Origin of the sequence: Psychrobacter sp. Pi2-52, from assembly GCF_904846705.1 — a bacterium.
Taxonomy (GTDB): Bacteria; Pseudomonadota; Gammaproteobacteria; order Pseudomonadales; family Moraxellaceae; genus Psychrobacter.
In genome coordinates this window covers 1-57,671 of sequence record NZ_CAJHBS010000010.1, presented here as the reverse complement: position 1 = coordinate 57,671, position 57,671 = coordinate 1, and the positions used below count along the sequence as shown (strand labels likewise).

Here is a 57,671-nt window from a genome sequence, read left to right as displayed (position 1 = left end):
CACGACAACCGTTAAGCGGTCGTTGTCACGTCCTACTGTGTTAGACATAAACAGCATACCGAGCGCCGTTATTGCCAAGACAATTAAAAAGGGAGCAACAAAAATGCCTGCATAAAAATGCCAACGCCACACTGTGAAATAGCGCTGGTTGGTGGTGGATTGGTTGGAGGGTGTGTCCATAAATGTGACCTTAAACGATCTTTGGTTGCTCAATAAACAACGTAAACCTATCGATAATAGTGATGTATCTGCTTGCAAGACCAATTTTAAAAGGTCTCGCAAAGAACTAGGATGACGCCGTATGATGACTGCAATACAGCGATGTAAAAATTCTACTGTAAATAATTGTATTCAGAATGCTGCTGCATAATACGAGAAAAATCTGAGAAAAACCATCGTTTAAAATACATCGTTCAAAACAGTAAGTCTGCGTGACTCTATTCGCAATACTCTGTCTTTAGCCCCTTATTAGCAGTGCAAATACTGCAAATACTTCCCAAAACTGTCTCGTTGTAATTTTTTAATGATAATGGTTATCATTAGTGTTATTATTAGCGTCGTTATAATTTTGCTTTAACTGTTACAAATAATATTCAATCATTTTAGTCCAAGAGGAAATCTGATGCGGTCTCATCTAACCACTAACGTCATTCGCAAAAAATATCTCACCACAGCAGTACAAATTGGCCTGATCATGGGTATGAGTCACGCCGCATACGCTGTAGAGACGACAAACAATACTGAAAACGATGAGGCTGCTACACCATCAGCCACCTTAGGTGCTATTACCGTCTACTCAGATGGCTATCGTAGTACTGGCACCAAAACTGCATTGGACCCAAACGATGCGCCAATGAGCTATACCAGAATCGATCAAGACCTGTTGCAAAAGCGTCAGGCAGATAGTGTCAATGCTGCATTACGTTATGAACCAGGTGTAAGCGCTGAGAGCCGCGGTACAGTCTCTATCTTTGACGAATACAACATTCGCGGATTTAAGACCTATTCAAACTTTTATGACGGTCTAAGATTGCCTTATGATGGTACATATAACCTGATGCCCCAAGTAGATATCTATGCAACTGAAGCGGTCGAGGTGGTGAAAGGCTCCGCATCTTCATTGTATGGTTATGCAGCACCTGGCGGTATGGTGAACCAAATAGCCAAAGCCCCTAAGAGCACTCAAGAGAACGAAGTACAGCTACGATTCGGCAATCAAAACCTAAAAGAAGTGGCCGTCGATAGCACGGGGCCTATCACAGACACCTTGAACTATCGCTTAGTCGCGCTAAAACGTCAAAAAGATGGACAAATGCAAACTACAGAAGAAGAGCGATTGCTGATTAATCCGTCGCTTGAATGGCAAGCGACTGATGATGTTTCTGTACTTGCTAATCTGTTTTATCAAGACGATCCAGAAATGGTACCTTCTACCCCATTGCCTGCTGTTGGCACCGTCTACAATGCAAGCTATGGCAAATTGGGTAGTGATGCCTATGCAGGCGATAAATGGAATAAATTTAGTAAAGAAGTATTCATGCCAAGCGTCACCGTAAACTGGGATATCAACGACCAGTTAACTTTTAAACATATCACGCGCTATACCGATGCCGAAGCGCAGCAGCGCAATGTGTATAACAACGAAGGATTTGTAAAGGGTAGTGACACGATTCTAGACCGTATAGCTTACACAACAGATGAAAGCATGAAAAACTGGACCACAGATAACCAGTTAGCTTATCAATTCGATACGGCAAATACTTCTCATAATCTATTGTTCGGTATAGAGTATCAGGAGACAGATAGCACTGCTGATTACTATAACGCTGGGGCAGATGGTACGCCAAACCTTGATTTATCGAATCCAGATTTCTCACAAATCAATACTGACACTTTACCATTAGATAATTTTAATCGATACGATGATATCGAACAAAGCCAGCTTGGACTCTATGTACAAGATGAAATGACGTGGCAAGACTGGACAGTGGTGGCAGGCTTACGACATGATAAATTCAAAAGTATCCTTGATCGAACCGATACATCGAAAGGTGTAATCCCTAGCGAAGAAATGATCGACAATGACGCGTCAGAAACCAGTGGACGTCTTGCTGCTATTTATAACTTTAATAATGGTCTATCACCGTTTGTGAGCTACTCGCAGTCATTCCAGCCAGTAGTCGGTAGTAACTTTATTACTGATGAGCCGTTTGAGCCAACCACTGCTGATCAGCTAGAGGCCGGGGTGAAGTACTTGTCAAAAGATCGTGCCACTCAAGGAACACTTGCTGTATTTGACATCACACAAAAAAATGTCGTGGTGTCAGATTACGTTAACTATAGAAATCAAACCCAAACTGGTGAAATTGCATCTAAAGGCTTTGAGATATCAGGCAGTCATATGTTAAATGACTGGGTAGACGTGGCCGCAAGCTATAGCTACACCGATGCTGAAATTACAAAAGAAGAGATTAACCCTGAAGTGGTCGGCAATACACCTGCTCAAACCGCCAAGCATAAAGCCACGCTATGGGCAGACTACTATGCGACAGACAAGCTCACGCTCAATGCTGGTGTTCGTTATGAAGACGGTATGCAAATTGACAAGCAAAACACAGATAAGCTACCGAGTGTGACCTTGGTTGATATTGGTGGCAATTATCAGATCAACCCTATGCTGACTGTGGGTGCGAGCATCAATAACCTGTTTGATAAAACCTATGTTGGTGCTTGTTACGACATCAATAACTGCTGGATGGGACCTGAGCGTCAAATGACAGTCAGTCTAAAAGCCAATTTTTAATAAATACTACAAGCAGCGGGTTGGTTCTATTAGTAAGCCAATCCGTTGTTAGTTGTTAGAAGGAAAGCACAATATGGCAAAACCTACTCCAAGAGTACTAGAAGTTATTGGCACTAGATACATTACGCCAAATATGTGCCGTGTCACGCTTGGCGGTACTGGCATGGTTGATTTTCCTATCGATCAAGAAAGTGCTTATATCAAACTGATATTCCCTCAAGATGCAGGTAGCCGCCCACTGATGCGCACTTATACGGTGAGCGTGCAACGTGATGACGCAATAGATGTTGATTTTGCTTTACATGAGACGGAAGGACCTGCATCAGCATGGGCACGAAATGCGCAATTCGGTGATCAGATTCTAGTAGGTGGTCCAGGGCCAAAAAAGCTCATTAACAATGAAGCAGATTGGTTTTTATTAGTCGGTGATATGACCGCGCTACCAGCGATTACGGTCAACTTAGCACAGTTACCTACTGATGCTCGTGGTTACGCAGTACTTGAAGTGACGACTGAGGCAGATCGTCAGACGCTCAAAAAACCAGAGAACGTCGAGATACATTGGGTGATTAATGCGCATCCAAATGCAGACGATAGCCCTTTACTGGACTGTGTTAAATCATTGAACTGGCTTGATGGTCAACCTGCTGTTTGGGCTGCGTGTGAATTTCATAGTATGCGTGCACTGCGCCAGTACTTCAAAGTTGAGCGCGCGGTACCAAAGACGCATTTATATATTTCTAGCTACTGGAAAGTCGATAGCACAGAGGATCAGCATAAAATCGTCAAAAGTCAGGATGCGCAAACGGAAGATCAGTAGTTACGTATTTCGAAACAAAAAAGGTGGGGCTAATATTAGCCCCACCTTTTTTTATCAATCATCACTTATCATGCTTCGACCACCTTCCCTTCTTTAACCCGACTAATCGTCAGCCCCGTAAACCCGAATAGCAGTGTCAGCAGCAATGACAAATAACAGAAGAATGCATAAGGTAGATAATCTAATACCGGCACCCCTAGCGCCTGACTGATAAACACCCCGCACACGCTCCAAGGTACCAATGGATTGATTACCGTTCCTGCATCCTCAATCGTCCGAGACAAATTCTTCGGATGTAAATTCAAGCGCTCAAACGTTGAACGGAATGCCGTACCTGATAATAGAATACTCAAATACTGCTCACCGATTAGCACGTTAATGCTCAGTGCCGACATCGCTGCCGCAAAGATCGCTCGTCCTGATATCGTCAATGTATCCTTAATACCAGAGAGCAGTGCTGGCAAAATCCCTAGTGCCGTTAATAGACCACCTAAGCTTAATGCCAGTATCACAATCGCCTGGGTAAAGAACATACTCTGTACACCGCCGCGCGACAGCATACCACCTACTTCCCCTAGCTCTAATGACTCAGCAGGAGCATACCCTGCAAACAGATAACCACCCAATTGTCCAGCGCTTGGTGAACTGTGTACATAAGTAATGATCAATGCCGCTGCGATAGTACAGATAATCGTATAAATCGCATTAACCCGAAACAGTGCCAATCCGACTAATACCACAAAGGGTAATACCGAATACCCATGTACCAGACCGCTGTCTATCAACTGACCTTGCAATATGGTCACTTGACTCAGATCAGCGCTGGTCGTCTGTCCTGAGAACATCCAAAACAAGATCACCGTCAATATCCACGCAGGGACTGTCGTATACATCATATTACGAATGTGCTCAAACAGATCAATACCCACTACAGAGGACGCAATGGTACAAGTATCAGACAATGGCGACATCTTATCACCGAAGAACGCACCTGATACTACTGCCCCTGCCGCTATCGCCACATTGGCATCAAAGGCATTACTCATACCAATAAAGGCAACACCCAATGTGGCAGCAGTCGTCAAACTACTACCCAATGCAATACCAATAATAGAGGTCAAGATAAAGGCAGAGATATAATAATACTCAGGTGATATGAGCTGAAAGCCTACATACATCAGTGTAGGAATCGCTCCTGACATCATCAGAGCCGCAACCATCAATCCGATAAAGAAGAACAAATAGATGGCACCAATACCGCGCATGACACCTGATGCCATTTGCGCTTGCATGTCATCAAAGCTGAGTCCTTTATACATACCAATAGCCAGTAGCACACAGATAGCCAAGATAAGAGACAAGTGCGGTACCCAGCCAAAGCCGATCATGGTAACGCCCATGATACCGATGACGATGGCGGAGATGATAAAGGCGAGCTTGGCACTGATTAATGTAAGGGGTTTTGGTGGCATGACACATCCTTAAAATGCCAGTAAATACTGGCACTAAATTGGGTTTGATTTTAATTTTAATGGTAGAAGTACGATTAAAGTGACTTGCTAGTGAAGCAACTTATTACTTGCCTAGTAAGTCATCGGTCTTAGCTGCCATGACAAAATCATTGCGATGCAAGCCCTTGATACTATGTGACCACCAAGTGACCGTAGCCTTACCCCACTCTACCAATATACCCGGATGATGTCCTTCTGCTTCAGCGATGTCTGCCAGTTGATTGGCAAATGCCATTGCTGAGACGAAGTTTTTAAATTTATACTGACGCTGCAATTGCTGAACACCATCTACTTCGATCAATGACCAATCAGGAATTTGCGGTAATAGTTCTCGTGCTTCGGCTTCATCAACTTTCGGTGCGTCAATGCGGCAAGCTTCGCAGCTGTTTTGTGATAGTGCTGTCATAATAAAATCCTTTTATAGTGGCTGTTTTTGATGTCAGTTTTTAATGGTTGTTTTGATAGCTACTTTCTAATACTCGTACGTTCATGTTGATATAGCTTTGCTGCTATCTCAATATTCCGCACTGAAGTGTTGGTTTTCATGTTTAATTTTGAATTGACGTTTTTAACGAGTTTTTTCTGGATAGGTCGGCTCAAATAGTCCAAGCGACATAGCTTTTTTGACCGCACCCATAATGTCACTATTGACGATATCAAATAAGGTATCCAATTCATCGATGACATAGTAGATCGGCTGTATTTGATCAATACGATAAGGCGTCCGCAACACATCGAGCAAATCAAACGCTCGGTGCTCAGGTTGAGACTGAGGTTGAGATTGCGGCTTATTTTGAGCGATTGAAAGTTCTTGCGGCGTCCGATCAAGTGCGTAGATCGTTTCAGAAGGTGAGCTTAATATACCGCCGCCATAGATTCTACGATTTTCTATTCGACTGCCGACCAATCCAAACTCAATAGTAAACCAATACAGCCTTGCTAAAAACCAGCGCTCCTCTTTTGTTGCGCTAAGACCAAGCTTACCATACGTCTCATTAAAAGCCGCAAACGCAGGATGGGTCAATAGCGGGCAATGCCCAACGATTTCATGAAAGATATCAGGCTCTTCAATATAGTCCATATCATCAAATCGACGAATAAACGTCGCCACAGGAAAGGACTTATTGGCCAGTAGTTTGAAAAATTTACCAAAGCTGATTAATGCAGGCACAGCGGCGGTCTGCCAACCTGTGGTCGCTTGTAATACCTCGTCAATATCTCGTAGCTGAGGAATACGTGTGGTCGGTAGGTTTAACTTAGTTAAACCCTCTAAATATGCAGTACACGCACGATTGGGCGTTTGTTCCGCTTGACGTGCCAGCAGCGCTTGCCACATCGCATGCTCATCATCACTATAGTGAATATGACCATGACTATCGGGTTGGTGTGAGATATACGGTTGTTTTTTATTTGTCGCATTAGAATGACTGGACGCATCGTTGCTTTGCTTATTAGTCGCAACGCTATTGGTACCGATGGCCGTATTAAGAGAATCTATCTGTGATAGGCGTTCCATGCCTGTATTCCTTTTATCGCAATGAGAGCATTACCTTTGCTGTCGTGCTTGTAGGTAATACTCCTATTAAGGACAACACAAACTCCTTTTGTCTTGTCCATTGATTAAACGTGGTCTAAGCGTTAGATAATATTATAGGGTTTCAGTCTCTGGCTGACCGACTGTGCCGCGACGTACTTGGTCGCGCTCTATCGACTCAAACAACGCTTTAAAGTTACCTTCACCAAAGCCATCTGCATAATCGCCTTTACGCTGAATAAACTCAAAGAACACTGGGCTACCCAAGATGGTCTCAGAGAAAATCTGTAGCAGCAGACGCGGTGCACCGCCTTCTGTGGTGCCGTCTAATAAGATACCGCGCGTTTGTAAGTCAGCGACATTTTCACCATGATTTGGCAAACGCTCACTCAGCATTTCATAGTAAGCAGCATTTGGTGCGGTCATAAGCGGAATACCAGCCGCTTTTAGCTTATCGATGCTGGCAAACAAGTCATCACTGGCTAGCGCAATATGCTGAATACCTTCGCCATTGAAATGCATTAGATATTCTTCTATTTGACCACCGCCCTGTTTGGCTTCTTCATTCAGCGGAATACGGATTTTTCCATCGGGTGCGGTCATGGCTTTACTGGTTAGTCCCGTGTACTCACCTTTGATATCAAAGTAACGAATCTCGCGGAAATTAAAGATACGCTCATAGAATTTTGCCCAGTACGCCATGCGTCCACGATAGACGTTATGCGTTAAATGGTCGATAACTTTGAAACCATAGCCGACAGGGTTTCTGTCGATATCTGCAAAGAACTCAAAGTCGACATCATAGATAGATTCGCCGTCTTTATAACGGTCAATCAAATAGATTAATGAGCCGCCGATGCCTTTGATAGCTGGCAATCTAAGCTCCATTACTCCAGTTGGTACGTCTACTGGCTGTGCACCCATTTCAACCGCACGCTCATACGCTTTTCTGGCATCTTTTACCCGAAAGCCCATGCTACAAGCACCAGGGCCATGCTCTTCAACGAAATAACTGGCTTGGCTTTTTGGCTCGCGGTTTAGGATAAGGTTGATATCGCCTTGGCGATATAGCGCAACGTCTTTTGAACGATGATTGGCGACATGAGCAAAACCAAGCTGCTTAAACAATGCGTCGACTGCATCAGGCTGCGGAGAAGCAAACTCTACAAAATCAAATCCATTTAGTCCCATTGGGTTGTCAAATAAATCTGCCATTGTAATTATCCTTAATTTCAATTGGTAATAGAAAATCGATGAGTAGTAAAAGTCGATTAATAGTAAAAGTCTATAAAACGATTAATAATCAATCTTTTTTGTTGACGTTGTATTTATATTAGATTAGCTTTATTTATAAGACTAATTGTTTTTTATGATTTATTTATCAGGTTTACTTATGAATATTAGCATTCGCCAATTGACCGCGTTTATCAAAGTCGCTGACAACGGCAGCTTTACTCGTGCCAGCGAACAGATGTATCTAACCCAATCTGCTGTTAGTGGATTGATTAAGGAATTAGAGACTGGCCTCGGTATCGTGCTGTTTGATCGCACCACTCGCCAGTTGTCTCTGTCAGCAGTAGGACGGCACCTACTACCGCAAGCACGGCGCATCTTGAATGAAATGCAGCTGTTTGAAAATGAAGCAAGTAGCTTGACCAGCTTGGCCCAAGGTCAGGTGCGCTTGGCGGTATCACAGTTTGCAGCGTCTTCCCTACCTGCCGTCATCGCTCAATTTGCCAAAGAATATCCAAATATTGGCGTCTCACTATTAGACTGTTCAGCAGAAAACTTGCTTAAGCATATCCAAGATATCGAAGTCGATTTAGGGGTTGGTACCGAGCTTGGTTTTATAGAAACTGAAGATGATATCGGGGCTGACCTGTTGTATCAGCTACCTTTTTGTGTGGTTATGCCAGACAATCATGCACTGGCACAAAGAGACGAAATTACTTGGCAAGATTTATTAGAAACGCCGCTGATTACCTTACAAGGTCCGTTCCTAGATCAAGTAACCGCAGAGCTCGACGACTCTATCTCCGTTCACGTTCAACAAGCTCGATACAAGGTGAACTTTATGTCCACCGCGCTTGAGATGACACGCCAAGGCTTTGGAATCACGCTGTGTCTGCCTTATATGCCTGAAGTTATTGATTGGGTCAGCGCCAATGGTCTGCTGATGCGACCACTCACTCAACCAGTCAAAATGCGGCAATTTTTTATCTATCAGCGTGCCTCACGGGCGCTCTCTCCGGCGACAATTGCTTTTAAGCAGTTTTTGCAAACGTATTTTGCGACTCATTATAACGACCTACATCACTCTGACTCATCGTCTAGCGAATGACGTATAGCATGTCAAATGCGCTTGATAGACGGATAAACAATCTATTTGGCTATTTATTTTATTAATTGCCTCATATAACCCACTCTCGTGTTGAGTTCAGCCGCAATTTGCTCTATGATTTTCGGCTGCTCGATTTATATTTTTATAAGGAAATGGCATGTTTGAACGTATCGATTATTACGCTGGTGATCCAATCTTAGGTCTTATGGAAAAATACTCAGTAGATAGCAATCCTAACAAGGTCAATTTAGGCATTGGTATTTATTATGATGAGAATGGCGTATTGCCTGTACTCGACTGTGTAAAAACAGCCGAAGAGCGTATTGCTGATCCTATCGCACCGCGTCCATACCTGCCAATGGCAGGCCTGCCAGGCCACCGTAAAGGCTGTCAGGAATTACTATTTGGTAAAGACGCCCAGATTTTAAAAGACGGCTTGGTCGCTACTATCGCTACAATCGGTGGTTCTGGCGCATTGAAAGTTGGTGCTGAGTTTATCCATGACTGGTTCCCACAAGCTAAGTGCTATGTGAGCGATCCAACATGGGGCAACCATATTGCTATCTTTGAAGGCTCTGATGTAGAAGTGGGTAAATACCCGTACTACGACAAAGCCAACAGCAGTATCAAATTTGAGGAAATGATTGCGTTTTTTGAGACATTGAACGAAAACGACGTCATCTTGCTACACCCATGCTGTCATAACCCAACCGGTATGGATTTGACCCAAGCGCAATGGGATACTGTACTCAACGTCGTGAAGGCACGTGAGCTGATTCCATTCATGGACATCGCTTATCAAGGGTTTGGCGAAGACATGGACAGCGACGCTTACGCTATTCGTAAAGCCGTTGAGATGGGCCTCCCATTGTTTGTTAGCAACTCATTCTCTAAAAACTTGTCGCTATACGGCGAGCGCGTCGGCGGCCTATCAGTCGTCTGCCCAACCGTAGACGAAACCGAGCGCGTATTCGGTCAACTTAACGCAACCGTACGCCGTATTTACTCAAGCCCCCCATCACATGGTGGACGCGTGGTCGATATCGTCATGAATGATGAAGCACTACATGAGCAGTGGGTTGGCGAAGTTTATGCGATGCGCGACCGTATCAAAGCGATGCGCCTAAAGCTAAAGTCAGTGTTAGAGGCTAAAATCCCTCACCGTAACTTTGATTACATCACTCGTCAAAATGGTATGTTTAGCTTTACTGGTCTCACGCCTGAGCAAGTCGAGCGTTTACAGACTGAGTTTGGTATCTATATGGTCTCTAACTCACGTATGTGCGTGGCTGGCCTAAATACCAGTAACATCGACTATGTGGCCAATGCCATGGCAGACGTTTTAAAAGACTGATTAAGCCAAGTTACTTAACATATTACTCAATATGTAACTTGATAAAAAATAAACGCGGATAAGAAAGGCTGAGCGATTGCTTGGCCTTTTTTTTGTGCCTAGCATTTAACCAAAATTATTTCGTCATAACCATCTAGTCAGAACCGTTTAGCTAAAACCCTTTAGTCAAAACAACGACAACCACTTTTCAAAGCAGCCTTTTCACAAAAGACATTGCATAAAAAACTTGCAATCCATATATCAATAAATTACATTATACATAAGTAATTAATTATAACGTAATTCATAATGTATATTAGCAAGGAGCAAATCATGTCAACGACTGACAGCACACTCACGTCTTTTATCGATATCGCTGCTGACTCTGACTTTTCTATTCACAATCTCCCTTATGGCATCTTTAGCGAGACCAAAGACGCTACTGGTGATAAAAATCGCCGTGCAGGCATTGCCATTGGTGAGCATGTACTGGATCTATCTGTACTCGAAGCCGAAGGATTATTAAGTTTAGACGGTGGTCCGTATTTTGACCAATCTACGCTAAATGCTTTTATTGATTCTGGTCGAGACAATTGGACGCAGGCGCGCACTACCATTCAAACACTGCTGTCTAGCGACACTGACACCTTACGTGACAATGCAGACTTGCAAAAAAAGGCGCTATTTAAGCAAGCAGACGTCACCATGCATTTGCCAGTGCAAGTACCAGGCTTTACCGATTTTTACTCATCGAAAGAGCACGCGACCAACGTCGGCACCATGTTCCGCGATCCAAACAACGCCCTATTGCCTAACTGGACCGAAATGCCTGTGGGTTATAACGGACGTGCCAGCACCGTCATCGTTAGTGGAACTGATATCGTACGTCCATCAGGTCAGCTAAAGCCTAGCCCTGATGAGCGTCCTATTTTCTCTGCCTGCAAGCGCTTGGATTTTGAGCTAGAGACCGCCTTTGTTGTTGGTAAAGGTAATCATATCGGTCAGCCAATCGCCGTAGATGATGCCGCTGATCATATCTTTGGCATGGTGTTGCTCAATGACTGGTCAGCACGAGATATCCAAAAATGGGAATACGTGCCTTTAGGTCCATTTAATGCTAAGACCTTTGCCTCCGAGGTTTCTCCTTGGATTGTCACCATGGATGCGTTGGCTCCGTTTAAAACAGCTTGTCCGACACAAGAACCCAAGCCACTTGCATATTTAAATGAAAAAGCGAGCGACAACAGCTTTGACATCAATCTATCGGTTGAGTTACTGCCTGAAAATGCGGAAACAGCGACCATCATTTGTGAGACCAACTTCAAATACATGTACTGGTCAATGGCACAGCAGCTCACCCACCACACCATCACTGGCTGCAAAGTTGAAGTCGGCGACATGATGGGTTCAGGTACGATTTCAGGGCCAACATCTGACTCTTATGGCTCAATGCTAGAGATTGCTTGGAACGCTACCAAACCAGTCACGCTTGAAGGCGGTGAGACGCGCAGCTTTATCGAAGATGGTGACACGGTCATTATGAAAGGCTATAGCGAAAAAGACGGCATTCGTGTTGGCTTTGGTGAAGTACGCGGCAAGGTATTACCAGCACTGAGCTTTGATTTTGATAAGTAGCATTTGGAAAGTAGCGACTGATAAATAGTATTTAAGAAATAACACATACAGAGAAATAGCAAAATAGGCGTGAAAACTCTCATGCAGGCTGATAGGAAGACAAATGCATTCACCTACTCATCGTTATGTGAATACAGCCAAATGAGTGACGCGCCTTATCAAAAGGAGTTTGATATGAGCTTTCAAATTGAGAAAATCCATCATGTGGCTTATCGCTGCAAAGATGCCAAAGAAACCGTCGAATGGTATAAAAAGAATCTAAATATGGATTTTATTCTGGCATTCGCAGAAGATCATGTGCCTTCGACCAAAGCCTTTGACCCTTATATGCACGTCTTTTTGGACGCTGGTAATGGAAATGTCTTAGCGTTTTTTGAAGTACCCAATCAACCTGAGATGGGCTTTGATCCTAATACCCCAAGCTGGGTGCAGCATTTGGCGCTAAAGGTTAAGGACCGTGACGAATTAATAGTTGCCAAAGAGCATTTAGAAAATGCAGGCATCGATGTCATTGGCGTGACCAATCACGGCATCTTTCACTCGATTTACTTTTTTGATCCCAACGGTCATCGTCTCGAGCTGACCTATGATGATCCAACCTCAGAAGACAAAGTATCGATGATTACAGATGCCATCAAGCAAGACATGCTAGATGAGTGGTCTCGTACCAAGCGTGCTCCTGCACATACACAGTTTCTGCATAGTGATGAGCTGGCTGAAGCACGCGAAGTTGCTCCTGTCGGCGAGTAACTCTCCTGTCATTCTGTTTACTGCCTTTTTAAATGATCAGTTAATCATCGCTTTAATTATAAAAGTGCTAATTGACGACATACCCTAGGTATTAATGAATAGCGAACCATATCTAACCATCATGAAAGGACTCTATGATGAAAATAAGAACCCCTCTAGGAATATTCTTAGCCGCCTCGATTGCGATGACTGGTTGCTCCAATAACGACCAAGCAGGAGGCGCGTCTACAGATGCAGGTGAAGTGACAACATTGCGGTTCTCGCATTTCATGACTGCCACTGACAATATAAACACCGAAGCGTTAGAGCCATGGGCAAAGAAAATTGAAGCAGATTCAAAAGGTCGCTTAAAGGTTGAGATATACCCTTCTGCGACGCTCAGCAAACCAGGTGCTACCTATGACGCTACAGCTAAAGGTAGCGTAGATATTGGTATGCAAGCGCAAGGATATACAGCAGGACGTTTTCCTTTGACTCAAATCGTAGAGTTGCCAGGCATCACAAATACTGCACAGCAGCAGAGCTGTATACTTCATAAACTATATGACGAGGGTGTCATTAAAGACGAGTACGAAGACACTCACTTGCTAGCGCTGATAGGCACTGGACAAGGTGCACTTCATACGGTTGATAAACCGATTCGCACGCCAGCTGATATGAAAGGTCTGCGTATTCGCCAACCTTCTGCGGTTGCTAGCCACATTATCGAAGCCACTGGTGCTGCACCTGTCGGCATGCCTGCCAGTGATACTTATACCTCTCTGCAGCGCGGTGTCATTGATGGGCTCAGCTTTACTTGGCAACCCATTCAAGCGTTTCGCCTTGATGAGCTGATCAATACGCACACCAATATTCCTTTTTATAACTCCACCTTTGTGATTAGCATGAACAAAGAGAAATATAACAGCTTGCCTGATGACCTCAAAAAAGTGATTGATGACAATTCTGGCGCAGAGCTGGCAGCACATATCTCTAAAGTATTTGACATCAGCAATGCCAAAGCGATGGCCGCCGCCAAAGCAAAAGGCGATATTATGATTGATATCCCTGATCCACTTAATGATCCAGATTGGAGAGGCCCATTGATGGAAGGCTCTCAACATTACCTTGATGAAGTGAATGCGACTGGCCTAGATGCTGACAACGTATACGAAAAAGCAAAAGCGGCCAGTAGCGCCTGTATGGTTTAGAGGATGAATTGAAGACACGCCCTAGCTTATAGCACCATTATTGGCTAGGCAATTTGATAACGCTGTGCTATCGCCAGTATTTGCTTAACCACGTTATGTTGCTCGCTCATCGGCAATTGCTCTGTTGTTCCAATAATAGTGATAGCATATTCTAGCGGTAAATCTTCACTATCAGTTTTGTCACTACTCATCGATGGTTCAGTAGCACTATTGGCAAGCTGTGGCAATATAACAGGAATCGTAATGGCGTTAATCCCCATAAGCATATCGCCCGTCACTGTCGCATAGCCTTGAGTACGAATTTTGGCCTGTAGCTGGGTAAAGTGCTGCCATTTCTCGGTCATATCTACGGTGGTATTACTCGTATGCCACTCAGCTGTGACCAATGGCTGAATGACGGCATCAGGTTGATAACTGGCAAATAACTGCCCTGTGGCCGATGTCGTCAGAGGCATACGTGAGCCAATGCGAGTAATGATACTAATCGGACTGTCTGGCTCAACGGACTGAATAATAATAGGGCCTTCGCTAAACCATTTGGCAATTTGCACACCGCAGTTTAACGTGTCTTTGATTTCATTAGCCACTTGCGTGAGACGTGCCAAAAGATTGTTTTGGTTGAGTCCAGTATGTCCTAGTGATGCCAGTGCATTGACTCTATCACCAAGCCCATAGCGACCATCATCGAGCTTACGCGCATAGTTTTTGCGGATGAGACTAACCAAGTAACGATGGGATTTTGCTGGATGCATTTGCATGGCTTCAGCGATATCCTTTAGCATCATAGGCTCATTGCGGTCGATCAGCACATCGAGTATCGACAGCCCAATCTCAAGCGACTGAACCCCACTTTGGTTTTTACTGCTGATAGAACTGTCTACAAGGGTTTTGTCTGCTGGCATGATTTACTCGATTCTGGTGTGCTTGGTCGATAGGTGAACTACTATTCTGGCTTGCTTGATAATGGTTTGTTCAATAAGGGTTTGCCCGATCAAATATCAGTGAGATACAGACCTTACTTCATAATATTTATCTTTATAAAAACACATCTACATAAGGACATGAATCATGATGACACTTTATGGCTACTTTCGTAGTAGCACGTCTTACCGTACTCGTATCGCTATGAACCTAAAAGGCTTAGATTACGATGATATCACGATCAATCTGGCACAGGATGAACAGTTAGAATCTGCTTTCAAAGCGATTAATCCGCAAGGACTGGTGCCTGTCCTACAGACTGACGATTTACTATTATATCAAAGTCCAGCTATCTTGGAGTGGTTAGAAGAGGTCTACCCCGAGCAGCCATTATTGCCTCACAATGCTGCTGGGCGTATGCAGGTACGCGCGTTAAGCGCCATGGTTGGTTGCGACATCCACCCCCTTAATAATCGCCGCATCTTACAGTACCTGCGCAATGAGCTGTCAGTAAACGAGGAAGATGTGATTGCATGGTGCAATCGCTGGATCAGTGAAGGTTTTGCCGCTTTAGAGACACGCTTAGCTGCGGATAACAATCGCGGACAGTTCTGTTATGGTGACAATCCTACTCTCGCAGATTGCTATTTGATTCCACAAGTCTCTTCTGCTCGCCGCTTCAAAGTAGATTTAAGCGCTTATCCCAGTATCGTAGCCATTGATACTCATTGCCGTACACTAAAGGCATTTGCAGATGCGGATCCTATGATGCAACCTGATGCGCCGAAACGTGATGCCTAATTTAAGACAGTTTTTATAGGATACCTATCTTTATAGAATATTTATCTTCTCGGCAAAATATTAAGTGGCTTAGAATTAACACTTAGTATTTGGTCTGGCTTCGTTCTTCAATATTCTTTACCCCTACCTATCTTTACAGCTTAATTCCTAGCTTAATTGCTGAATTTTGCCTCATTGATTACTATTTATTCAATTTTTACAATATAATTTTTAATATATTCATATTAACGGTTGTATGGTGGGCAGCTGTTGGTTATTCTTTATATAAGCATTTGTCATCTCTCAAATTTGTACTTTATCAGCTATAGAAAAAAGTACTGTCTTATTCATCACAATAAGGTTGAACAATATGAATGATATATCCTCAGCAAAGATAACCACCCTACCATCGGATGCAGCAAACAAGATTTATGCATCAGCAATCATGTTCAGAGATGAAACAGAAAGCGCTAGAAAAATTGCACCCGTGGTGGCCAATAAACTTTCAGAATTTGCATTATTTAGAATGGGGCTGCCTAAATCGTTAGGAGGATGGGCAGGCAATCCAGTAGAAACGCTAAAAACTTATGAGACGTTGGCCAGTGCTGAGGCCTCCGTTGCTTGGATCGTTTGGAACAACCATTTGGCCTGTACATTCGGTCGATTTTTGGACGAGTCCAGTATGAAAGAAGTATATAGCGACCCCTCTCATATTTATGCCAATTCCGCACGTCCTGAAGGCGTGGCCCAAACAGTAGATAATGGCTACATGGTATCAGGACAATGGACACTCGTCTCTGGAAGCCAATTGGCTGACTGGTTTGTGCTCCGTTGTCTCGTTATCTCCGAAGGCTCTCCTACGACCCTTGGCCCAGGTGCAAACTTAAAGCTATTTTTTATTCCCAAGAAAGACTTAAAAATCATTGACACGTGGGATGTGGGCGGCCTAAATGGCACAGGTAGCCATGATATCGTTGTCAAAGGCGCTTTTGTCAAAGAGGCTTATGCAGTTGACTTTGATAGTCCTGTGACTGTCGATACTGCCTACAGTCGTCTGCCTATCGGTTGTATCAATGCTGCTGGCTGTGCGGCGATGGCGCTAGGCGTATTGAAAGCCGCTATGGATGACTTGGTTGATATGTGCCTTGAGAGAGTAACACCTGGTAAGAGTCCAGATCTACGCGACCGTGCAACGGTACAGGCTACTATTGCTAAGAGCAAAACAATACTAGCATCGAAACGCGCCCAACTGCATTATAGTGTCGAGGTACTGTGGAAAGAGGCACAGCAGCAGAACACCTTTACTGATATACAGCTTGCAGATGTATGGGCAGCTTCTTGTGAAGGCGCAAGAGAAGCTCGTAACATAGTATCTGAAATTTACGCAGTAGCAGGCACAGCCTCCCTATATAAGAAGCATAAGATAGAACGAGCGCATAGAGACATTCATGCGATTTTGCAGCATGGCATCATTCAACCTCACTGGATGAATCAAGCAGGTATGGCCTATGTTGGACTGACACCGAATGGCGCAATGTTCAGAATATAACAGCGTCTTGATTATAAAAAATAATCGCTTGTAAGTCGTATCTTACAGACGCTTGTTATTACTCAGCAATAGCGCTACTACATTAAATACTTAAGCTCAAACCGTAAAAAAGCAAGACATTGGATGTCTTGCTTTTTTATAGTCTATCGATAACTACAGTTGAAAGGCTCTGTTAGTCAAAATGGAAACCTGCACCAACTGCACCGCCTACGTTGCCTTGAGTATCTGCCGAACCATTTACCTTAATGACCCAGCGACCGTCGTTAGATAATTTAGAGAAACCAATCGCTACAGCACTCTCTCCATTATAGGTACCAACACCGCCACCAATCAGTGACTTACCTGCGATATAAGCCTGAGGCATTGCCGACATTGCCATTGCAGCTGAGATACCTGCATTTGCATCATCTTCTACTTCGTCGATTTTGTAGCCAAGATCACTCATATTATTATTGAGTCGACTATCAAGTGCACTAAGCTGACTATAATTGACGGCGTCTGTCGCTTCGACACCATCGGCGACACCGACCATACGTTGGTTACCAGCGAATAGACCTTGGGAAGTCATACTCGGCCCATCTTGCATACTAATGCCGCTACTACTGATAACCGTAGTTCCAACCTTGACACTATTGACACTGATTTCATCATTCAGCTCAAACTTGATACTACTACCCTCTGCAGTAGTGGTGATGTTATTACCACCAGTGAAGCTTAGGACACTATCATCGCCAATTGGTTTGTTGATATTGGTTCCACTATCTGCACCGAAGTTAAGTCCTGCATCGAGCCTATCCGTGTTGGTCTTGATGTTAGTGGTATTAGTCATAATATTGCTATTGTTATTAGCAATATTAGTCACATTGGTTGCGATAGCTGTAGTATTGATTTGTACGTTTTCGTTGATTTCGATCGTGCCTTGTCTGATAGAAGCAATCGCACCATCAATATTACCTTGACCTGTTCCACCAATATCACTATTGGTGAAAGTACCACTCTCAGCATTGTAAACAGTGTCACCACCGATGATGCTACTGATACCAGTGCCTTGTGCGTAAAGCTGACTACCATTTATGGCGTCCTGACTTGTCGCCGAAACTTCCCCATTTTGAACGTTGGTAATTTTAGTATTAGCGGCATCAATACCACTTTTCGTGATGCTTGGGCCATCTGCAATGGTCAGTCCATTGTCACTAACTGTGGTATCACCAATTTTAACACTTCCACTAACGCCAAGATCTAGGTTGTTATTAAGCTCAAATGAGATATCATTGCTAGTTGCTGCCTTAGAAACAGTGATGTTGCCGTTTTTACTATTGAAGTCAACCTTGCCACCAGGCTCGACAGTGCTTTCGGTTTCACTGTCACCTTGCGCACTGATATCCCAACCTCTATTAGCATTTTCAGCACTTTCTTTAACTGCTTTTAATTGGCCATAGTTTACAGCTTCATCATCCAATGTACCATCTGCAACACCTGTAATTACCTTGCCACCATTGTTAAGACCACCGCTACTTAAGCCTACAGTGCTGTTACTAAAACTGACGCCACTAGTATTGATTACGGTAGCTCCTGCTCTTAAGCCAGTGGATGAAATAATAACGTCATTACCAAAGCTTGCACTATTAAGACCCGTTAAATTTTTAGCCAATTTAACAGTTAGAGCATTAGTGTTATTATCAGCAATAACAGCAATGTTATCATCAGATAAATCAGTGAGAATAGTATTACCACCGGAGATTTTCAAGACTTCACCAGATTTACGAGTAATCACAGAGGTGGTATCAGTATTGTCGCCGATGAAATCTAAACCTCGGCTCACTGCAGTATTGGTTTCTTCCAGCTGACCATAGTTGACCGCGTCAAATTCGGTTGACCCTGCTTTAACATTAGTAATTTTCTTACTACCAGCATCGATACCATGACTTCTCGTAATACTTGGACCACCGATAATTGTTAAACCATCCATGGTTAGAGCAGTACTAGGAATACCTAGTGGACCATTTACTATAATACCTGCACCAGTAACTGCTGTACTGCCTAGCCAATTACCTGTCAAGACACCTAGGCTATTAACAGTTGTTACAGCACCTAAACTATAAGGAATACTGCTACTACTTCCCATTTTGACACTTCCATTAGTGCCAAGGTCTACGTTCTCAGCTAACTTTACAGTTAGTGTGTTAGTACTAGCATCAGACTCTACTCCAATGTTGCCTGTAGTTAAAGCAGCAGTGGCCATTGCACCACCTTTAATATTAAGTGTCTCACCAAGCTTACGCTCTACAGGAGCTCCTCTATCACTTGCAAAGGTAATCTTGCTTTCTGATAAATTTTCAATAGATTGATTAGTAGCGTGTAGCTGACTACCATTAATAGCATCGGTACTGGCTGCACTCACCTCACCACTAGCAACATGCTTGATTTGACGCTCACGTCCTTCTGAGCCAACAGAGATCTGTGCCCCTTTATCATTTGTCGCACCAGCGTATAAATAATCCTTACTGCCAATAGTAAGCTTATCTTGGTAAGTCGCATCGGTGAGTGTGGTTGAACCCGCACCAAGTGCCACTGAACCTTTCTTGGTTGCTGAAGAACCCATACCAAAGGCAGATGATGCATCACCTAATGAGCTTGAACGGACACCTACAGCCGTAGAGAGATTGCCTTTAGAATGCGCTTTGACACCAATGGCAACAGAGGCCGCACCACCAGATTCAGTATGATTACTATAATCACCTATCGTAACAAGACCGCCTGTAGTACCTGTATAAGTGTTGAATAATGCATTAACTCCATTTACCTTTGAGGCGTCATCTAAATCATCGCCACCAATGGCGATAGATGAATGTCCTTTTGATACCGTGTTTGCACCAATAGCGATAGACTGTTGTCCACTAGCTACAGTGTTCTGACCACTCTCGCCACTACCGATAGCAATGGCTTGACCACCTATAGCACTGGCGTTGCCACCCATGGCCATAGAGTTTGATCCCTGTGCACCATCATTGTTTTCGTTACTTAACAACCCTGTGGCACCACTTTTTACACTGTAGTACTTGGTTTTATTGTCAGCGACTGCTTTGTTTAGATCACCAATATTGGCTGCATTGTAATCATCACCAACACCACTGGCCACATTTGTGATTTGGGTGCTGTTGGCATCAATGCCTGTTGATGAAACATTGATACCACCAATGTCGGCACTATCAAGACCGGTTAGGTTTTTCGCCAGTTTGATGGTTAAGGTGTTACTCATGTTATCTGCAACGACACCGATGTTGTTGTTCGATAATGCTGTGGTTGCACCGCCTTTGACGGTGAGTTTCTCACCATGATTACGTGTAATAACACCACCTGTATCGCCAGCGAATTTTAAACCAGACAAATGATTATTTCCGTTATTTCCGTTATTTCCGTTATTTCCGTTATTTCCGTTATTTCCGTTATTTCCGTTGTTCCCGTTGTTCCCGTTGTTCCCGTTGTTCCCGTTGTGACCATAACCATTGCCGTTTCCATGGGTATCGTGTCCAACTCCGTTGCCATTCCCATGGTTACTATGACCATTACCCATGGTCTGATGGTTGGTATAATAAGTGTTGTTAGAGTAGTTAAGATCTGCATTTGCCTGCATACCAAAGCCAGCAGTTAGTAGCCCAAGCGCTATAGTGCTCAGACGTAACGTATGGATAACGGATAGGTTAGACGTTGTGTTGATGGTAGCGTTAGAGCTAACGCTAGATTTGGAAGATTTGCCACGTCCCTTCGCGTATTCACCAACGGCGGTAAAACAACTTAGGGCTTCATTCCAGATGACTTTATAGATACGGTTCATGATGCGTACTCCCTTACAGACTTGTCAGATTTAAAAAATCAGAGATAAGATCCATGTCAGAGAGACGATGTGACAAAATAAAACGGGTTATAAGCTTATAATAACGAGACCTTGTTCAAATAATAGTTGCAGTAGTCTTTAAGGAATAAGACGTTCTGTTTTGTATAATCTTTATCACTCTCTGTATATATTAGTATTACCGAATATATACAGAGAGACAATGTCGTTCATCCGTGTTTTAATACCGTTCATCGGTTATATTCATATAAACGAATATAAATACTTTTAATTTTTGTCTGTTTATAATAAATTACGTCAGTTTTAAAAAGAGCCAGCTTTTATCTACTACTAAATATGCGCTTATACACATTAAAAATACATGATAAGCGCATGTTGGTTACATAAATTGTTTCTACATTATTTATCTCTTTATCTGCTAGGTAGCACTATTTGAACCACCAACCCTTGAATACCATCTTGGCGATTATGAGCATTGATATATCCTTTATGCGCCATGACTACAGCATGAACAATAGCCAATCCAAGACCATAGCCGCCAGTATCACGATGCCGAGCAGTATCGAGCCGCACAAAAGGATGAAAAATACGTTCTAAGTCCTTGTCTGCGACACCGCCGCCTTCGTCTGTTATATTAATTTGAACAGCTGGTGCCTTATTGTCCATTTGTATTGCCTTTATTTCAGCAATCACTGTCGAACCCGCTGCCGTGTGCATAAAAGCATTACGAATGACATTTTCAAGTGCACTATACAACTGCTCTGCATTACCTTGGACTGTCCAAAAGCCTTCTACATCATCTAACGCTGAGAATACAGGCGGTTGCCATTGCCAATGTACGTCTTTATGTTGAAACTCAAAGCAGACATCCTCTCCGATATTACTAATGATGTCAGATATGTCGACTGCCTCACTTTCCAAATTATCGACGGTATATTGTTGCATTTGCAGGGATTGAATATGAATGATTTGCTCAATTAGCTCATTCATTCGTGTAGATTCTTTATCGATACGGTCTAGATAACGATTGGCATTGGGCGCAAAGTCTCGAGTCAGCTCAGTCGCTACATCCAGACGAGCAAGTGGCGAACGCAGCTCATGTGAGATATCACTAAGCATTTGCTTACGTGCCAGCTCACTATCGACGAGCCTCGTTGATAGATGGGCAACGTCTTTGGCAAGTAGCCCCAACTCATCATCGCCCATCTTGGACAGTTCTGGATTGGCTTGATAATTACCATCGATCATACGGTGTACGGTATTTTGTACACGGCCAATCCGCTGGGTTAGCGTGCGACTGAGCCATATGCAGACCAGCACACTGAAGATAACGATCAATAGCAAACGTATTGGAAAATTACCGTGCTGTATCTCTACCACGTCTGAAAAACGTAGGTGCGGACGCAACTGTATGATGATTGACTGACCATCAGGTAATTCAACAGACATATCGGCCAATTCAGGACGAGTATCGATATCAGCTACTGCGGCACTACTTGCCGTTCTTGGCTTTAGGAATTCTTGCCAAAAAGATGGTTCATCTTTTGGTATCTCATTGTCGTGTTCACGCAGTCTGTCGTCAGCATTGCGGCCTTCTACACCATACGTATTATTCTCTACTCTAGGCGGTCTAGGCGACACTGGTCGCACCGGTTGTATCGCACGATCCATTAGCTGCCGACCACTTTGCAGTTGTCCTTGCGCGCGCTCATCTTTGTCACGGTAACGCGGGAATATAATAGCGCCCTGCTCATCGTAAACTCTGATTTGATTCATCAGCTGTCGGTCTTGGCGATACATCTGCCTGACAGACTCTACATTACCAGTCCGTAGTGACGCGACCATCTCTTCACGCTTGATCAATAGACTATCGATTTGCACGTCCATACGAGAGGTCAGCTCTTTTTCAGCCAGCCAGCGCTCTACCACGATAGACAATACAGAGGTGATTAGAATCGTTAGTAATAAGCTCAGAAACAGACGCCAAAACAAGGTAATGCGCACCTTAAACTTAGGTGATTTTTTGAGGGTCTCCTCAGAAGCTTTCATCGATATGTCCGTCATTACAGCACCAGTTGATAACCTTTTCCACGCACCGCTTTTATTGGTTCATCGTGGAAAGGTTGAAGTTTTTTGCGTAAGCGAGATACATGTACATCGAGGCTACGGTCGAAGGGCTGCAACTCACGCTGCAAGACATTTTCTGACAGCCATGCTTTACTGACCACCTCCCCTTTTTGTTTGAGCAAGGCCACGAGCAGATCAAACTCTGTACCCGTGACTTGTAGCGTCACCCCATCTATCTGACAGGCGCGTTGGTTTTGATCGAGATGCAAACGACTCTCTGGCAACGGAGTATGCTCTGATGCGGTCGTATTGGTACGTTTAATCACTGCATTGATACGAGCCAGCAGCTCTCGAGGGTTACAAGGTTTGGTGATATAGTCATCGGCACCAAGCTCTAGACCAATAATACGATCAATCTCCTCCCCTTTCGCCGTTAACATAATGACAGGAATATCAATAATATTTGGTAATTGGCGCAAGACACTTAATCCATCTAATTTTGGCATCATAATATCGAGTACGAGTAAATCATAAACCGTATCTTCGTGTGCTACTGCCTTGAGTCGTTGTATGACTGCTGCACCATCATGCACGCAGTCACAGCGAATGCCATGATTGTCCAAGTACTCTTGCAATAACTGAGTCAACTCTTCGTCGTCATCGCCTATCAATATATTTGGCACACTTATCTCCTTTCACTTTCGATAGTATTAATTGGTTTAATTCGTTTAGTTACCCATATTATCAGGCAAGCGCGTAGCAATTCGCTAAAAACGTTACCTTTCTTAATACTTCATAAATGTTCGTAACCTTTAACTGTCGTAATATAGCTCCTATCAACCCACTATCACCACATTAAATATAGTTACATTCCATACAACAAAGGATATCGTTATGAAAAAATTACTATTAGGCTCAGTATTAGCAGCTTCTAGCATATTTACAGTAACGGCTTGCACCAGCGTTAACGCGACTACTGATACAACGCCAACTGCACAAATGCAGAAGAACCACAAAGATGGCGCGATGAAAGGCCCAATGTCAAAGCTGGATCTAACAGCGACACAGCAAGCGCAAATCAAAGCCATCATGCAAAACAAACGTGGCGATCGCACTACTGACCGTGCAGCACATCAAGCAGAACGCGCGCAAATGGATCAGCAAATACAAGCACTGACCCATGCCAGCACTTTGAATACTGCTGCTTTGAACCGTTTGGCTGATCAACAAGCCGCAAAGCAAAAGCAACGCTTTATCGAACGTGTACAAACACAACATGCCATCGCTCAAGTGTTGACTGCTGAGCAACGTGCAAAGATGGAACAGATGAAGTCAGAAAGACAAGAAAAAGGTCGCAAGCATTCAAAAGACCGTAAAAGCCATGACAAACAGCATCAAGGTATGTAATAAGCCACTCCGGAAAAGTGTTATTGTACCCAGATGTATACGTATAAAATGAAAAAGCGCGCCGTTAATAGGTGCGCTTTTTTGACTTAAACTTATGTGATTTAATAAATATGTGACTTAAGAAATTGGTCTGTTACTCAACCGAACCAAAACGCTCTTTGACCATCGGCAACATGTTAAATACCATTTTACCTACTGCCGTGCCATTACCATCTTGGTAATATTGCAGCAGCTCTGGAGTATACTTTCGTAAATCAATGCTATTGCTATCGTTCGGCGACTGCACATTACTTGGTAGGTTAGGAAACGCCAAGTCCTTGGTGCTGATAGCAGAATACTGTTGCAACACATCTATTCTCATGCCTTTGTTGTTATTCGCTTCGCTAGTGTTATCTAACTGACGACGTAAGTGCTCCCACTTGAGTTGACCGCGTTTATCAAACCCGTACAGTTCCTGTACTTCTGTGTTGACAATGGCCTCACCTGTCGTGGCTTCCTCATTCATTTGATTTTTTATCATAGCCAGTATTTTTTGTACAACAGACTTACTGGTAAATGCCTTTGGATTTTGAATCGACTCAAACGCTGTCATCGGTTCGGGTTCTTGTACCAGCTCTGGGTATTTCTCACTGATTCGATCGTAGAAAATCTGCATATATTTCTGTTGCGACGTTTGATAATCCTCAAAGCTTTGTACTCGGCGAATGATTCGATCGCTTGGTAGCATAGCCGATAACTGGTGCGCAGGTAGTTTTGGAGACAGTGAAGCAAGTGAGTTAGGAGCAATATAATTAAACTGGCTAACAGGAGCCGCATCATAAGTCGCATCTAACGCTGCAAAGTGGCTTTTTATCACTTCACCACCAAACCCTTTAGGTAACGTACCATCATCAATGGCTATTTTTAACCACTTGTTTTGCCATTTTGTACCGAGTTTATCGTCCAACAATTCTGAGTTTAGAATTGCAAAATTATCTGCCCATAGGTAAATATCACCGTTTTTAAAATCCATATAAATAGGCTGGTTGATACTGCTGTGATGATTGCGTGCTTGATATTGCGCGCTGGCGAGCATCGTAGCCTTGCCTGCCATCGGTTGGTATATCCCTTGAGAGTCGATAGAAAGCGGCTTTAGTAGATACTCATCTAATAACTGTGCTTTCTTCCTATCTAACGGTCTTTGTTTATCCTCATAATTATCAAATAGCGCTTGATAATCTGGTGCTACTTTTACATCGCTATCGTATTGATGGTCATCCCATGCCTGATAGGCATCTACGCACTCAAAATACGACTGCCTTATGCTGTCACGCTTAGTATCGTAATCCACCGCCAAGATATCTTTGTTTTGCTGTTCTGCTTGCAGGATTAGAGCAGCGTACGCTTGATCATGTGCCTCTTCGCAGTGTTCATCCACATAGTTTGATACCGCCATTTTCTCCGTACTAGTATTAGTATTAGTATCAGCATCAGCATCTGTAAATTGTTGGTTATTACCAATTTCAAGATTGCTATGGTAGCTAAATGACTGACGACGCTGTTTTTGTAGTGCTGTTTCTAATGTATTTTTGGCAACGCTAGGCGTTTGTTTTACAGCCGCCGTGCTGGACTGGCTCAAACTGGTAGACTGGCAACCTGTTAACAACAGTGCCCCTGTCAAAAATGCGCTGGTGACTAACAGATTGTTTTTAGTCTTAAATGGCAGACGTTGTGCGATGGTGTGATGTACTGTTTTCATTTTTTATCCTTAATAGATATGAGCGTAAATGCAATGAGATAATGTCATTTGACTTCTATTTTTCATTCATATCATCTTGAGCATCGTCAACTCGGCTCTCATCAACAGCGTCTGCGCCATTGTCATTATCGTTACCATACTCATCAGTGCCATATTCATTACTGCTATAAGCACCTTCGACACCGCTATCTTGATAGTCGTAGCGTGCATAGCGAGCCGTTTGTAATCTGTCTTTTTTCTCGCGCTGCGTAGCTATCCATGCATTGCCATCGATAGGAGGCATCGCGTCTGGACCAAAAGACTCAGTAAGCAGTGGTGTCAAGGCATGACGGTTAAAGCTGGCTTTATCGTAACGCACTTGATTTAGCATGGTTGTGGTCGACCCCATCAAATCACCACCGATATTGACACGTTGCTGCTTGGCCAGCAGTCGATCTGAGCTGTCTAAGTAATAGTAGTTGATTTGATTAAAAGAGATAGGACCGATAGCTTCGATCAGCTGCAATAGCGAACCGACATCCGCGCTTTGATAGCCTTTATTGTATAATTGCGCTTTAGCAAGTGCTGTCTTTAGTGCGGCACCATCAGGATATTTATCTGGATTGGCATCTACATATTCTTGCAGTGATTTCGTCACATATTTGAGCGTCTTGCCAATTATTTCACCGCTTTGCTGACTACCAAAATAGACTTTGACTGCACGAGTCGCACCGACTTCTTTGGCAAACGCGTCACCACTGATATCTACTGCGCTAAAATGCTCAGGCGCCAGCTCAGCCATGCTGCTCTGTATCGCATTGAGCACCGCATCGTAGAGCACCGCTGGTGGCGACTGTGCCGTGACACTTTCAGGCAAACCAAAGCTCACCGTGTGCGAGGTCATCTGTGCTGGTAGTGGCGTATTCTCAGGGTTAACAAGTGCAACAATCGGCATGATGGCCGATGGATCTACTACGACACTGCTATTATTAAAATCAAATGCTAACGGTATTTGTATCGACGAGCTAATCGTTGGTGTGGCGTAATCGTAGCTATAGACGCTTTGTAGTTGGCGCTGCTTGGGACGGTATTGACTGACACTATTGAATGTTAAATGCTCATACTGATAAGCATTGGATGCAGCTATTTGCTCAGGAGTTCGGTGGAACATATCAAGTATATTGCCAATCATGCCTGTAGATGACATTGGTAGGCTGCCACGATTTACCGTCTCTGTCTTAGCTTGCTGTTTTGCCATTTGCATGGCTTCATACTTTGCAGCCATTGATTTGGGACTTAACCCTGACATCCCTGAGAGCATACCTTCAGCACCGCTACTGTATTCATCATAATTATCATAGTCCTTACTACTGTAATCATCGCTACTATAGTCATCTGCTGTATCGTAAGCATACTCGTTATCGCTGCTAGCATCACTGCTCGTAGGCTCATTCTCCCCTGCTTCAGCCAATATAGCAGCAATGGCTCTTCTCTCTGCTTCAGCTTCTGCTCTAGATTGATCATAATCACTAGGATAGTCGGACTCTATCGAACCTTTCGCGTCATCATAATCGTAGTTAATACCCTCTACCACACAGACTTCATAAGCGTCATCATCTTCGTTTTCATTGCATTTATTCGACTCTACACCTACCGCTGCTAATTCTGCTCTAGCCTCAGCTTGCGCCTCATCATCGCTACTATCATACATACCCTCAGGCTGATACGCATAGGTTTCTATAATCGTTCTGAGCAAACTACTCGATCCTGCGTCAATACTATCTGGGTCAATGAATGGTGCTGAGCGATAGTTGGCTGTGGCGACTGCGACATGCTCGGTCGCCAAGTGTTGACGAATGGCTGCTAGCAAGTGTGATTTGGCTTGGTTTTCGGTGCTTGGATACTTCTCTTGATTAAACAGCTGCTCATAACGCGCGGCTTGAGCGTTTTGACTGACAATAAAGGCTTGACCCTGACGTTGGCTCTGCGCGGTATCTGCAACACTAAAGTCCATCATGGTACTAGAAGCGCTGCTATTCGACGACAGATTGGAAGATGAGCTGGCTGCAGTTGATTGGCAACCTGCGAGTACAAGTGAAGCACTACCAACCATCAAGGCGATAGAAGTCAATTTACTGGTTGGATATAGATGACTGTTACTATTTTTACCATTATAGTTTTTATGATCAGTGTTCGATAAACAAGCAGGCGCAGTCTCAGAGTAGCGCTGTCGATTGCGGTTATTAGTATGGTGTGATGACATAGTAATCTCTTTGTATGAATAGACAGTCGATAATGAATGTACAGTGGTACCGTTATTTATATCACAAGACGTTACAATTTAGTAATGTTAGCGAATATTTTTAAAGAATTTCTTCATTCATAAATAATTTTCTCTGCATAACAGCTGTCTTATCATTAGCTTCATTTACTTGAGAATTAGCTTCATTTATTTGAAATAGAGCTGATACAGCTAAACGCTATAAAAGCGTACACCACAAAAGATAATAAACAACTTTCTACTATTTCATATTTTCGTTACTATTTAGGCTTATCTATTTCCTAGCTCTATTCTTTCCACTCGCGTAAAAAGGACTTTGCGATGTCACAGTTATTATCTCGCCACCATCGAACCGCTCAGCAGCGTAAACCGAAAACTAATACCTTACTCAAATCTAGCGCCGTGCTCATTACCAGTACGCTACTGCTATCTATATCCGCACAGGCTGTAGAGTCAACGACCTCAGTAAGTAATGCGACAGTCAACAATACATCAATCAATACCAGTGCCATAAACTTGGCTATCATGGCTGATAGTCCAACGGTACTCTCTGAAACCAAGCGCATCACGCGAGCGAAGACCAATACCCTTAACACCACATCGAACAATGCTAACAACACTAATAGTGACCAAGCCATCTATTCTGAAGACGCCATTCATCATCCAGTTTGGGCAAAAAACGGCATGGTCGCTACCCAAGAAGCGCTTGCCTCTGATATCGGCTTGCAGATTTTAAAGGATGGCGGTAATGCAGTAGATGCTGGGGTTGCAGTGGGTTTTGCCCTAGCAGTGACCTTGCCGCGCGCAGGTAATATCGGTGGTGGCGGTTTTATGATGATTTATGATGCCAAGCAAGGCAAAACAGTGGCGCTCGATTACCGTGAAAAAGCACCGAGTAGCGCCTCACGCGATATGTACCTTGATAAAGAAGGCAATGCTGTCAGCGACTTATCTCGCTATCATGGCTTGGCCATTGGCGTGCCAGGGACAGTAGCAGGACTACTAAAAGCATTAGAAGAGCATGGGACGATGAGCCGTGAGCAAGTCATGGCACCAGCGATAGCACTGGCTGAAGACGGCATAGAAGTCACCGCTGGCTTGTCCGAGTCACTCACGGCGTTGAGTGATCGCTTGCAGAAATGGCCAAGTACCAAAAAAGTGTTTTTTAAGCCTGATGGCAGCGCTTATCAGCCGGGTGAGCGTTTAAAGCAGCCTGAGCTTGCGCGTTCGTTAAAGCGGATTGCAGTACAGGGTACCGATGGGTTTTATAAGGGTGAGACCGCTCAAAAACTGGTCAAAGCAGTCAATGAAGCAGGCGGCAGCATGAGCCTGCAAGATTTGGCCAATTATCAAGCCATCGCTCGCGAACCTGTCAAAGGCGAATATCGTGGTTATGAGATTGTCTCTATGCCGCCGCCTTCCTCTGGTGGTATTCACATCGTGCAGATTTTGAATATCTTAGAAGGCTATCCGCTCAAAGACTACGGACAAAACAGCGCACAAACTATTCACTTAATGGCGGAAGCGATGCAGTTAGCGTATGCAGATCGAGCTGAGTATCTGGGAGATGCTGACTTTATCGATGTACCTGCCAGCGGCTTAACCTCACAAGCCTATGCAGATAAACTGCGTACGTTGATTGATCCCAATAAAGCCACGCCAGCATCTACCATCAAAGCGAACAATCCGCTACCTTATGAAAGCGATCAAACCACGCATTTCTCTATCGTTGATAAAGATGGCAATGCGATAGCCAACACCTATACATTAAACTTCTCTTATGGTACTGGTCTCGTTGCGGATGGCACAGGTATTCTACTCAATAATGAAATGGATGATTTCTCTGCCAAACCGGGCGTACCAAATGGCTACGGTCTACTTGGCGGCGATGCCAATGCTGTGGAAGCCAATAAGCGTCCACTATCTTCTATGAGTCCAACGCTCGTATTCAAAGACAGCAAACCTTACATCGTTACTGGTAGCCCAGGTGGTAGCCGTATCATCACGACTGTCACTCAGATTATCTCCAACGTCATCGACCATGATATGAATATCGCTGAGGCAACACATGCGCCGCGTATCCACGATCAATGGCTACCTGACGAGATTCGAGTCGAAAAAGCACTGAATATCGATACAGTGAAAAAGCTCGAATCGATGGGTCATACGGTCAGTCCAAAATCCGCGATGGGATCTACGCAATCGATCATGCTCACACCAAACGGTGTTTATGGATCGTCTGATCCACGTATTGTCGATGCAGCGGTGGTTGGTTACTAAGTTATGAATACCTGTCTCTAGTCATTATAAAGAAGCTCTACGTGTTGCTATAACTCATAGAGCTTTTCTTGTATAAATAAGTAAATACTGACCTGCTTTAATATAGCTTAATTCTTTCAAAAAAGTCATTGTCCAATAATAATTTTGGTCTGGCATTCACCTCTTTTAAACCGACTTTATGTTGCATCATTAACTCGATCAAGTTCATTTGATCAATGAGAATAAGACTGTGCGAATCAGTCGAATTAGCATAGTCTTGAGCAGGCTTAGTAAAGCTTGTGGTAGTAATAAAGATGCCATGATGATTGGTTTTTTGTGGAGGGTATGCACCTATGAAATTTCTCAAGTCGCCATTAGATATATTATTGCCATTACTATAGAGCTTGGCCTGTATATAATAATTGTGCACCTCACCATCCGGAAAGTCCTGAATAATTAGTCCATCAATACCATTATCGTTAGACCGCCCTGTATGACGAGATGTTAGATTACTTTCAGGACTTTCTATCTCCAAGGATCTCTCAATCAATTTCAAACAAAACCATTCAAACTGTAAAGGTGATAAGCTTTCAAGTTGAGCCATGATCATATCAGGCGTCACTTTGACAAAATCATTACCAACAGCAGCATCTGCATAATTATTCATAAATATAGAGGTTCGACGTTTAGTTTCGTCAATCAAATGACTAATAAGTGCGTCACCATTTTTGCCATAAGCAGCAATATTAACTTTTTGCAAATCAGCAAAAGATTTGCTATCGAAGCGTTTAAAGTTGGCAATATAATCACCATTTGGTATTCCTTCACCAATATATTGATTAAAATTATTACCCGCTAGCCAAAAATAAACTTTACCGAAAGGGTCTAAACGTATGATATTTTTAGGCGTTACTTTCTCATCGAAAGTAATAAAATTGGCAAAGTTCTGATTTAGATTAGGAATCAAACTAAATTTATCTTCCTTAACCAAGCCCATTGCAGATAAGCATACTAAGATCAAATCAATAATTTCGTCGTAGCAAGGCGAACCATCATGACATTCATGGCGTATATCGTAGTTACTCATATAGTTGATGTCTTTATGATCATTTACGATTTGCGCTAATTTCTCAAACTCTCTGTAAAATACAGTGCGCCCAATAGTATTTCGCGTACTTAAATTCTTTATAGTTTGTATTCCAGCATTTAACATGTCGCCAAATGCAGGCAGCTTAGTAATATTACTCATAGTATTATCGTCTTTTTTGATTGCGTGAATAATATAGTGAAATCGGCATAGCATTACAATTATTTAAAAACAAATGTTTATGCTAACAACTATTGAGAGAAAACGCAGCAAAATTTCATGTTAATAAATAAGAAAAACAAATCCTCTCACGCAGATTAAACCCTTTGAACCTGTGGCTGTCTGCGGCAAATAATGCTATTATTGACGACCCCATTTAAAACGTATCAATATGGCTATCGAGGTCTTATCGGCCTCTAGATATCAGTATAATTGATTGATAATCATCAGTTATTTTATCGGTAGCTTATTTCTTTGATCGTACCAGTAAGAGTCTTCTATGGCATTTGTACATCTTGGCATTCACAGCGAATATTCCATCACCGATTCTATCGTGCGTATTAAACCGCTGGTAAAAGCTGCTGCGGCTGACAATCAGCGCGCGTTGGCATTGACCGATTTGTCCAATTTATATGCCACGGTAAAGTTTTATCGTGCCTGCTTAGGTGCGGGTATCAAGCCTATCATTGGCAGTGAAGTCATCATGGATAATGAAGACACACGCCTCACCCTACTTGCGATGAATAACGAAGGGTATCAAAACATTACCCGTATTGTATCGCTTGGATTTACCGAAGGTCGTGCTGATCCTGTCAATCATGGTACGCCAGTTATCAAGCGCAGTCATATCTTAGAGCATGCAGCAGGTGTGATTGTACTGCTCACCGAAAAGTCTGACGTGGGACAAGCATTGGTCGGCTCGATGCCAGAAAAGGCTGATGAACTACTTACTGAGTGGCAGGCAAAATTTGACGATCGTTTGTACTTTGCGATCAAGCGTACTAATCGTTCAGGCGAAGATGCTTTTATTAGAGCAGCCATCCATTCAGGTGCCAAACACAACATCCCTATCATTGCGCATAATGACGTGCGTTTCTTAGAGCAAGATGATTTTGATGCTCATGAAGCTCGCGTGTGTATTGCAGGCTCTTATGTTCTTGCTGACCCAAACCGTCCGCAGACTTACTCAGATGAACAGTATCTAAAAACCCAAGCTCAGATGGAGCAATTATTTGCTGATATTCCGCAAGTAATTGATAATACCTTGCGCCTCGCTACACGCTGCAATGTCACCTTAACGCTTGGTATTAACGTCCTACCTGATTTTCCTGTGCCTGAAGGCGAGACGATTGAATCTTTTTTCCGTGCAGAGTCACAACGCGGTCTTGAGCAGCGCTTAGATAAGCTGTTTCCTGTCGAAGCACGTACGGACAATTGGAGCGATTTTCGTCAGAGATACGATGAGCGCCTCGCATATGAGTTAGATATTATTCTATCTATGGGCTTCCCTGGTTACTTCCTTATCGTCATGGACTTTATCCGCTGGGCAAAAGCCAATGGCGTGCCAGTAGGCCCTGGACGTGGTTCTGGTGCAGGTTCATTAGTCGCATACGCATTAAACATTACCGACCTTGACCCGATTCATTACGACCTACTATTCGAGCGCTTCTTGAACCCTGAGCGTGTATCGATGCCCGATTTCGATATCGACTTTTGTATCGAAGGTCGTGACCGCGTTATTGATTATGTCGCGCAAACCTATGGCCGTGATGCCGTCTCACAGATTATTACCTTTGGTACGATGGCCGCAAAAGCGGTTGTGCGAGATGTGGCACGTGTACAAAGCAAATCGTACTTTTTGGCCAACAAGATATCCAAACTGATTCCAAAAACGCCTGGCATCACACTGAGCCAAGCGCTTGAGCAAGAGCCACAGCTCAAAGACTTGATCTCTAATCCCGATAATATGGATTATGAAGATGCCATCGAGATTTGGGAGATGGCGATTAAGCTTGAAGGCGTCTGCCGAAACGTCGGTAAACATGCCGGTGGCGTATTGATTGCTCCGCACAAGATCACTGACTTTAGTGCCATTTACTGTGATGACGAAGGTCACCGCGTCAGCCAGTTTGATAAAGACGATGTAGAAGCCGTCGGTTTGGTGAAGTTTGACTTTTTGGGTCTACGCAACTTAACCGTTATCAACGCTGCGGTTGAAAATATCAATTTGCGCCGTGCAAAAGAAAACGTACCTGCCTTAGTTTTAGAAGATTTGCCGCTAGATGACAGCAAAGCCTATAAGCTGCTGCAAGATGCCAAAACCACGGCGGTCTTTCAGCTAGAAAGTATGGGTATGAAGAAATATCTTGCTAAACTGCAACCGACCAATATCGAAGATGTCATCGCCATGTGTGCGCTGTATCGTCCCGGCCCACTCGATGCAGGCATGGTAGAGATGTATATCGACCGTAAGCATGGTCGCGAGGAAGTCATTTATGACCATCCCAATCTTGAGCCGATTTTAGAGAACACCAATGGCGTTATTGTCTATCAAGAACAGGTGATGCAAATCTCACAGGTGATGGCAGGCTATAGTTTGGGCGGTGCAGATATGCTACGCCGTGCTATGGGTAAAAAGAAACCTGAAGAGATGGCAAAGCAGCGCGATATTTTTGTCACGGGTGCCACCTCACAAGGTATCGATGAAGTCACGTCAGGCGGTGTGTTTGACTTGATGGAAAAGTTCGCAGGTTACGGTTTTAACCGCTCGCATTCTGCGGCTTACGGGGTATTGGCTTATCAAACGGCTTATCTAAAGCAATACTACCCTGCCGAATTTATGGCAGCGGTCTTAACTTCAGATATGAACAACACCGACAACGTCGTGTTCTTTATCAATGACTGCCGTGAAAACTTTGGGTTAACCGTAGTCAATCCTTCGGTCAATCGTAGTGAATGGCATTTCGTCGCCGATACTCCGACCAATATCATCTATGGTCTTGGCGCAATTAAAGGCGTGGGTGAAGGCGCGGTAGAGTCTATCGTAGATGCACGTCGCACGGATGGTCCTTTTAAAGACTTATACGACTTCTGCCGCCGTGTGGATATCAAAAAAGTCAATAAACGCACACTTGAAGCGTTGGTCAGCGCTGGCTGTTTTGATGACTTTGCCGCCACGCTACGACCTGACTTGCCAGCCGACGAAGCTTACGAGATTCGCGGTGCCTTAATGAGTCAATTGCCAAGCGCCGTACAAGCCGCTGAGCAAGACCGTCAAAACCGCGAAATCGGTATGATGGATTTGTTTGGTGAAATGGACGGTGTGGTCGCAGCGCCGCCGTTAGTCATGACGCCAGAGCTGATCTGGGGTGATAAACACCGTCTAAAAGCTGAAAAGAACACCTTGGGACTGTACTTAACGGGACATCCAATCAATGAGTATTTGGATGAGTTGAAACGCTATACCTCTGGTGCGCGTCTCGACAAGTTAACCGATACTGGCTATAACGGTAGCTGTTATTTCTCGGGGCTTATTATAGATATTGCCAACTTTGGTAATCGCAACGTGATTACTTTAGATGATGGTACATCGAGACTCGAGGTCAGCTGCTACGCTGAGCGTTTTAATCGTGTCAAAGAACAGTTGAAAATCGATGAAGTCGTCATCATCAAAGGCAGCATCCGTGAGCGTGATGGACGTTTGTTTGCACGTCTTGATAGTGCCATGAGTATGGTAGATGCCAGACTACGTTGGCTCAAAAAAATCAGTATCAAAGTTCATGGTAGTGATATTAATCTGCTCACACGTCTACAACCACTACTCAAATCAGCCCAAGCTGACATTATTCCTGAGCCGCGTCTGGCATATAACCAAGAGCAAGACGAGCAAAGTAGCAGCGGTAGTAACGTCTACGACCCTGCAATGGGTGGTAGCTTGTATGATGAGAACGGTAATGACTTATTGGCATTAGAGAGCGACATGAATCATGACGCGGCCAATCAAAACGGTATGTCAGCCAGTTATGCCAATAATGCCCTGAGTAATACTGACGCTTCTATCAATGATAACTGTCTGCCACTTGGACTAAGCATTTATGAGGTCTATGGCATCGCAAATGTTGGACTGTCTGAACACTGGCGCGTTTACCCAAATGACGATAACTTGCAGACATTAAAGACTTTGGTCAGTGAAGAGAACTTACATTTTCATTACAGCTAAGACGTACATTACGTTTTAAAAATTCATTATAGTAATCTTATTGCTTTAACTTTTATAAATTGGACAACCACCATGGATGACACTACAAATAATAATATGCTCGGACAAACTGATGAAGAGATTATCAATCATGAACAGTTCGAGGACATGCGTGACCTGCTCGAAGAAGACTTTGTTGATTTGATACAAGTATATTTTGCTGATAGTAAGCAAAGAGTTGCAGCGCTGCGAATTGCCCATCAAAAAGACGATAACGCCAATGGCTTTGAAACTGCTCATGCTCTAAAAGGTGCCAGCGCCAACTTAGGTACGACTCAATTAGTCCGTCTTAGCAGCCAGTTACAAGAATACTGCCGTGAACGCCGTATCAATGAGCAAGCCGTCCTTATCGAAGAGATTGCCATTGCATTACACCGTGCTGAACAAAAAATCAATCAGAGACTGGGACAATAATGAGTAACGACGCTTCATTAGCCGTATCATCACATACAGTAAGCGACTACCTTGATTGCCTACAAGTAGTCATGGTCAATACAACTTTGCCTGCCAATATTGGTTCGGCTGCTCGTGCGATGCATACCATGGGCTTGTCTCGCTTAACGGTGGTCGATCCTAAATTACCGATTGACGAAACCAGTGTGTCTCATGCAGCGGGTGGCAGTGAATTATTATCGTCAGCTTTGATTGCACCCACTTTAGAATCTGCTATCTCTGGCTGTCAATTGGTATTTGCCGCTAGCAGTCGTAGCCGTCATATGCCGCGCCCTGTCGTGACACCTACGCAAGCTGCTAAGATTATGCTTGACTTTATCGATGCACAGGCAGCTTTAAATGCAGACGATAGTAATGCTGTTATCTCATCTGCTGCTACTGCTAACAAACCAAATATTGCTATACTATTTGGACGTGAAGACCGTGGATTGACCAATGAAGAATTGGCTTATGCTGATTATCACATTCAAATCGACGCCAATCCTGCTTACCCTGTATTAAATGTTGCATCAGCGGTGCAAGTGATCGCCAGCTTTATTTTTGCTTATGCTCAAACGCACACTCAGACAGCTGATAGTCTAGATTCGGATACAGGCACAGACGCCCAATCGACAATCAATGTGAATTTGCGTCAGCAATGGGATGAGCCTGCTATTAATCAGCAGCAGCTGCAACAGCTCACTCAGCGCACCACTGACCTTATGGTACAGCGTGGCCTAGCAAATAGCGAACATCTGAAGTCATTGCCATCACGCTTGTCTAGACTTGGGTCACGCCTACAGCTTGATCAAAAGGAATATCAGTTATTAAGCGCTTTGATTGCAAAACTATCGAAAGACTAAAACAAGCCATTGCTTATCAGCTCGCTTTTATTTGACAGCTTTTTACTATATTTTGCGGTATAAAGCTGTTATAACTTGCAGAAGCTTAGCGAAAATATATATTCCTGATTATCCGAACTTTATGACCACAGATTAGAGGCATCGCTGTTTTCGCGACGATACTCTACCGACGAATAGATAGGACGCTTTATGTCATTGCCATCCAAATTATTCAAATCACTTGTTACTATCAAAAACGATTTGAAAGAAGATATTGATGCAGTATTCACCCGAGATCCTGCGGCGCGTAATAGTCTGGAAGTGATCCTAACTTATCCGGGCATACATGCGCTTGTTTTGCATCGCGGTGCACACTGTCTTTGGAACAATGAACAGAAACTAGCCGCTCGCGTGATCTCTTACGGCTCGCGCATCATGACAGGTATCGAAATTCACCCTGCTGCTAAGATTGGTAGACGCTTTTTTATCGATCATGGTGTCGGCGTCGTCATCGGTGAGACTGCTGAGATCGGCAACGATGTGACGCTATACCATGGTGTTACTCTAGGCGGTGTGTCTTGGAATAATGGCAAGCGTCACCCAACATTAGAAGATGGTGTGACCGTTGGTGCTGGTGCAAAAGTTTTGGGACCATTTACGGTCGGTAAAAATGCCAAAATTGGCTCAAATGCAGTGGTAGTCAAACCTGTACCAGCAGGTGCTACGATGGTCGGCAGTGCCGCGCGTATGATCTCAGATCATCACGATGAAAAAGGTAATCCAATCGCGACAAAAGTACAAGATGCCAAGCAACAAGAAAAAGTTGCGCAAGCTGGTGAGAGCAACGATCAAACTAAAGATACTACCCCTACTGCCAAACGCACCAATACCTTCCGTGCTTATGGTATCGACCCTTATTCACAAGACCCTGTTGCAGAAGCTTTTGCTAAAATGCTTGAACACATCCAACAGTCAGAGAATCGCCTCGATCAACTACAGTCAGCGATGTGCGATATTGATCCTAATTTTTGCAAAAAAGAGTATGACAAACTGTGTCTAGAAGATTTAGATGTGATTGGTCGTGCTGATGTAGATGATATCAATGATGAGAAAAATCGCTAAGGCAGTCATTAAAGGTAGGCATTACTATTACCGTATAAACTGATAACAATGCTTATACGAATTGTAGAAAAGACACAATAAATTCAAGGCGGTCTTAGATAAAATCTACCATATCCGCATACATGGTAGATTGACCTGCTTGACTTCCTAGCAAATTCCAATCTTTCGAATCGTTGACTTTCATCTTAGAGTAAGCTGCACAAGCTAAGAATTTCTCTGATGAATTGATAACTTAGAAGACCTTTGTCCGTCCTGTATATCCAATATTACTCAATGTATACAACAACGATGTAATCAAAATTAGATTGTACTATAGTTAAGTCTTTATAAAATCGATACAGCCCATATCATGAAACAGTTTAGGTAGATTATTCTCCATCCATCCTTGGCGTAGAAACTTAGCCTGTGCCCATTTTTTCTCGATAGGGTCTAGATCAGGGCTGTACGGCGGCAGCCATAAAATACGATGACCATGTCTATTAAGTAGCTTTTGAATACGCTTACTCTTATGAAATCGAGCATTATCCATGACAATCACGCATTTAGTTTTAAGACTTGGGATTAGCGTGTATTTGCACCAGTGGTAGAATATGCTGCTGTTAATATTGTGTTCAAAGTAATCAAGCGCAAATAGCATTTTTTCATAGAGAGCTCCGATGACATTCGTACGTCTCGAAGCTTGCCAGTTGTAGCTATCGATACAGGGTTTACCAATCGGTGCATAGCCATGAGAACGAATGGTTTCAGCCTCAAAGCCGCTTTCATCGATATAGACAATGGGATAGCCTTGCTGAGTAAAGCGATCAAGCCTACTCTGGAATACCGCTCTTTTTATCGGACACGCTTTTGGATGTTCCAAGGTCTTTTTTTTGACTGATACCAAGACGCTTTAAAGCATTAAAGATGCCCGTTTTACTACAGTTCAAGCGACGAGCTCTTTCATAGTTATAATCATCTGGGTATCTTTTTACGTCTTCAATCAATGCGTCATCAGGTATTTTAGTCGGTGCTTTATTTCTGGTTGTTTTAGGCGCTAATTTCTTCTGCCAGCTGTGAATGGTGCTGGTGCTAAGTCCATAAAATAGCGCAGCTTCTCGTATGGTCATACCATCAGTGATGCTAGAAAGTACCTGTTTGCGATAGTCTATTGAATAAGTCATCGTTTATTTCATTAAATGCAATTGTTAATAGGGTTGTATCGGTTTTATCTGGATTAGACTATATATCTCTGTGCCTGCTCTATACCAGATATTTAACAATTTTTACTAAATAAATATACCCTGACCTCACCGCTTCTTATGAGCTTTAATTTGTCATATTGTTAAAATTAGAACAAATTATTTAGCAACCTTTCCGCACTGCCTACTTTACTAAAGCTATCAATTATTTCATTTTTAACCGTCTACGACATGTATTTAGTCCTTTTTAGTATTAGTAGTAGGCTTAAAATCGCCCAAATAATCGTAAATAAAAATCTTTCTAGTAATTAATAAATTTATATCGACATACTGAATGGGGTGGCACTTCCCTTTATTGTATTCAAGATATTGATAAAACTCGTCCCTCTGTTGACCATTCCACTTATATCCATAAGGCATATTTCCTGAAAGCATTCTATGACTCTTAACTTTATGACCATCTATGGTCAATCTTAATATCTTCATTTTACTTGTGTCGGTATAACTGCTTCGTAGATACAAACACCCTTCCTTGATATTACTTGGTTTTTCTGCTTTTCTTTCAGCAATATAACGCACACCCCAGACCTCAAAAATAAAGTATCCGAATAATAAAGTTATGATGATAAGTTTTTGATGTCCGAGATAGATGCCGCGGATTTTTTTGCTATAACTTTTCATCCTTCTCTTCTTATAATTTTTAGGTTTCATCAATAACCAAAATTGGTTTGAAATTAGCTATAACTAAACATAGTAGACCAATGCTCTTTGTTGTTGTCTTAAATGAATGTTTTTGTATATTCAGAGAACGACTTATCACAGGCAGATAAAGTAGAGTTTATTATTACTAATAAACTCGTAAATATCTTTTTCTTCGAAAAGTTCATTGGTTTTTGCATAGGTAGTAGTTTCTTGAGGATTACATCATCATTTATACTAACAATTGCCTATATAATCGCATAGTTTTTATTAGATTTTTGTCTAGGAAAATAATGGGATGAGGCAGAGTGAATGCTGAATAGCGATAGTTTTAGATGAAAAGATATAATTGTGATTAAGATACGGCCACTTACTAGCCAAATTAGAGCTTGGTTAAAATTAATTCCCTGACCCCCGCTTCTTCATGGGCTTTAAACGGATAACGATCGGCCATGACAATCCAATCAGATATCGATTTAAATGTCGAATATTTGCTTAGGCTATTTTCTATAATAGCCAATTTAATCATCAAAATATCAATATCCATCGTCACTCGTCGCACTTGATTCGGCTTAGTCTGTCGACATCTATTACAGTCCCCTTCTAGCGTTTTGAAGGTTTTCTGTAGTTGTTGTAGGCTCACAGGCGTGGTCAGTGCTAGATGGACACATTGATTGGTATAGTCAGGCTTTGGCTGTTCCAAGGTTGCAGTAAAATCAGGATTTTGAAAAGCCGTAGACAATCGCACCTCACCTAGCGCTGCCAAGCGCTGCCGAGCAAGCGGTAGATATTTGTCGGCTTGATAGTTACTACCTAGCGCTAACATTACCTCTACCACGGGCTGCACTTGCACAGTTTCAGGTGCGCATTGTGTGAACGTTCCCACATTCAAATCCACTGACGTTTTATGCATCATCAGCTTGGCTGACGTTAACTTCTTTGGCAGCTTCTTTAGTAGCTGGCTCGTTGGTTGATGCTGGCGCATAGCGCGTTATTTGCACCCCTACCGTATCCGCTTGGGCAATAGCGGTAGGCTTAGCAATGCTCAACGTTATTTTTTGACAGTCATATTTTGCAAATATCTTATCAGAGATTTGACCAGCCAAATGCTCAAGCAGCTTTGCTTGAATCTCTTTGCACCATTCGCTCACATCATCGCAGACTTCTTTATAACTCAGGGCATCGCTGACATCATCTGACACAGCAGCAGCGCTAATATCAGTCTCAAGTGCGATATCAATGAGCAACGGCTGAGTGATAGCACGCTCCCAGTCATAAACACCGATTACTGCATCGACTTTTAGACCTTTTATAAATACCACGTCAGACTGAGTATGAAACATCCTGTCATCCTTGTTTGCTAATTTTTTTCGTGTTTTTAATATTTACTTAACTGATTTTAACGCTTCTTCACGTAGGCGCGCCGCTTTTAACACTTTACTTGGACGATGGCGCCACAGGTCAATGCTGAATAATAGCAGACCTAACCAAATCAAACCAAATACTGCTAAACGATGTAAATCGAACGGTTCTTTATAATAGAACACCGCCAAAAAGAAAATGAATGTCGGCGTCAGATAGTTCATAAAGCTCAGAATACTGTATGCCACGAGCTTGGTAGATTTGTTGAATAATAAAAGTGGTATTAGCGTAATTGGACCTGCGATCATAAGTAGCCAAATGTTTGAGCTAAACCAAAAGCTCAGTTGATGACTTGCTACATCAGATTGCCAAAACCACCACAGACATAACGGTACTAGCATTGCGGTCTCGACAAACATAGCATCGACAGCAGTCAATGGCGTTTGTCGTTGAATAGTCCCGTAAGTACTAAAGCTAAATGCCAAAATCAACGATATCCACGGCAGACTACCAAGCATCACCACTTGAATGACCACAGACAGTAATGCAAAGCCAATGGCTACCCATTGCAAAGGACGCAAACGCTCTTTGAATAAAATCATGGATAGTGCAACGCCAACCAATGGCCCAATAAAATAGCCCAAACTGGCCTCAAGGATACGGTCTTGATTGACCGCCCATACATAAGTCAGCCAGTTGGTTGCGATAATCACACTGGACAATAGAGATAGTGCAATCCATCTTGGGTTTTGCTTGAGTGTTTCTATCCACCCCCAGCGTTTGGTAGCCACTAATACAATCAATAGGCAACAAAACGTCCAAACGATACGGTGACCAATGATCTCCGTTGCATCATAATCAGATAGCTGTTTGAAGTATAACGGAAATCCACCCCAAATAAAGAACGCGATAAGCGCAGTAATAATGCCGCGTCTGGTTGTGGTGATTGGGGCAACGGGTTTTTTGATGACATTTTGGGTAGTCATAATATAGGACAACTTTTTAGAGCAAAGCGCGCTCTCACCTAATTCTAATTATTATTGTCAATTGAATAGTGAAAGCGCAGGGTTACTACAGTGAGATTATAAGGTAAAAAGCAATGTACTCATGCCAATAGTGACATGAGTACATTGCTAACGATGTTAGATTAAATTTTCAAGAGTTAATAGTAGCTTAGCGACTTACTCAGCCCCAGTATCCACTTGGATAGACATACCGATTTGGTTGGCAAGTTCAGCAAATCCAGGGAAGCTGGTATTAACCGTTTCAACCCCTTCAATGGTAATTTGCTGGGATGCACGCAGACTGGCAACAGAGAAGCTCATTGCAATACGGTGATCATGATGCGAGACAATATTACCGCCACCAAAGACAGGTTGGCTATTATTTATGTCGCCGTTGTCAGTAGCCACGCCTTTACCTTCAATAATCAGACCATCATCGGTCACAGTACAATCAATACCAAGTGTATGTAGCCCTTCTGCCATCACAGCGATACGATCTGATTCTTTGACACGCAGCTCTTTAGCACCAGTCAATACTGTACGACCTTGTGCACAGCTAGCCGCAATAAATAGCACAGGAAATTCATCAATCGCCAGTGGTACGAGATGTTCTGGTATCTCAATACCGACTAGGTTTGAGCTGCGAATTGTAATATCAGCAACTGGCTCGCCGCCCACATGTGTCTCATTGCCTAGGCTAATATCTACATTCATTAATTTTAGAATATCAATAATGCCAGTACGCGTAGGGTTGATACCTACTTGGGTCAAGGTCAGCTCACTGTTTTGACTAATGGCCGCTGCCACCATAAAAAACGCTGCAGATGAAATATCGGCAGGAACCGCGATATCGCCGCCTGTTAGTGTGCCGCCGCCAGTGACACTAATGCGATTGCCTTCTACGGTCACCGGATAACCAAAGGCCGATAGCATACGCTCCGTATGGTCACGGCTGATCTCAGGCTGTGTGACCGTTGTCGTACCCTCGGCCCATAGACCTGCTAGTAACAAGCAAGACTTTACCTGAGCTGAAGCAACTGGCATATCATATTCAGTGCCCTGTAATGGCTTGCCAACCGTATCACGACCAGTGATACTCAGCGGTGCCGTACCACTATGACCAGTACTCTGAATCACAGCTCCCATAGACCGTAGCGGTGCCGCCACGCGCTCCATTGGGCGTTTATTCAAGCTAGTATCACCTGTCAACACGCTATCAAACGATTGCGCCGCCAAGATACCAGATAGCAGACGCATACTGGTGCCAGAGTTACCCATATACAGTGGGGTTTTGCTAGGTTTTAAACCATTCATACCGACACCATGAATGGTCAAATTGCCATTATCAGGGCCTTCGATAGTCACACCCATATCACGGAATGCTTGCAGCGTCGCTAGCGCATCTTCCCCTTCCAAAAACCCAGTAACATTTGTCACGCCTGTGGCAAGACTGCCGAGCATAATGCTGCGATGCGAGATAGATTTGTCACCAGGAATCGCGATGGTGCCAGAAACAGTATTGCTAGGGGTAATATTATAAGAAGCTGACATAGCAGAAGTATCCGTATAAGGGGTGCTGGCTAACATATGGCCGAAATGTCGCCGTGCGGCTTGCGCGCGGCCCAAAAGTCCCATCAGGGCGGTTGAATCTTGGTCAATGATAAGCTGGCGCATCGTCTGTAAATAGACACCATACTCATCAAGGGCGCTAACAATCGCGCTTTGGTTGGCAGAAAATATATCATGCCACATTTTAGGATCACTGGCAGCGATACGGGTAAAATCGCGGAACCCACCAGCGGCATAACGAAACATATCTAAATTATCATCATGGCTTGCCAATTGCTCAACCAAATTAAAGGCAAGCAAATGGGGCAAGTGGCTGGTGTGCGCTAATATGCGATCATGGTGCTCAGCATCCATTGACATAACATTTGCGCCTACTGATTCCCATAATAGTCGCAACTTTGCAATAGCGGTTACACTGGTTGTCGGCAGCTCGCAAATAATGACGTTATGATTGACGAATAAACTGGCGCGGCGCGCATGATACCCTGAATTTTCAGCCCCAGCAATTGGGTGCGCTGGCACTAATCCTATCGGCAGCGAACCGAACACTGCTTTAGCCGCATCAATGATATTGACTTTAGTACTACAGACATCCGTCATGATGCAATCACTGGCAAGCTGTCCATTATCCATTGCCTGTTTGATATCAACAAACACTGCTTGAACTGCCTGTACTGGCACTGCAATAATAATTAAATCACTACCAGCGATGATATCCTGTAAGTTTGCACTACCTGCATCTAGCAGACCATGCTCAATAGCTTCTGTAATACTTGGTGCATGTCTATCGACTGCTACCAGACGCTCGCTTAAGCCATTATCTTTAATAGCTTGCGCAAAACTGGCACCAATCAGCCCAAGTCCAATCACACAAACTTGTTTAAATATAGGTAGCGTAGTATTTAGAGACGATTGAAGTTTATTATTTTTCTGACTACTCACGGCTTTTCTCGTTGGACACACTAAGACATAAATAGGGCCAGTCTTAGTGTTATAAATTTTAATGGCTAATTAAGAACAATTTTTAAATTACAAAGCACTTATGGATGCGCTTAGTCTTCAGTCAAAATAGAACGCAGAGTATCAATCAAACGCAGATTATCTTCAGCCACACCTACCGTGATACGTAGCCAGTTAGGTAGTCCATAAGCATCCAGAGGACGGACGATAACGCCTTGTTCAAGTAGCGCCTGATGAATCGAAGCAGCGGTTATATCTTCCATCTCAACCTGCACTTCAACCATAATAAAATTGGCATGCGACTTCACAAAACCCAACCCTAGCGCATCAAATTGCTTTTCTAACCAGCGCATTTGCTCATCATTTATCAGACGAGTTTTTTCGATAAAGTCTTGATCGGCAAGTGCAGCAGCAGCGGCAGCTAAACCGACACGGCTGACGTTAAATGGCTGACGAATTCGGTTTAGTAAATCTGCCACTGCCACCGAGCTTAGAGCATAACCGACGCGTAAACCTGCCAGCCCGTAAGCTTTAGAAAAAGTGCGTACAATAATGACATTATCGAACTCATCCAATAGTGTGCGGTTGTTACTCTCAGGACTATACTCGATATAAGCTTCATCTAGTACCACCAAGACTGAGCTTGGCACACTGGCAACGAACTGATACAGCTCTTTTTGCTCTAGCTGCGTACCCGTTGGATTGTTCGGATTGGCAATAAAGACGATTTTGGTATTCGGATTGTCTTGAACCGCTTGGCTCATGGCTTTTAGATTATGGCCGAAGCGCTGAGCAGGCACTTCAATGCCTGTGGCACCTTGCATCTTCGCTAGCATAGGATATACCACAAAAGCATACTGGCTATAGACGATGGTATCATCAGCACCCACAAAGCTACGTGCTAAAATATCGAGCAAATCATCAGAGCCATTACCTAAAGTAATTTGATTGGCATTGACATCGTTAAAGTCAGCCAACGCTTGCTTTAGATAGTAACCATTGCCATCAGGATAACGTGACAACTGCCCTAGCTGCTCAGTTACTGCTAGCGTCACTCGTGGTGAGCATCCCATTGGATTCTCATTGCTAGCCAGCTTGACCACGTCTGAAACACCATACTCACGTGTCAGCTCCTCAATTGGCTTACCAGTTTGATAAGGTGCCAATGCCAAAATACTGTCGTAAGCTGGCGTTAACGGCGATAGATCTGACGCGGTCAATTGAGTAGTCTGCATGATTTATCCTTAGATGGTGTCTGTAAATGCTTTTTTTAATGCTATCTGCAAAAGCTAAGACCCATCTATTATGTATGAATACCAGTGAGTAAGCCTGTAATTATCTATAGGTGATCGTCTATAGGACAGCTTTTGGATATGAGCCCAATATGCGCAAATCTTTGACTAATGGACGAATATCATTGATGGCAGCGCTAACGTTTGGATCATTAACATGACCATTCATATCGATAAAGAATACGTATGCCCACTTGTTAGGACGCTCAGGACGTGTCTCAATGCTAGTCATCGATACGCCATGATATGACAAAGGTTTCAAGATTTCGATCAGTGCGCCTGCTTTGTCGTGAGCGGAGACGACGATAGAAGTTTTGTCTTGACCAGATGGCGCAATCGCCTCATGACCAATAATAAGGAAGCGTGTGGTGTTGCTTGGATTGTCTTCGATATTTGAGTAGAGCTTATGCAAGCCATACTCTGCAACAGCAACGTCACCTGCAATCGCAGCTGAATGCCATTCGTTTTTAAGACGACGAGCAGCTTCACCGTTGCTTGATACAGCAACGCGTTCGACATTAGGAAAGTTTACATCTAGCCAATGACGGCATTGAGCAAGCGACTGCTGATGCGAATAAATACGGCTCAAGCCATCAATTTTAGTATGCTCAGCAACCAAGAAGTTTTGGTGAATTGGTAGTTCAACTTCACCAATGATTTTCAAAGTAGAAGATAAGAAGCCATCTAGAGTATGGTTGACTACGCCTTCTGAAGAGTTCTCGACAGGAACCACGCCATACATCGCTGTACCCGCTTCGACTTCGCGGAACACATCAGTAATGGTTGTCATCGGTACGGTATCAGCGGCTTTACCAAAGTGCTTGAGCGCAGCGGCATGCGTGAAGGTACCGACAGGTCCCAAGAAGGCAATACGCTGCGGCGCTTCTAAATCCAAGCATACTGACATGATTTCACGGAACAAACGCGCCATTTTCTCATCAGCGATGGGACCTGCATTACGCTCCATGACAGCTTTTAGCACCTGTGCTTCACGCTCAGGGCGGTAAAAGATAGGATTGCTATTGTCATCAGCAGCAGTATGATTTTTCTTTACCATGGCTACTTGCTGAGCCAACTTTGCACGGTTGTTGATTAACGTTTGGATCTCACAGTCTACTGCGTCAATATTTTGGCGAATATTGTCTAAAAACTCTTTTTCAGTTGCGGTATCGCTAGCGCCTGTAGTGGTTTGATTTAGATTATCCATTGTTTGCTCTGGTGACTGCTCGCTCATTACCGCCCATCCTTTTTAGATTTTATCGCTGTTAGATATTACTATTATTTAAATTCTGCTATTACATTGCTATAACTTAGGTAGCTCTATTGCCAAATCTGACTGTTTTCTGTTTTTAGTTAAAGGCTAAAACTAATGATAAAAACTATATTCAAAATCAACCTCAAAACAGTCTATCAAAAACACCCTATATTACTAGTGCCATTTGGCGTTAATGCTATATTTACTGCCAAATACAGCAGCTTGATACATAGCCGGCTCTACTATAGCAAAAACTAAGGTCAGTGCCCATGCGTAAATGCGTATAAATATACCAAATGTGATTAATATTAGCACAGCTGAGCCAGATAACAGCGACGCATAGCATAACTATGAGGCAACACTTGCCCAAAACTGTGTTACAGTTCCAGTTCAGCTCCCTACCCTGTTATATATAAGAGGAGCATCATGTGATTAATAAGAAAAAGGATACCTGATGAGCGCATTACAACAGCTACGTACTATGACCACGATTGTTGCTGATACTGGTGACCTTGCCGCTATTGCCCGTTTAAAACCTATCGATGCAACCACCAACCCAAGCCTTATTACCAAGGCTCTGATTCATCCTGATAACCAAGGTATGCTGTCAGAGACCATGAGTCGTCATAATGGTGACGTGGATGCCGTGATCGATGCGCTGACCATTCAGGTTGGCTGCGATATTTTAGAGCTGATCGAAGGCCGAGTCTCTACCGAAGTGGACGCTCGCTTATCTTATGATACTCAAGCGACGATAGATAAGGCACTGGCCTTTATGGATGCTTACCAAAAAGCGGGCGTCGATTCAGAGCGAGTATTGATCAAAATGGCGGCAACTTGGCAAGGCATCGAGGCGGCGCGCTATCTTGAGACTCAAAATATCCACTGCAACCTGACCCTACTGTTTGGACAACACCAAGCGATTGCCTGTGCAGATGCTGGCGTGACCCTGATATCACCTTTCGTTGGCCGCATTCTAGATTGGCAAAAACGCCAACAAAGCCGTCAAAACGTACCGGCTTCTGATGACATGGGCGTACAGTCAGTCAAACTCATTTATCAGTATTACAAACAGCACGGTTACCAGACACAAGTAATGGGCGCTAGTTTCCGCTCTACCGAGCAAATTTTGGCATTGGCAGGTTGTGACTTACTGACTATAGCTCCCAACCTCATTGATGAGTTGGCAGCCATGGATACCGAGGTAACTCGCCAACTGTCTCCGAGTATGTCGATGGATATGAAGGCGATGACTCAGGTAAGCTTAACGCATGAAGAGTTTAGTGCTGCGTATCAGCAAGACAAGGTTACACAGGACTTGTTACCTAAGGGTATTGATGGCTTTATCGGGGCGCGTGACGAGCTGGCCAAGACATTAGCAGACATTCGCGGACAATAATAGCCACACGACAGAGCACGACGGATACTGAGCTGGCACAAAAGATATTTGCCTACTAATAGTAAGTTGGCTATCATTACCTACTTCAAATGACAAGAAGCAAGGCTTATATGAAACGGCTATCAATATTATTGGCAGGCAGTGCTTTAGCGATCAGCGCCCAGGCAGTCAACTGGGTAGAGGTGTCCGAGAGCGGCTCTGGATCAATTTTTAGTATAGATTTGGATTCTATTGAAAGCTCTGACATCAGTATCATAGATGAAAAAGACGTCGAAAATATCACAGTATCTATCCTTAGAACTTATCCTAAAGACAAAGATGCCGATAAAGATGATTCAAAGGAAGAAAAAAGCAATATTGACCATAGTGAGCAGCAACTACTCATTTCATGCAAAGATGCCAGTTACTATAGACGAGCCTTTGTTAACTACGATGCTGAAGGCAAAGTAACCAAGTCATGGCAGTCAGAAAAACCAATATTGACTACAAAAGACTTTAAAGTCACCACACCAAAGACAGTTGGTCGTACGGTGATAGAGCAGTCTTGTAAGGACTACGAACAAGACGAAGAGCAATAAATACAGCCTACTTAACACAATACTAAAAAACATCAATACAGTATCGAAAAAGCGCCCTGACATAGTATCAGGGCGCTTTTTATTTGGAGAATCGTTTAGCTATAGTCAGAGAACTCTAAAATGGGTACAAGGCAGCCGACTGCAGATTGTACAAATAATATATCTAAGGAGGGTAACGCCGTAGCGATTTAGTAGTTCACCGACTATCTATCGACTATCCAACGTGTCTAGTAGTCAAAAACATAGCAATTCATTTTAAGCTTTTAGTACCGTATAAACAGGTACTGGGAACTCGCCATGCAAGTCGACCAAGTCCAGTAACACTAACGCACCGACCACAGTATGGTCAGCCGATTGGCACAGCTCGTAAGCGGTGGTCAACGTACCACCAGTCGCCAAGATGTCATCGACCAATAGTACGCGCTCAGGCGGTAGATTGTTTTGCATCTCAAGCGTGTCTTTACCATATTCCAGTGCATAGGCTTTGTTGGCAACTGGTGGCGGCAGCTTACCTGGTTTACGTAGCAAGATCATGCCTTTGCCCAGACGGCCTGCTAGCATACTGGCAAATACAAAGCCACGCGCTTCTACTGCACCCAGACAATCTACCTCGTCCATAAGCCCTTCTGGCAAAGCGGCAAGCAGCGCATCGATAACAGCGTCAATATGACTGCGCAGTAACGGGGTAATGTCATAAAAATCAATGCCAGCTTTTGGAAAGTCTGGTACTGTGCGAATAATTTGCCAGAACGGATGGTCAGTATTGAGCACATGAGACGTCTCATTATTGGTGGCGGATGTGGCGGCGGCATTGGTACTCATGATGACCCTTAGCTTATGTATTTAGATGGTTTAGTTAGTTTAGATAAGACAACAACTGGATAATATATCAGCGATAAATGCTAAGCATTACTGTGAATTTAGCGGCGATTATTATAGCATAATTGGTTTTTGTATGGCGGGCGGGCGTCCAGTCTCGTTATTAAGCGCTAATAAGGTAACGTATGTAATTAACTTGATAAAAGAAAAGTCATCTCAATATACAAGTGTAAACTTAACTATGAAAATTGCGGTTATATGCTAAACTACGTGCGTTTTTGCAGTCTAATATAATAGCTGTAAGATTAAAAATGAGCGTTTATAGCACGCTGTAACTGTAATACTGGTAATGATCGATAGGACTATTTATGAAACGTTATGAATGTATTGTCTGCGGCTGGATATATGATGAGGCGCTTGGCTGCCCAGAAGAAGGTATCGCACCTGGTACTAAGTGGGAAGACATCCCTGATGACTGGACTTGCCCTGAGTGCGGTGTCGGCAAGCTTGATTTTGAGATGCTTGAGCTGTAGTAGATGACCCTCTAATTAGGACACTTCATGACAAAATCAAATGACATCAATAGTGCCAAATTGCCTGAAACGCTAGATAACAATCTAGAAGATCATCTGAATAACTACCCTACTCCTGAGTGGCGCAAGTTTGGGGAGCATCAATGGCGCGACTCTGACTTGAGTAAGCACCTTCGTCAAGCAATGATTGACATCGGTGATGGTATTGAGTTGTGTGTCGAAGCTGGCGGTAATCCCAATAATCCGCCGCTGCTGATGATCATGGGGCTAGGATCACAAATGATATTTTGGCCAGACAATTTTATTAAGCGCTTTATCGATGCTGGTTTTTTTGTGATTCGTTTTGATAATCGTGATATCGGCTTGTCTTCTAAAGTGCAGATAGAAGGCTTGCCGCGTATTAGCCAGCTTAAAATGATGGTACGTCTACAGACAGGCCTGTCTAATAAAAGCACGCAGGTTGCTTATAACTTGACGGACATGGCTGAAGACACCGCGCGTTTGATTAAAGCACTCAAGCTTGGTAAGACACATCTGCTTGGGGCTTCAATGGGCGGTATGATTGCACAAATCGTGGCGGCACGTTATCCAAGCTTAGTACAGCGAATGGCGCTTATGTTCACCACGACCAATCGTGCGTTTTTGAAGCCGCCAAAGCCCAAACAGCTATACACCCTTATCAATCGTCCAGAGAGCCACTCTGAGCGTGATATCGTGCGTCATAGTGTTTGGTTTATGAAGACCGTTGGTACACCAGGTCATGTGAATGTGCGTATGGTCCGTGAAATCGCTAAGATTCGCTATCAGCGCAATTTTCACCCGCTTGGTACAGTACAGCAGCTCAATGCTATCTTGGCATCAGGCTCTATCAGCCGATTTAGTAAGCAAGTTAAAGCACCAACGATTGTATTACATGGTAGCGCTGATGGACTCCTGCCTGCCTCACAGGGCCGAGTCGTTGCCAAGACTATCCCTAATGCTACGTTCCATCTCATCGAGGGCATGGCACACGATATACCAGAGTATTATCAGCCTTATATGGTTGACTTAATCAGCAATCATTTATCGAGCAAATAGCTTTAAAAACATCAATTTCAAAAAAAAGAGTGTAAAACCTATCGAAAAATCATAGGTTTTACACTCTTTTTTATTGCCTATTTAATCCTAGGGCGTGTCCTCAATTCAATCGATAGTTATCTAAATGGGGTAAAAATGGCTAAATCTTGCCAAATGTTGTCAAATAGCTGACTAATATCTCGATATTATCTGCGCTATTTTCCTTGTTTGACTGCGATTTATCTCATTTTTATCATCATTTTTAAAATGAAGACACGCCCTAGTAATTGCATCAATCACAAGCAACACCAGCACCTTCCTTATCTATACACATTTTATTTCCGTTCTTTAGGTTACCAATCCACGCCTTACCACCTGTAAATACAAAGGATGGTTTACCCTGATAGCTATCGTTAGCGTTCACACCATTATTAGCAAAGCGAAAAGGAATCACCAGCTCACCGCCTAAATTGACAAAGCCCCACTCTTCACCAATACGCACGCCAGCATATTCCTCAGAAAACGGACGCACTTCATCAAATGAGTACGTAATCATGGTGACATTATTGTCATCGACGAAACCCCATTTACCATCTTGCTGACGCGATTGAAGCGTCGTAAAACGCGCTGGTACAGACTGTGATGCTGCGCTAGATTTTTCGTTAGAGGAAGTGGATTTATTCACTGCCTGAGTGTCATTCTGGGCATTCGGATCATTCGCTGCATTACCGTTTTTATCCACCCAACTGGTTGCATGGCCTTTGCGTACACGCGCCACCCCATTACGATAATTGTCGATATCATCAATCACTGCAGAAAACGAGACAACAGTACTATTAGCTGTGTTAATCACACCATAGTTACCCTCTTTTTTTACCACGATGCGCCCATCCGATACAGGGCGCGCCCAACCTTGACTCTCTGTCAATATATCGTACATGGCAGGCACGACTTCGCGGCCCTGCATATTAAGATAACCAACGCGACTGTTGCGCAGTACAGGCAACAGACCGCCCGATAGCTTATCGGCATCGACTTTTTGATAACGTGACAAATCCACGACTCGATTGCCTTTTTTATCGATTAACGCCACCGGCGCACCAAAGTCTTTAATCGCCAAAAAATAATTACTACTGGCCGTGCAGGAGACGTTTTTGTAATAACTTTTTGGGATTTTACAACTAGCCGCATGTGCGCTAGGCATTAAAAACAATGCGCTAGATAGCATCGTCACGACGACACTGTATTGCGATATTTTTGGTAGCAAACCAGACACTGTATTGCGATATTTTTGGTAGCAAACCAGACAGTGTATGTGGCTGTTTTTTTGATAGCAATCGTTGAAGCATAAATAAACCTAGACAAATAATATAGATTGTTTGGTATAACAAATCAGACGTTAAGTACATTATATCGTCAATCTACTATACATGTGTTGCAGCGTTAATGTCGCTTAAAGTGCTACACACATATTCTCCGTACAGAAATATCACTTGCATACATTATTCGCTTTCATACTCCTACGAATCGTCGCCCTGATACAAATATTTTGATATAAATACTATTACCCAATTATCATAAGCCTATTGTGAAAAACGTAACTATATCAGATACTTTGGTCATTTATTTGCGTCTAACGTGCCCAATAATTTTCCTTACAGCGATAGCATCTGCATTCAGCATAATAAATTATGGTTTTGCCATTTCATTTTGCACTTAAAACCACGACAATATGGCTCTATGTCAACATAAGTTCTGACACGATGCAATGATAATAAGAATGCTGTTATTCAAATACTGTTATAAGGACAAATTATGGCTATTGCTTCAACGCGATCTGCACCTATTGGCTTAGTCATTGGTTGTATCATTTTTGGATTGGGCAGCTTAATTGTCGCTCACGTCGATATTGGTGGTTGGGCCATGTCGTTTTGGCGATTGGCTGTTTCTGGTATTGTATTTGCGGTATTGGCTAAGATAATGGGCCAACGTATGCCCAAATCAAGACGCGCTATTTTTTATGCATTATTATCAGGGGCGTTTTTGGGATTAGATTTGGCGCTTTGGCATGAGAGTATTTATGCGGTTGGGCCTGGTATTTCGACGCTGCTTAATAGTCTGCAAATATTTTTCTTGGCCGCGATTGGGTTTATGTATTTCAATGAGCGTCAGTCTATCGTGCAGCTTATTAGTTTGTTTTTAGCCATGATAGGCGTGGCGATGATAGGTAGCCCTGAATTCGCACACAATACCGCTGCGACTTGGGGCTTTGTCACTGGGATTGTATCTGGTGCCATGTTAGCTGCATCAATGACATTTATCCGCAAAACGCACGACGCTGAACCGACGCCTATATTTATGCTAATGCAGCTGATCAGTATCGGCGGCGTCTTAGCCATGATTATACCGATGTTTGTATTTGACACAGGTAATATCCTACCCAATACATGGTCTGAGATTGGCTGGGTACTTATCTATGGTACGGTGATGCAGTGTCTGGCATGGGGATTGATTGCCTACTCTATTCCTAAGCTATCTCTGGCACTGACTGGGCTGCTATTGTTGACTGAACCTATTGCAGCCCTTGTCATTGATTATAGTTGGCTGGACAAGCCGATTAACACTTTGCAGTGGAGTGGCGCACTATTAACGATGTTTGCTATTTACTTAGGCTCTTTAAAACCAAAGCCACGCGCCCTTCGCCGCTATCGGTTTTTTTCAAGATTTTATAAGCGAGATTATAAATAGAAATTTAAGTAGTATCTCACTTTGAACCGATATCTTCATTCCAAAATGAAATCAAGAAAAAGAAAGCCTGATTCCAATTACTTTGAGATCAGGCTTTCTTGTTTATTCAGACTTTAGATAGTTACATCAAGAACTAAAATGTTATCTGCAATGCAACGTTTCCACCTTGATCATCGTAGTTATCTCGCCACTCACCACGATAGCCTGCTGAGAGGGTCATATTAGCGGTTGGCATATAGCTAATACCAATACCGGCAATGCCTATCTCTTGACTGACTTCTTGTCCAACAGTAGTAAACTTATCGTCTGGCATACCAATAAAGCTTGCGGTAATATCGGAGCGCTGATCACCATTCTCAATAGCGGCAGCCAATTGACCTGTCAATGCGACTTTCGGGGTTAGTGCTTGCGACAGTTTTATACCTGCTGTCCAACGCATAGATTCATAGGTGTTTTCATCAACTTCGAAGTTGTAGACCCCAGCACCTGTTTCACGATAGCTGTCACTTTTTGCTTGGGCATAATTAACTTGTGCAAATGGAGTAATGTTACGATCTTGCGTTCCAATTCGATGACCAATGCCAAATCCTGCTTGGAGAGTATCCATATCATAATCAGACTGAGCAACGGCATCTGTTAGAATGCTCAATTGACGCTCACCTTCGATATTGCTTCTACCCGCCCCAGCATGGAAGTTGACCTGAGTAGCATCACTCACGTCATAATTCCCATAACCTAGGACTTGCCAACTTTTTGCGCTCATTTTATGGTTCAGGTTTTGGCTATCGCTATGAACATCACTGTCGTTATAAGAAACAGCCATACCAAGACTTAAATTACTGTTAATCGGAGCGTCAATACCAACGATGCCACCATAGCTATCAGCATCATAACCTGTAACACCATCTTCTTCATCTTGATCAATATTGCTACCAAGCGCCTGTGCCCAAAGTCCACGCTTAGAAGAGCTCAAGCTATGCTCAGTAATAGCATTACTGATAACGATATTGGCATCCGTAACTATACGATTGCTAGCACCCATCAGTAAGGGTTGTAGCTCATTGACAGCAGCAGCAATCTGAGGTTGGTTGAAACCTATAGTACTACTGATAAGCGTATCAGCAAACTCATCATTGTTGTTGGCCAGTCTATTGTCAATGCTCCGATCTAGAACACCAGCAAGACTGAGTCCTGTACGATTGGCTTGACTCTGAATAGTATCAACGAATTTATTTTGGCGCACCATTACTAGGTTGACAGCATTAGGAGTGCTATAGTCTGCTACAAAACCAACTAACTGACTGTTATCAGTAACGCTTTCGAAATTACCAATAAGATTGCTTGTTCTTACGATATCATTCCAAACAGTCGCACCGTTTAGTCTCTGTACAGCCTCTGAGGCATTGACATTGAGTTGACCCTCTGTGATATCAGCACTACCATTCACGACAAGCTGACCATAGTTATCAAGGCTGTTAAGTCCAATGCCAAGGACTTCACCTTCTGCCATAGTGTAGTCACCATTTAATTGTAGGACACCTTGGTTGATATTGGTCGTGCCAGTCCACGCTTTGTTGATACCCGTATTCATAGTCAGGGTACCTGCACCCGCTTTGGTGAAGCTACCAGCCCCATTAATCACTGCATTATTGAATAAAATAGCATCATTACCATTGGTATCGATGGTCCCACCGTTATCACTTAAATTAACTGAATCACGAGCTGTGAAGTTGTTAAAAAGAGATGGTGAATTTCCTGTTAATCTTAAGGTACCATTGTCAAAGTTTACTATTACTGGAGCTGACCGAGCAGAGCCTATCTTTGCAATATTGTTGGTATTGATTTGCGCACCACTACTGACTGTTAATGTACTACTGGAAACAAATATATTCTGGTCGGTGTTGACCCTGCTACCATTAGCGACTGTCAACTCACTATTGAAGAGAGACATGTTTCGATCAGTCTTGACCACCCCACCATTATCAACTGTCAAATCACTATTGAATAGAAGCATGTCTTGACCAGTATTGACCCTGCTACCATTAGTAACTGTCAAATCGCTATTGAATAGAAGCATGTCTTGACCAGTATTGACCCTGCTACCATTAGTAACTGTCAAATCGCTATTGAATAGAAGCATGTCTTGACCAGTATTGACCCTGCTACCATTAGTAACTGTCAAATCGCTATTGAAGACAGACATGTCTTGACCAGTATTGACCCTGCTACCATTAGTAACTGTCAAATCGCTATTGAAGACAGACATGTTTCGATCAGTCTTGAGCTCTCCACCATTAGTAGCTGTCAAATTACTATTGAAGACAGACATGTCTTGACCAGTATTGACCCTGCTACCATTAGTAGCTGTCAAATTACTATTGAAGACAGATATGTTTCGATCAGTCTTGAGCTCTCCACCATTAGTAGCTTTCAAGTTACTGTTGTCGTTAACAAGAATATTTTGAGCTACGATTTTTGAATCAGTACCTGTAACGATAGTCGAGCTTTCGTTACTGATTCTAATACCATTCACTCTCATGATGCCGCCAGCTTCTATAGTAACGCTACCTTTACCGCTTCTTCCAATATATAAATCATCGCCACTAACCAGCTTTGAGCCCACACCAGTTACGGTCAAATTACCTTCGCTACCAGCTGCAGAGCCAACGTAAATATCATCATCTATCCTAGCTTCACCGCCAGCTTCTATAGTAACGCTACCTTTAC

44 protein-coding genes (1 of these 44 running past the window's edge) are annotated in these 57,671 nt (G+C 43.3%); 20 read left to right on the top strand and 24 right to left on the bottom strand.

The features are described from left to right. Window positions 1-180, bottom strand: partial view of a PepSY domain-containing protein gene (locus JMY00_RS07240; protein WP_201579649.1) — the 5' end (the start) only. 1,326 nt of this gene lie to the left of the window's left edge; only the first 180 of its 1,506 coding nucleotides appear in the window; the start codon lies at window positions 178-180; the stop codon falls past the left edge of the window. 442 nt (window positions 181-622) lie between these two features. On the opposite strand from JMY00_RS07240, the gene JMY00_RS07235 reads away from it, so the two are divergent. Together JMY00_RS07235 and JMY00_RS07230 are read left to right on the top strand one after the other, a co-directional pair. Then, window positions 623-2,803: a TonB-dependent siderophore receptor gene (locus tag JMY00_RS07235; RefSeq protein ID WP_201579648.1), complete on the top strand. Its 2,181-nt coding sequence runs from the start codon at window positions 623-625 to the stop codon at window positions 2,801-2,803. A gap of 73 nt (window positions 2,804-2,876) precedes the next feature. Beyond that, window positions 2,877-3,623: a siderophore-interacting protein gene (locus tag JMY00_RS07230; RefSeq protein ID WP_201579647.1), complete on the top strand. Its 747-nt coding sequence runs from the start codon at window positions 2,877-2,879 to the stop codon at window positions 3,621-3,623. 68 nt (window positions 3,624-3,691) lie between these two features. Here JMY00_RS07230 and JMY00_RS07225 read toward each other — a convergent pair whose 3' ends face one another. The 4 genes from JMY00_RS07225 to hppD all read right to left on the bottom strand — a co-directional run bounded on the left by JMY00_RS07225 (window position 3,692) and on the right by hppD (window position 7,883). Then, window positions 3,692-5,095, bottom strand: a complete 1,404-nt coding sequence (locus JMY00_RS07225) for a Na+/H+ antiporter NhaC family protein (RefSeq protein ID WP_201579646.1) — start codon at window positions 5,093-5,095, stop codon at window positions 3,692-3,694. Window positions 5,096-5,198: 103 nt separating this feature from the next. After that, window positions 5,199-5,540 (bottom strand): 4a-hydroxytetrahydrobiopterin dehydratase, encoded by a 342-nt coding sequence (locus JMY00_RS07220; RefSeq protein ID WP_201579645.1) that lies wholly within the window; start codon window positions 5,538-5,540, stop codon window positions 5,199-5,201. A gap of 162 nt (window positions 5,541-5,702) precedes the next feature. After that, entirely contained in the window at window positions 5,703-6,650 is a 948-nt protein-coding gene (gene phhA, locus JMY00_RS07215; RefSeq protein WP_201579644.1) for a phenylalanine 4-monooxygenase, read from the bottom strand. Window positions 6,651-6,782: 132 nt separating this feature from the next. Further along, window positions 6,783-7,883 (bottom strand): 4-hydroxyphenylpyruvate dioxygenase, encoded by a 1,101-nt coding sequence (hppD, locus tag JMY00_RS07210; protein WP_201579643.1) that lies wholly within the window; start codon window positions 7,881-7,883, stop codon window positions 6,783-6,785. A gap of 178 nt (window positions 7,884-8,061) precedes the next feature. Here hppD and JMY00_RS07205 point away from each other — a divergent pair, with 178 nt between their 5' ends. From JMY00_RS07205 to JMY00_RS07185, 5 genes are all read left to right on the top strand, one after another. Continuing rightward, window positions 8,062-9,009, top strand: coding sequence for a LysR family transcriptional regulator (locus JMY00_RS07205; protein WP_201579642.1), 948 nt, complete (start codon window positions 8,062-8,064; stop codon window positions 9,007-9,009). 157 nt (window positions 9,010-9,166) lie between these two features. Further along, complete coding sequence (locus JMY00_RS07200; protein ID WP_201579641.1) at window positions 9,167-10,363, top strand: amino acid aminotransferase; 1,197 nt, start codon at window positions 9,167-9,169, stop codon at window positions 10,361-10,363. Window positions 10,364-10,675: 312 nt separating this feature from the next. Beyond that, on the top strand, window positions 10,676-11,977 hold the full coding sequence (gene fahA / locus JMY00_RS07195; RefSeq protein WP_201579640.1) for a fumarylacetoacetase: 1,302 nt from the start codon (window positions 10,676-10,678) through the stop codon (window positions 11,975-11,977). A gap of 174 nt (window positions 11,978-12,151) precedes the next feature. Beyond that, window positions 12,152-12,727 (top strand): VOC family protein, encoded by a 576-nt coding sequence (locus JMY00_RS07190; protein WP_179797180.1) that lies wholly within the window; start codon window positions 12,152-12,154, stop codon window positions 12,725-12,727. Between the two features lie 137 nt (window positions 12,728-12,864). After that, a complete protein-coding gene (locus tag JMY00_RS07185; RefSeq protein ID WP_165597521.1) occupies window positions 12,865-13,917 on the top strand; it encodes a TRAP transporter substrate-binding protein in 1,053 nt (350 codons plus the stop codon). A gap of 44 nt (window positions 13,918-13,961) precedes the next feature. On the opposite strand, the gene JMY00_RS07180 is transcribed toward JMY00_RS07185, so the two are convergent. Continuing rightward, on the bottom strand, window positions 13,962-14,819 hold the full coding sequence (locus tag JMY00_RS07180) for an IclR family transcriptional regulator (RefSeq protein ID WP_201579639.1): 858 nt from the start codon (window positions 14,817-14,819) through the stop codon (window positions 13,962-13,964). Window positions 14,820-14,988: 169 nt separating this feature from the next. Between JMY00_RS07180 and maiA the strand changes: the two genes are divergently transcribed. Both maiA and JMY00_RS07170 read left to right on the top strand, forming a co-directional pair. Beyond that, complete coding sequence (gene maiA, locus JMY00_RS07175) at window positions 14,989-15,639, top strand: maleylacetoacetate isomerase (protein WP_201579682.1); 651 nt, start codon at window positions 14,989-14,991, stop codon at window positions 15,637-15,639. 349 nt (window positions 15,640-15,988) lie between these two features. Further along, on the top strand, window positions 15,989-17,167 hold the full coding sequence (locus JMY00_RS07170; protein ID WP_201579638.1) for an acyl-CoA dehydrogenase family protein: 1,179 nt from the start codon (window positions 15,989-15,991) through the stop codon (window positions 17,165-17,167). Window positions 17,168-17,339: 172 nt separating this feature from the next. Here JMY00_RS07170 and JMY00_RS07165 read toward each other — a convergent pair whose 3' ends face one another. The 3 genes from JMY00_RS07165 to JMY00_RS07155 all read right to left on the bottom strand — a co-directional run bounded on the left by JMY00_RS07165 (window position 17,340) and on the right by JMY00_RS07155 (window position 23,770). Further along, entirely contained in the window at window positions 17,340-21,002 is a 3,663-nt protein-coding gene (locus JMY00_RS07165) for a YadA-like family protein (RefSeq protein WP_201579637.1), read from the bottom strand. A gap of 429 nt (window positions 21,003-21,431) precedes the next feature. Further along, a complete protein-coding gene (locus tag JMY00_RS07160) occupies window positions 21,432-23,069 on the bottom strand; it encodes an ATP-binding protein (protein ID WP_201579636.1) in 1,638 nt (545 codons plus the stop codon). 14 nt (window positions 23,070-23,083) lie between these two features. Next, the gene (locus tag JMY00_RS07155) at window positions 23,084-23,770 is read right to left on the bottom strand and encodes a response regulator transcription factor (RefSeq protein WP_057759848.1); all 687 of its coding nucleotides are present in this window, start codon (window positions 23,768-23,770) and stop codon (window positions 23,084-23,086) included. 211 nt (window positions 23,771-23,981) lie between these two features. Between JMY00_RS07155 and JMY00_RS07150 the strand changes: the two genes are divergently transcribed. After that, complete coding sequence (locus JMY00_RS07150) at window positions 23,982-24,494, top strand: Spy/CpxP family protein refolding chaperone (RefSeq protein ID WP_201579635.1); 513 nt, start codon at window positions 23,982-23,984, stop codon at window positions 24,492-24,494. A 133-nt stretch (window positions 24,495-24,627) separates the two neighbouring features. Here JMY00_RS07150 and JMY00_RS07145 read toward each other — a convergent pair whose 3' ends face one another. After that, the gene (locus JMY00_RS07145) at window positions 24,628-26,232 is read right to left on the bottom strand and encodes a hypothetical protein (RefSeq protein WP_201579634.1); all 1,605 of its coding nucleotides are present in this window, start codon (window positions 26,230-26,232) and stop codon (window positions 24,628-24,630) included. Between the two features lie 55 nt (window positions 26,233-26,287). Further along, the gene (locus JMY00_RS07140; protein WP_201579633.1) at window positions 26,288-28,474 is read right to left on the bottom strand and encodes a hypothetical protein; all 2,187 of its coding nucleotides are present in this window, start codon (window positions 28,472-28,474) and stop codon (window positions 26,288-26,290) included. A 339-nt stretch (window positions 28,475-28,813) separates the two neighbouring features. On the opposite strand from JMY00_RS07140, the gene ggt reads away from it, so the two are divergent. Then, a complete protein-coding gene (ggt, locus tag JMY00_RS07135) occupies window positions 28,814-30,772 on the top strand; it encodes a gamma-glutamyltransferase (protein WP_240990686.1) in 1,959 nt (652 codons plus the stop codon). 97 nt (window positions 30,773-30,869) lie between these two features. Here the strand turns inward: ggt and JMY00_RS07130 are convergent, their stop codons facing one another. Continuing rightward, on the bottom strand, window positions 30,870-32,000 hold the full coding sequence (locus tag JMY00_RS07130; RefSeq protein WP_201579632.1) for a restriction endonuclease: 1,131 nt from the start codon (window positions 31,998-32,000) through the stop codon (window positions 30,870-30,872). A gap of 337 nt (window positions 32,001-32,337) precedes the next feature. Between JMY00_RS07130 and dnaE the strand changes: the two genes are divergently transcribed. From dnaE to cysE, 4 genes are all read left to right on the top strand, one after another. Continuing rightward, window positions 32,338-36,057 carry a DNA polymerase III subunit alpha gene (gene dnaE, locus JMY00_RS07125; protein WP_201579631.1) on the top strand — a complete coding sequence of 1,240 codons (3,720 nt, stop codon included), beginning with the start codon at window positions 32,338-32,340 and terminating at the stop codon, window positions 36,055-36,057. Window positions 36,058-36,129: 72 nt separating this feature from the next. Further along, window positions 36,130-36,510: an Hpt domain-containing protein gene (locus JMY00_RS07120; RefSeq protein WP_201579630.1), complete on the top strand. Its 381-nt coding sequence runs from the start codon at window positions 36,130-36,132 to the stop codon at window positions 36,508-36,510. Further along, the gene (locus JMY00_RS07115; protein WP_201579629.1) at window positions 36,510-37,391 is read left to right on the top strand and encodes an RNA methyltransferase; all 882 of its coding nucleotides are present in this window, start codon (window positions 36,510-36,512) and stop codon (window positions 37,389-37,391) included. The genes JMY00_RS07120 and JMY00_RS07115 overlap by 1 nt, the downstream gene beginning before the upstream one ends. A gap of 189 nt (window positions 37,392-37,580) precedes the next feature. Continuing rightward, a complete protein-coding gene (gene cysE / locus JMY00_RS07110) occupies window positions 37,581-38,492 on the top strand; it encodes a serine O-acetyltransferase (protein WP_201579628.1) in 912 nt (303 codons plus the stop codon). A gap of 316 nt (window positions 38,493-38,808) precedes the next feature. On the opposite strand, the gene JMY00_RS13615 is transcribed toward cysE, so the two are convergent. From JMY00_RS13615 to pheA, 9 genes are all read right to left on the bottom strand, one after another. Next, window positions 38,809-39,351, bottom strand: coding sequence for an IS630 family transposase (locus JMY00_RS13615; protein ID WP_240990685.1), 543 nt, complete (start codon window positions 39,349-39,351; stop codon window positions 38,809-38,811). Continuing rightward, window positions 39,302-39,652, bottom strand: a complete 351-nt coding sequence (locus JMY00_RS13610) for an IS630 transposase-related protein (protein WP_240990684.1) — start codon at window positions 39,650-39,652, stop codon at window positions 39,302-39,304. Before JMY00_RS13610 ends, JMY00_RS13615 begins: the two co-directional genes overlap by 50 nt. Window positions 39,653-39,907: 255 nt before the next feature. Continuing rightward, on the bottom strand, window positions 39,908-40,351 hold the full coding sequence (locus JMY00_RS07100) for a hypothetical protein (protein ID WP_201579627.1): 444 nt from the start codon (window positions 40,349-40,351) through the stop codon (window positions 39,908-39,910). 400 nt (window positions 40,352-40,751) lie between these two features. Beyond that, on the bottom strand, window positions 40,752-41,354 hold the full coding sequence (locus tag JMY00_RS07095; RefSeq protein WP_240990683.1) for a 2-amino-4-hydroxy-6-hydroxymethyldihydropteridine diphosphokinase: 603 nt from the start codon (window positions 41,352-41,354) through the stop codon (window positions 40,752-40,754). Then, window positions 41,275-41,712, bottom strand: coding sequence for a dihydroneopterin aldolase (gene folB / locus JMY00_RS07090; protein WP_201579626.1), 438 nt, complete (start codon window positions 41,710-41,712; stop codon window positions 41,275-41,277). The genes JMY00_RS07095 and folB overlap by 80 nt, the downstream gene beginning before the upstream one ends. 42 nt (window positions 41,713-41,754) lie before the next feature. Next, window positions 41,755-42,717: an EamA family transporter RarD gene (gene rarD, locus JMY00_RS07085; RefSeq protein ID WP_201579625.1), complete on the bottom strand. Its 963-nt coding sequence runs from the start codon at window positions 42,715-42,717 to the stop codon at window positions 41,755-41,757. 195 nt (window positions 42,718-42,912) lie between these two features. Further along, the gene (locus JMY00_RS07080) at window positions 42,913-45,246 is read right to left on the bottom strand and encodes a bifunctional prephenate dehydrogenase/3-phosphoshikimate 1-carboxyvinyltransferase (protein ID WP_201579624.1); all 2,334 of its coding nucleotides are present in this window, start codon (window positions 45,244-45,246) and stop codon (window positions 42,913-42,915) included. A 110-nt stretch (window positions 45,247-45,356) separates the two neighbouring features. Beyond that, the gene (gene hisC, locus JMY00_RS07075; RefSeq protein WP_201579623.1) at window positions 45,357-46,499 is read right to left on the bottom strand and encodes a histidinol-phosphate transaminase; all 1,143 of its coding nucleotides are present in this window, start codon (window positions 46,497-46,499) and stop codon (window positions 45,357-45,359) included. A 118-nt stretch (window positions 46,500-46,617) separates the two neighbouring features. After that, window positions 46,618-47,790, bottom strand: a complete 1,173-nt coding sequence (gene pheA, locus JMY00_RS07070; RefSeq protein ID WP_102092477.1) for a prephenate dehydratase — start codon at window positions 47,788-47,790, stop codon at window positions 46,618-46,620. 475 nt (window positions 47,791-48,265) lie between these two features. On the opposite strand from pheA, the gene JMY00_RS07065 reads away from it, so the two are divergent. Beyond that, a complete protein-coding gene (locus JMY00_RS07065; RefSeq protein ID WP_201579622.1) occupies window positions 48,266-49,210 on the top strand; it encodes a transaldolase in 945 nt (314 codons plus the stop codon). Between the two features lie 110 nt (window positions 49,211-49,320). After that, window positions 49,321-49,788, top strand: coding sequence for a hypothetical protein (locus JMY00_RS07060; RefSeq protein ID WP_201579621.1), 468 nt, complete (start codon window positions 49,321-49,323; stop codon window positions 49,786-49,788). A 255-nt stretch (window positions 49,789-50,043) separates the two neighbouring features. Here the strand turns inward: JMY00_RS07060 and JMY00_RS07055 are convergent, their stop codons facing one another. Continuing rightward, window positions 50,044-50,610, bottom strand: a complete 567-nt coding sequence (locus JMY00_RS07055) for an adenine phosphoribosyltransferase (protein WP_057759806.1) — start codon at window positions 50,608-50,610, stop codon at window positions 50,044-50,046. Window positions 50,611-50,975: 365 nt separating this feature from the next. Here JMY00_RS07055 and JMY00_RS07050 point away from each other — a divergent pair, with 365 nt between their 5' ends. Both JMY00_RS07050 and JMY00_RS07045 read left to right on the top strand, forming a co-directional pair. Continuing rightward, the gene (locus JMY00_RS07050; protein ID WP_057759803.1) at window positions 50,976-51,140 is read left to right on the top strand and encodes a rubredoxin; all 165 of its coding nucleotides are present in this window, start codon (window positions 50,976-50,978) and stop codon (window positions 51,138-51,140) included. A 27-nt stretch (window positions 51,141-51,167) separates the two neighbouring features. Further along, window positions 51,168-52,217 (top strand): alpha/beta hydrolase, encoded by a 1,050-nt coding sequence (locus tag JMY00_RS07045; protein WP_102092481.1) that lies wholly within the window; start codon window positions 51,168-51,170, stop codon window positions 52,215-52,217. A gap of 271 nt (window positions 52,218-52,488) precedes the next feature. On the opposite strand, the gene JMY00_RS07040 is transcribed toward JMY00_RS07045, so the two are convergent. After that, entirely contained in the window at window positions 52,489-53,472 is a 984-nt protein-coding gene (locus JMY00_RS07040) for a WG repeat-containing protein (RefSeq protein ID WP_240990682.1), read from the bottom strand. A gap of 539 nt (window positions 53,473-54,011) precedes the next feature. Here JMY00_RS07040 and JMY00_RS07035 point away from each other — a divergent pair. Beyond that, window positions 54,012-54,944, top strand: coding sequence for a DMT family transporter (locus JMY00_RS07035; RefSeq protein ID WP_201579620.1), 933 nt, complete (start codon window positions 54,012-54,014; stop codon window positions 54,942-54,944). 133 nt (window positions 54,945-55,077) lie between these two features. On the opposite strand, the gene JMY00_RS07030 is transcribed toward JMY00_RS07035, so the two are convergent. Continuing rightward, window positions 55,078-57,671: DUF6749 family protein (locus JMY00_RS07030; RefSeq protein WP_201579619.1), on the bottom strand; the 2,594-nt coding region annotated here is incomplete at its 5' end.

What these genes read in the sequence shown, in the direction of transcription:
- JMY00_RS07055 (WP_057759806.1), bottom strand. Translation starts at nt 50,610, where the DNA reads ATGAGTACCAATGCCGCCGCCACATCCGCCACCAATAATGAGACGTCT.
- dnaE (WP_201579631.1), top strand. Translation starts at nt 32,338, where the DNA reads ATGGCATTTGTACATCTTGGCATTCACAGCGAATATTCCATCACCGAT.
- JMY00_RS07170 (WP_201579638.1), top strand. Translation starts at nt 15,989, where the DNA reads ATGAATGATATATCCTCAGCAAAGATAACCACCCTACCATCGGATGCA.
- JMY00_RS07130 (WP_201579632.1), bottom strand. Translation starts at nt 32,000, where the DNA reads ATGAGTAATATTACTAAGCTGCCTGCATTTGGCGACATGTTAAATGCT.
- JMY00_RS07180 (WP_201579639.1), bottom strand. Translation starts at nt 14,819, where the DNA reads ATGCCAGCAGACAAAACCCTTGTAGACAGTTCTATCAGCAGTAAAAAC.
- JMY00_RS07150 (WP_201579635.1), top strand. Translation starts at nt 23,982, where the DNA reads ATGAAAAAATTACTATTAGGCTCAGTATTAGCAGCTTCTAGCATATTT.
- JMY00_RS07035 (WP_201579620.1), top strand. Translation starts at nt 54,012, where the DNA reads ATGGCTATTGCTTCAACGCGATCTGCACCTATTGGCTTAGTCATTGGT.
- JMY00_RS07140 (WP_201579633.1), bottom strand. Translation starts at nt 28,474, where the DNA reads ATGTCATCACACCATACTAATAACCGCAATCGACAGCGCTACTCTGAG.
- phhA (WP_201579644.1), bottom strand. Translation starts at nt 6,650, where the DNA reads ATGGAACGCCTATCACAGATAGATTCTCTTAATACGGCCATCGGTACC.
- JMY00_RS07160 (WP_201579636.1), bottom strand. Translation starts at nt 23,069, where the DNA reads ATGAAAGCTTCTGAGGAGACCCTCAAAAAATCACCTAAGTTTAAGGTG.
- fahA (WP_201579640.1), top strand. Translation starts at nt 10,676, where the DNA reads ATGTCAACGACTGACAGCACACTCACGTCTTTTATCGATATCGCTGCT.
- JMY00_RS07120 (WP_201579630.1), top strand. Translation starts at nt 36,130, where the DNA reads ATGGATGACACTACAAATAATAATATGCTCGGACAAACTGATGAAGAG.
- JMY00_RS07190 (WP_179797180.1), top strand. Translation starts at nt 12,152, where the DNA reads ATGAGCTTTCAAATTGAGAAAATCCATCATGTGGCTTATCGCTGCAAA.
- JMY00_RS07225 (WP_201579646.1), bottom strand. Translation starts at nt 5,095, where the DNA reads ATGCCACCAAAACCCCTTACATTAATCAGTGCCAAGCTCGCCTTTATC.
- JMY00_RS07185 (WP_165597521.1), top strand. Translation starts at nt 12,865, where the DNA reads ATGAAAATAAGAACCCCTCTAGGAATATTCTTAGCCGCCTCGATTGCG.
- JMY00_RS07235 (WP_201579648.1), top strand. Translation starts at nt 623, where the DNA reads ATGCGGTCTCATCTAACCACTAACGTCATTCGCAAAAAATATCTCACC.
- folB (WP_201579626.1), bottom strand. Translation starts at nt 41,712, where the DNA reads ATGTTTCATACTCAGTCTGACGTGGTATTTATAAAAGGTCTAAAAGTC.
- ggt (WP_240990686.1), top strand. Translation starts at nt 28,814, where the DNA reads ATGTCACAGTTATTATCTCGCCACCATCGAACCGCTCAGCAGCGTAAA.
- JMY00_RS07145 (WP_201579634.1), bottom strand. Translation starts at nt 26,232, where the DNA reads ATGAAAACAGTACATCACACCATCGCACAACGTCTGCCATTTAAGACT.
- JMY00_RS07060 (WP_201579621.1), top strand. Translation starts at nt 49,321, where the DNA reads ATGAAACGGCTATCAATATTATTGGCAGGCAGTGCTTTAGCGATCAGC.
- JMY00_RS07100 (WP_201579627.1), bottom strand. Translation starts at nt 40,351, where the DNA reads ATGAAAAGTTATAGCAAAAAAATCCGCGGCATCTATCTCGGACATCAA.
- JMY00_RS13610 (WP_240990684.1), bottom strand. Translation starts at nt 39,652, where the DNA reads ATGACTTATTCAATAGACTATCGCAAACAGGTACTTTCTAGCATCACT.
- rarD (WP_201579625.1), bottom strand. Translation starts at nt 42,717, where the DNA reads ATGACTACCCAAAATGTCATCAAAAAACCCGTTGCCCCAATCACCACA.
- hisC (WP_201579623.1), bottom strand. Translation starts at nt 46,499, where the DNA reads ATGCAGACTACTCAATTGACCGCGTCAGATCTATCGCCGTTAACGCCA.
- cysE (WP_201579628.1), top strand. Translation starts at nt 37,581, where the DNA reads ATGTCATTGCCATCCAAATTATTCAAATCACTTGTTACTATCAAAAAC.
- JMY00_RS07200 (WP_201579641.1), top strand. Translation starts at nt 9,167, where the DNA reads ATGTTTGAACGTATCGATTATTACGCTGGTGATCCAATCTTAGGTCTT.
- JMY00_RS07205 (WP_201579642.1), top strand. Translation starts at nt 8,062, where the DNA reads ATGAATATTAGCATTCGCCAATTGACCGCGTTTATCAAAGTCGCTGAC.
- JMY00_RS07065 (WP_201579622.1), top strand. Translation starts at nt 48,266, where the DNA reads ATGAGCGCATTACAACAGCTACGTACTATGACCACGATTGTTGCTGAT.
- hppD (WP_201579643.1), bottom strand. Translation starts at nt 7,883, where the DNA reads ATGGCAGATTTATTTGACAACCCAATGGGACTAAATGGATTTGATTTT.
- JMY00_RS07045 (WP_102092481.1), top strand. Translation starts at nt 51,168, where the DNA reads ATGACAAAATCAAATGACATCAATAGTGCCAAATTGCCTGAAACGCTA.
- maiA (WP_201579682.1), top strand. Translation starts at nt 14,989, where the DNA reads ATGACACTTTATGGCTACTTTCGTAGTAGCACGTCTTACCGTACTCGT.
- JMY00_RS07050 (WP_057759803.1), top strand. Translation starts at nt 50,976, where the DNA reads ATGAAACGTTATGAATGTATTGTCTGCGGCTGGATATATGATGAGGCG.
- JMY00_RS07115 (WP_201579629.1), top strand. Translation starts at nt 36,510, where the DNA reads ATGAGTAACGACGCTTCATTAGCCGTATCATCACATACAGTAAGCGAC.
- JMY00_RS07165 (WP_201579637.1), bottom strand. Translation starts at nt 21,002, where the DNA reads ATGAACCGTATCTATAAAGTCATCTGGAATGAAGCCCTAAGTTGTTTT.
- pheA (WP_102092477.1), bottom strand. Translation starts at nt 47,790, where the DNA reads ATGAGCGAGCAGTCACCAGAGCAAACAATGGATAATCTAAATCAAACC.
- JMY00_RS07095 (WP_240990683.1), bottom strand. Translation starts at nt 41,354, where the DNA reads ATGCGCCAGCATCAACCAACGAGCCAGCTACTAAAGAAGCTGCCAAAG.
- JMY00_RS07220 (WP_201579645.1), bottom strand. Translation starts at nt 5,540, where the DNA reads ATGACAGCACTATCACAAAACAGCTGCGAAGCTTGCCGCATTGACGCA.
- JMY00_RS07230 (WP_201579647.1), top strand. Translation starts at nt 2,877, where the DNA reads ATGGCAAAACCTACTCCAAGAGTACTAGAAGTTATTGGCACTAGATAC.